The sequence below is a fragment of the Pandoraea capi genome (genome assembly GCF_902459735.1).
In the GTDB taxonomy this organism is placed as follows: domain Bacteria; phylum Pseudomonadota; class Gammaproteobacteria; order Burkholderiales; family Burkholderiaceae; genus Pandoraea; species Pandoraea capi.
The window spans coordinates 1-57,671 of sequence record NZ_CABPRV010000009.1; the positions used below are offsets into that span (position 1 = coordinate 1).

45 protein-coding genes and 1 pseudogene (1 of these 46 running past the window's edge) are annotated in these 57,671 nt (G+C 64.5%); 32 read left to right on the forward strand and 14 right to left on the reverse strand.

Annotation, left to right across the window (positions count from 1 at the left end):
* Positions 1–319: 319 nt before the first annotated feature.
* Positions 320–1,126 (reverse strand): basic amino acid ABC transporter substrate-binding protein, encoded by an 807-nt coding sequence (locus PCA20602_RS17600; RefSeq protein WP_069343509.1) that lies wholly within the window; start codon positions 1,124–1,126, stop codon positions 320–322.
* Positions 1,127–1,210: 84 nt separating this feature from the next.
* Positions 1,211–1,987 carry an enoyl-CoA hydratase gene (locus tag PCA20602_RS17605; protein ID WP_069343508.1) on the reverse strand — a complete coding sequence of 259 codons (777 nt, stop codon included), beginning with the start codon at positions 1,985–1,987 and terminating at the stop codon, positions 1,211–1,213.
* Positions 1,988–2,582: 595 nt separating this feature from the next.
* On the opposite strand from PCA20602_RS17605, the gene paaN reads away from it, so the two are divergent.
* The 5 genes from paaN (at position 2,583) to paaK (ending at position 8,504) form a co-directional block, all read left to right on the forward strand.
* Entirely contained in the window at positions 2,583–4,277 is a 1,695-nt protein-coding gene (gene paaN, locus PCA20602_RS17610; RefSeq protein WP_150722347.1) for a phenylacetic acid degradation protein PaaN, read from the forward strand.
* Between the two features lie 192 nt (positions 4,278–4,469).
* Positions 4,470–5,672 (forward strand): 3-oxoadipyl-CoA thiolase, encoded by a 1,203-nt coding sequence (gene pcaF, locus PCA20602_RS17615; RefSeq protein WP_150722348.1) that lies wholly within the window; start codon positions 4,470–4,472, stop codon positions 5,670–5,672.
* 28 nt (positions 5,673–5,700) lie between these two features.
* Entirely contained in the window at positions 5,701–6,489 is a 789-nt protein-coding gene (gene paaG, locus PCA20602_RS17620; protein WP_150722349.1) for a 2-(1,2-epoxy-1,2-dihydrophenyl)acetyl-CoA isomerase PaaG, read from the forward strand.
* A gap of 161 nt (positions 6,490–6,650) precedes the next feature.
* Positions 6,651–7,109, forward strand: a complete 459-nt coding sequence (gene paaI, locus PCA20602_RS17625; RefSeq protein WP_371443114.1) for a hydroxyphenylacetyl-CoA thioesterase PaaI — start codon at positions 6,651–6,653, stop codon at positions 7,107–7,109.
* Between the two features lie 99 nt (positions 7,110–7,208).
* Positions 7,209–8,504, forward strand: a complete 1,296-nt coding sequence (paaK, locus tag PCA20602_RS17630; RefSeq protein WP_150722350.1) for a phenylacetate--CoA ligase PaaK — start codon at positions 7,209–7,211, stop codon at positions 8,502–8,504.
* A gap of 118 nt (positions 8,505–8,622) precedes the next feature.
* Here the strand turns inward: paaK and PCA20602_RS17635 are convergent, their stop codons facing one another.
* On the reverse strand, positions 8,623–9,408 hold the full coding sequence (locus tag PCA20602_RS17635; protein WP_150722351.1) for an SDR family NAD(P)-dependent oxidoreductase: 786 nt from the start codon (positions 9,406–9,408) through the stop codon (positions 8,623–8,625).
* A 250-nt stretch (positions 9,409–9,658) separates the two neighbouring features.
* Positions 9,659–10,801 (reverse strand): murein transglycosylase A, encoded by a 1,143-nt coding sequence (gene mltA / locus PCA20602_RS17640; protein WP_425495684.1) that lies wholly within the window; start codon positions 10,799–10,801, stop codon positions 9,659–9,661.
* On the opposite strand from mltA, the gene PCA20602_RS25690 reads away from it, so the two are divergent.
* On the forward strand, positions 10,800–11,057 hold the full coding sequence (locus PCA20602_RS25690) for a hypothetical protein (RefSeq protein WP_174981279.1): 258 nt from the start codon (positions 10,800–10,802) through the stop codon (positions 11,055–11,057). The two genes, mltA and PCA20602_RS25690, sit on opposite strands and share 2 nt — an antisense overlap.
* Positions 11,058–11,085: 28 nt before the next feature.
* On the opposite strand, the gene apaG is transcribed toward PCA20602_RS25690, so the two are convergent.
* On the reverse strand, positions 11,086–11,460 hold the full coding sequence (gene apaG / locus PCA20602_RS17645) for a Co2+/Mg2+ efflux protein ApaG (protein WP_039393382.1): 375 nt from the start codon (positions 11,458–11,460) through the stop codon (positions 11,086–11,088).
* Between the two features lie 366 nt (positions 11,461–11,826).
* On the opposite strand from apaG, the gene rpe reads away from it, so the two are divergent.
* The 8 genes from rpe to PCA20602_RS17685 all read left to right on the forward strand — a co-directional run bounded on the left by rpe (position 11,827) and on the right by PCA20602_RS17685 (position 24,699).
* Positions 11,827–12,507, forward strand: a complete 681-nt coding sequence (gene rpe / locus PCA20602_RS17650) for a ribulose-phosphate 3-epimerase (RefSeq protein ID WP_010808649.1) — start codon at positions 11,827–11,829, stop codon at positions 12,505–12,507.
* On the forward strand, positions 12,504–13,220 hold the full coding sequence (locus PCA20602_RS17655) for a phosphoglycolate phosphatase (RefSeq protein ID WP_150722352.1): 717 nt from the start codon (positions 12,504–12,506) through the stop codon (positions 13,218–13,220). Before rpe ends, PCA20602_RS17655 begins: the two co-directional genes overlap by 4 nt.
* 389 nt (positions 13,221–13,609) lie before the next feature.
* Complete coding sequence (gene trpE / locus PCA20602_RS17660; RefSeq protein ID WP_069343500.1) at positions 13,610–15,115, forward strand: anthranilate synthase component I; 1,506 nt, start codon at positions 13,610–13,612, stop codon at positions 15,113–15,115.
* A gap of 316 nt (positions 15,116–15,431) precedes the next feature.
* On the forward strand, positions 15,432–17,006 hold the full coding sequence (locus PCA20602_RS17665; RefSeq protein WP_150722353.1) for an efflux transporter outer membrane subunit: 1,575 nt from the start codon (positions 15,432–15,434) through the stop codon (positions 17,004–17,006).
* Between the two features lie 19 nt (positions 17,007–17,025).
* Positions 17,026–18,099, forward strand: a complete 1,074-nt coding sequence (locus PCA20602_RS17670) for an HlyD family secretion protein (protein WP_150722354.1) — start codon at positions 17,026–17,028, stop codon at positions 18,097–18,099.
* Positions 18,100–18,109: 10 nt separating this feature from the next.
* Positions 18,110–20,872 carry a ribosome-associated ATPase/putative transporter RbbA gene (rbbA, locus tag PCA20602_RS17675; protein ID WP_150722355.1) on the forward strand — a complete coding sequence of 921 codons (2,763 nt, stop codon included), beginning with the start codon at positions 18,110–18,112 and terminating at the stop codon, positions 20,870–20,872.
* Positions 20,873–20,988: 116 nt separating this feature from the next.
* Positions 20,989–22,113: an ABC transporter permease gene (locus tag PCA20602_RS17680; protein WP_242558847.1), complete on the forward strand. Its 1,125-nt coding sequence runs from the start codon at positions 20,989–20,991 to the stop codon at positions 22,111–22,113.
* Positions 22,114–22,395: 282 nt separating this feature from the next.
* Positions 22,396–24,699 carry a DUF3141 domain-containing protein gene (locus PCA20602_RS17685; RefSeq protein ID WP_150722504.1) on the forward strand — a complete coding sequence of 768 codons (2,304 nt, stop codon included), beginning with the start codon at positions 22,396–22,398 and terminating at the stop codon, positions 24,697–24,699.
* A 52-nt stretch (positions 24,700–24,751) separates the two neighbouring features.
* Here the strand turns inward: PCA20602_RS17685 and PCA20602_RS17690 are convergent, their stop codons facing one another.
* Together PCA20602_RS17690 and PCA20602_RS17695 are read right to left on the reverse strand one after the other, a co-directional pair.
* On the reverse strand, positions 24,752–26,080 hold the full coding sequence (locus tag PCA20602_RS17690; RefSeq protein ID WP_150722357.1) for an ATP-binding protein: 1,329 nt from the start codon (positions 26,078–26,080) through the stop codon (positions 24,752–24,754).
* The gene (locus PCA20602_RS17695) at positions 26,077–26,742 is read right to left on the reverse strand and encodes a response regulator transcription factor (RefSeq protein WP_150722358.1); all 666 of its coding nucleotides are present in this window, start codon (positions 26,740–26,742) and stop codon (positions 26,077–26,079) included. Before PCA20602_RS17695 ends, PCA20602_RS17690 begins: the two co-directional genes overlap by 4 nt.
* A 169-nt stretch (positions 26,743–26,911) precedes the next feature.
* Between PCA20602_RS17695 and dsbD the strand changes: the two genes are divergently transcribed.
* The 11 genes from dsbD (at position 26,912) to PCA20602_RS17755 (ending at position 40,736) form a co-directional block, all read left to right on the forward strand.
* On the forward strand, positions 26,912–28,912 hold the full coding sequence (gene dsbD / locus PCA20602_RS17700) for a protein-disulfide reductase DsbD (RefSeq protein ID WP_246182217.1): 2,001 nt from the start codon (positions 26,912–26,914) through the stop codon (positions 28,910–28,912).
* Complete coding sequence (locus PCA20602_RS17705; RefSeq protein WP_150722359.1) at positions 28,909–29,790, forward strand: TlpA disulfide reductase family protein; 882 nt, start codon at positions 28,909–28,911, stop codon at positions 29,788–29,790. Before dsbD ends, PCA20602_RS17705 begins: the two co-directional genes overlap by 4 nt.
* Positions 29,791–29,793: 3 nt before the next feature.
* The gene (gene dsbG, locus PCA20602_RS17710) at positions 29,794–30,627 is read left to right on the forward strand and encodes a thiol:disulfide interchange protein DsbG (protein ID WP_246182218.1); all 834 of its coding nucleotides are present in this window, start codon (positions 29,794–29,796) and stop codon (positions 30,625–30,627) included.
* A 413-nt stretch (positions 30,628–31,040) separates the two neighbouring features.
* Positions 31,041–31,628, forward strand: coding sequence for an anthranilate synthase component II (locus PCA20602_RS17715; protein ID WP_150722360.1), 588 nt, complete (start codon positions 31,041–31,043; stop codon positions 31,626–31,628).
* Between the two features lie 79 nt (positions 31,629–31,707).
* The gene (gene trpD / locus PCA20602_RS17720; protein WP_150722361.1) at positions 31,708–32,736 is read left to right on the forward strand and encodes an anthranilate phosphoribosyltransferase; all 1,029 of its coding nucleotides are present in this window, start codon (positions 31,708–31,710) and stop codon (positions 32,734–32,736) included.
* Positions 32,737–32,844: 108 nt separating this feature from the next.
* A complete protein-coding gene (gene trpC, locus PCA20602_RS17725; protein ID WP_150722362.1) occupies positions 32,845–33,657 on the forward strand; it encodes an indole-3-glycerol phosphate synthase TrpC in 813 nt (270 codons plus the stop codon).
* Between the two features lie 156 nt (positions 33,658–33,813).
* Entirely contained in the window at positions 33,814–34,509 is a 696-nt protein-coding gene (locus tag PCA20602_RS17730) for a CYTH domain-containing protein (protein ID WP_150722363.1), read from the forward strand.
* A 98-nt stretch (positions 34,510–34,607) separates the two neighbouring features.
* Positions 34,608–35,525, forward strand: a complete 918-nt coding sequence (locus tag PCA20602_RS17735) for a uracil-DNA glycosylase (protein ID WP_425495685.1) — start codon at positions 34,608–34,610, stop codon at positions 35,523–35,525.
* A 326-nt stretch (positions 35,526–35,851) separates the two neighbouring features.
* Positions 35,852–38,131: a TonB-dependent receptor gene (locus tag PCA20602_RS17740; RefSeq protein ID WP_150722364.1), complete on the forward strand. Its 2,280-nt coding sequence runs from the start codon at positions 35,852–35,854 to the stop codon at positions 38,129–38,131.
* Positions 38,132–38,379: 248 nt separating this feature from the next.
* Positions 38,380–39,522 (forward strand): hypothetical protein, encoded by a 1,143-nt coding sequence (locus tag PCA20602_RS25695; RefSeq protein ID WP_174981283.1) that lies wholly within the window; start codon positions 38,380–38,382, stop codon positions 39,520–39,522.
* Positions 39,519–40,736, forward strand: coding sequence for a trypsin-like serine peptidase (locus PCA20602_RS17755; RefSeq protein WP_150722367.1), 1,218 nt, complete (start codon positions 39,519–39,521; stop codon positions 40,734–40,736). Before PCA20602_RS25695 ends, PCA20602_RS17755 begins: the two co-directional genes overlap by 4 nt.
* Position 40,737: 1 nt before the next feature.
* Here the strand turns inward: PCA20602_RS17755 and PCA20602_RS17760 are convergent, their stop codons facing one another.
* Together PCA20602_RS17760 and PCA20602_RS17765 are read right to left on the reverse strand one after the other, a co-directional pair.
* Positions 40,738–41,655: a pirin-like C-terminal cupin domain-containing protein gene (locus PCA20602_RS17760; protein WP_150722368.1), complete on the reverse strand. Its 918-nt coding sequence runs from the start codon at positions 41,653–41,655 to the stop codon at positions 40,738–40,740.
* A gap of 35 nt (positions 41,656–41,690) precedes the next feature.
* Complete coding sequence (locus tag PCA20602_RS17765) at positions 41,691–42,290, reverse strand: FMN-dependent NADH-azoreductase (RefSeq protein ID WP_150722369.1); 600 nt, start codon at positions 42,288–42,290, stop codon at positions 41,691–41,693.
* A 225-nt stretch (positions 42,291–42,515) separates the two neighbouring features.
* Here PCA20602_RS17765 and PCA20602_RS17770 point away from each other — a divergent pair, with 225 nt between their 5' ends.
* Positions 42,516–43,454, forward strand: coding sequence for a LysR family transcriptional regulator (locus tag PCA20602_RS17770; RefSeq protein WP_150722370.1), 939 nt, complete (start codon positions 42,516–42,518; stop codon positions 43,452–43,454).
* A gap of 49 nt (positions 43,455–43,503) precedes the next feature.
* Here the strand turns inward: PCA20602_RS17770 and PCA20602_RS17775 are convergent, their stop codons facing one another.
* The 3 genes from PCA20602_RS17775 to PCA20602_RS17785 form a co-directional block, all read right to left on the reverse strand.
* Complete coding sequence (locus tag PCA20602_RS17775) at positions 43,504–45,318, reverse strand: M61 family metallopeptidase (protein WP_150722371.1); 1,815 nt, start codon at positions 45,316–45,318, stop codon at positions 43,504–43,506.
* Positions 45,319–45,409: 91 nt separating this feature from the next.
* Positions 45,410–46,171, reverse strand: a complete 762-nt coding sequence (locus tag PCA20602_RS17780; protein WP_150722372.1) for a DsbC family protein — start codon at positions 46,169–46,171, stop codon at positions 45,410–45,412.
* Positions 46,172–46,258: 87 nt separating this feature from the next.
* On the reverse strand, positions 46,259–47,446 hold the full coding sequence (locus PCA20602_RS17785; RefSeq protein WP_150722373.1) for a UbiH/UbiF family hydroxylase: 1,188 nt from the start codon (positions 47,444–47,446) through the stop codon (positions 46,259–46,261).
* A gap of 225 nt (positions 47,447–47,671) precedes the next feature.
* Between PCA20602_RS17785 and ypfJ the strand changes: the two genes are divergently transcribed.
* On the forward strand, positions 47,672–48,541 hold the full coding sequence (ypfJ, locus tag PCA20602_RS17790; protein WP_150722374.1) for a KPN_02809 family neutral zinc metallopeptidase: 870 nt from the start codon (positions 47,672–47,674) through the stop codon (positions 48,539–48,541).
* A gap of 235 nt (positions 48,542–48,776) precedes the next feature.
* Entirely contained in the window at positions 48,777–49,871 is a 1,095-nt protein-coding gene (ychF, locus tag PCA20602_RS17795; RefSeq protein WP_150722375.1) for a redox-regulated ATPase YchF, read from the forward strand.
* Positions 49,872–50,041: 170 nt separating this feature from the next.
* On the opposite strand, the gene PCA20602_RS17800 is transcribed toward ychF, so the two are convergent.
* Complete coding sequence (locus tag PCA20602_RS17800; protein ID WP_150722376.1) at positions 50,042–50,698, reverse strand: GntR family transcriptional regulator; 657 nt, start codon at positions 50,696–50,698, stop codon at positions 50,042–50,044.
* A gap of 256 nt (positions 50,699–50,954) precedes the next feature.
* Here PCA20602_RS17800 and PCA20602_RS17805 point away from each other — a divergent pair, with 256 nt between their 5' ends.
* From PCA20602_RS17805 to PCA20602_RS17815, 3 genes are all read left to right on the forward strand, one after another.
* Positions 50,955–52,307 carry an SLC13 family permease gene (locus tag PCA20602_RS17805; protein ID WP_174981286.1) on the forward strand — a complete coding sequence of 451 codons (1,353 nt, stop codon included), beginning with the start codon at positions 50,955–50,957 and terminating at the stop codon, positions 52,305–52,307.
* A 290-nt stretch (positions 52,308–52,597) separates the two neighbouring features.
* Positions 52,598–53,923 carry a glycosyltransferase family 87 protein gene (locus PCA20602_RS17810; protein WP_150722378.1) on the forward strand — a complete coding sequence of 442 codons (1,326 nt, stop codon included), beginning with the start codon at positions 52,598–52,600 and terminating at the stop codon, positions 53,921–53,923.
* A 5-nt stretch (positions 53,924–53,928) separates the two neighbouring features.
* On the forward strand, positions 53,929–55,104 hold the full coding sequence (locus tag PCA20602_RS17815; protein WP_150722379.1) for a glycosyltransferase family 2 protein: 1,176 nt from the start codon (positions 53,929–53,931) through the stop codon (positions 55,102–55,104).
* Here PCA20602_RS17815 and PCA20602_RS26075 read toward each other — a convergent pair.
* Positions 55,049–55,423, reverse strand: a pseudogene (locus PCA20602_RS26075) (GtrA family protein); the annotation flags it as partial. The gene PCA20602_RS17815 and the pseudogene PCA20602_RS26075 sit on opposite strands and share 56 nt — an antisense overlap.
* 463 nt (positions 55,424–55,886) lie before the next feature.
* Between PCA20602_RS26075 and PCA20602_RS17825 the strand changes: the two are divergent.
* Positions 55,887–57,671, forward strand: partial view of a penicillin acylase family protein gene (locus tag PCA20602_RS17825; protein ID WP_217432461.1) — the 5' portion only. 624 nt of this gene lie beyond the right edge of the window; only the first 1,785 of its 2,409 coding nucleotides appear in the window; it begins with the start codon at positions 55,887–55,889; its stop codon lies off the right edge, out of view.

Consider the following 57,671-nt stretch of genomic DNA (forward strand, 5'->3'; position numbering starts at 1 on the left):
TCGCTGCATCAGCAGCAGAGAAGTGAGATTATGTCGCAGCTTCTCGTCGTCGTCAACAGTTTTTTTCGCTCTTTTCGCTCGTCGCCGTAGCGACTCACAAGCTCCAAAACCACTAACCACCGGGCTTTTCAGCCCGTCGCTTCAACCTCGTCGCTGCTTTCGCTGCGTCGCTGTCGTTGCGAGAGACGAGATATTAGTGAAAACCCCGAACCTTGGCAACCCCTTTGTGAAAATAATTTGAAAACCCATGAAAAAGCCCCGTCGCGACGGGGCTTTTTCATTTCACACGGCACCTGCCGGTGCCGTGTCGCGCCTGAAATCAGGACTTCTTCTTACCGAAGTAACGCTCGTAGATCGCATCGTAGGTGCCGTCAGTCTTGACCGCCTCGATGCCCTTGTTGATCTTGGCAAGCAGTTCCGCATCACCCTTGCGAACGGCGATGCCGTAATACTCCTTCGGGAAGTTGCTATCCGCGACCGTGCGCAGCTTGGCATTCGGATTATTCGCAATGAAGTTCACCACGACACCGTTATCTGCGACCACCGCATCCACGCCACCGGCTTCCAGCTCCTTCATGGCCAGCGGCGTGCCTTCGAAGCGCTTCACCGACGGATTATTCTTGCCCATCAGCTTCTGAACCACTTCGTCGCCCGTCGTCGCCGTTTGCACACCGACCTTCAGCGACTTCAGATCGTCGAATTTCTGCACCGTCGAGTTCGACGGCACGGCGATCAGCTGCGACGCCTCGAAGTAAGGCGTCGAGAAGTCCATCTGCTTGCTGCGCTCATCCGTAATCGTGATCGCCGAAATGAGGATGTCGCGATCGCCCTGCACGAGCGAGTTGAAGATGCCCTCGAACGGCGTATTGATGAATCGAATGGAGATGCCCGCCTTGTCGGCGACAGCCTTCATCACATCGATATCGAAGCCGGCGATCTGGCGATTATCGGTTTCATATTCGAACGGCGCATAGGCGGCGTCCGAGCCGACGACGTACACAGGTTGCGAGCCATCCGGCCCGACAGAACGGCCCGCAGCCGTTTCTTCCTTCTTCCCGCAGGCACTCAACAGCAGCCCCGAGGCCACCACCAGGGCCAGCGCAAATGCACGTCGTTTCATCGACATCGTTTCGTCCCTTGCTGAAAAAACCGGCAGACTATCATAGGACGACCGCCTCTCGGCAGGCCGTCCCGGCTTTTCACAACAGTTTCAACGATGCTTGAAAACCGGCTTGCGCTTCTCCACGAACGCTGCCATGCCTTCCTTCTGATCTTCCAGAGCGAACAGCGAATGGAACATCCGGCGCTCGAATTGCACACCCTCGTCGAGCGTCGACTCGAACGCGCGATTGACGGATTCCTTGGCCGCCATGACGACCGGCAGCGAGAATTCGCAGATGGTGTTGGCCGCACCGATCGCCTCGTCGAGCAGCTTCTCGAACGGCACGATGCGCGACACGAGACCCGCGCGCTCGGCTTCGGCGGCATCCATGAAGCGCGCCGTCAGACACATGTCCATCGCCTTGGCCTTCGACACCGCGCGCGTCAGACGCTGCGTGCCGCCCGCGCCCGGAATCACACCGAGCTTGATTTCCGGCTGACCGAACTTCGCGTTGTCGGCCGCGATGATGAAGTCGCACATCATCGCCAGCTCGCACCCGCCGCCGAGGGCAAAACCCGACACGGCAGCAATCACCGGCTTGCGGATGCGGCGTACCGTCTCCCAGTTGCGCGTGATGTAGTCGCCCTTGAAAACGTCGGCGAAGGTGTACTTCGACATCATGCCGATGTCCGCCCCTGCGGCGAACGCCTTCTCGCTCCCGGTGATCACCATGCAACCGATGGCCTCGTCCGCATCGAATGCGGTGAGCGCGGCGCCCAGTTCGTCCATCAGCGCATCGTTCAGCGCATTGAGCGCTTTCGGACGATTCAGCGTGATCAGACCGACGCGGCCGCGCGTCTCCACCAGAATGTTCTCGTACGTCATCCTCTTACTCCTCCAGTCAAAGTCTCGTCTTGTGGTTCGGGGGCAGGCGCTTGTCCGGGCACGAAGACATCGCACGCGGACAACCGCCGAAAACGGTTAAGGCGATGGACACGCCATTGGTTCGCAACGGCGCTGCGCCGCACACGGCGGGCCAGGGTTGGCAGCCTGCCGGGCGTCGACTGCAGTGGTTAGGCATGATGCCATCGATCCCCAGGCCACGCATCAGTCATTCCGCCACGCAGATCGGCCACCGCAGCGCACGTCAAGACACCATCCCGGCGGCGATATGGCGCGTAGCGGCTCGGAACATTCCTATATATAGAAGGCCGCCGACCGACTCGTCGCCCTCCCCCTCCTGTTACCGATCTCCTGCGCGCCCACCCGTCGGGGAAAACCCGGCGTCATCGTGCGCCACGCCCGGAAGATTTGGTGCTATATTAACAAACCAACCGGTCGGTCAATTAATGTTGACGAGAAACATGATTGAGACGAACCGGTGCCGTCCCCTGCGTCTTGCCGCGCGAGCCACAAACTTGCCCGCAGGCACAGACAGCGAATCCGCCAGCCGCATCCCGACACGGACAGATCCACGACCATGACTCATCCCCTCTTCGCCAAACACCAAGAGACTCTCGAGCGCGCCCTTCAGGCCATCGCCACGCGTGGTTACTGGAGCCCGTTCACGGAAATGCCGAGCCCGCGTGCTTATGGCGAGACGGCCGCAGCCGACGGCGAAGCCGCCTTCAAACAATATCTGAACGCTGCTTTCCCGCTGGAACAGCGCGGCAGCACGGGCAGCGCGGGCCAGGAAGTCTCGCCGTTCGGCTTCGCGCTCGGCACCACCTATCCCGGTTTCGAGATCGACACCCTGCTCGCCCGCGTGAGCGACGCCCACAAGTCGTGGCGCGCTGCCACCCCGGACGCCTGGGTCGGTGTCTCGCTCGAAATCCTCAAGCGCCTGAACGCCCGCAGCTTCGAGATGGCCAACGCCGTGATGCACACGACCGGTCAGGCGTTCATGATGGCCTTCCAGGCCGGCGGCCCGCACGCACAGGATCGCGGCCTCGAAGCCGTGGCCTACGCCTGGGACGAACTGCGCCGCATTCCCGCCAACGCCTACTGGGAAAAGCCGCAGGGCAAGAACCCGGCACTGGCGATGGAAAAGCGTTACACCGTCGTGCCGCGCGGCGTGGCGCTGGTGCTCGGCTGCTGCACGTTCCCGACGTGGAACGGCTACCCCGGCCTGTTCGCCAGCCTCGCGACCGGCAATGCCGTGATCGTCAAGCCGCACCCGGGCGCCATCCTGCCGCTCGCCATCACCGTGAAGATCGCGCGTGACGTTTTGAAGGACGCCGGTTTCGATCCGGACGTCGTCACGCTCGCCGCCACCCATCCGAACGACGGCGAGATCGTCCAGCAACTGGCCAAGCGCGGCGAAGTGCGCGTGATCGACTTCACCGGCAGCACCGCCAACGGCGACTGGCTCGAAACCAATGCCCGTCAGGCGCAGGTCTACACCGAGAAGGCCGGCGTGAACCAGATCGTGATCGATTCGACGGACGATCTGAAGGGCATGGCCCGCAACATCGGCTTCTCGCTCGCGCTGTATTCGGGCCAGATGTGCACCGCGCCCCAGAACATCTACATTCCGCGTGACGGCATTCAGACGCCGGAAGGTAACGTGTCGTTCGACGAAGTCGTCGCCGCCATTGCCGGCAGCGTGCAAAAGACGTGCAGCGACCCGGCCAAGGCCGTCGAACTGCTCGGCGCGATCCAGAACGAAGGCGTGCTCGCCCGTATCGACGAAGCCCGCAAGGTCGGCCGCGTGGTGCTCGACAGCCAGACGCTCCAACACCCGGCTTTCGCGAACGCCCGCGTGCGCACCCCGCTGATCGTGGCACTGGATGTTGCCGACGAAGCCACCTACACCCGCGAATGGTTCGGCCCGGTCACGTTCGTGATCGCCGTCGACAACAGCGCGCAAGCCTTTGCTCTGGCCGGACGCACCGCCGCCGAGCACGGCGCCCTCACGTTGTCGGCTTACACCACGACCGCAGAAGGCGAAGCCCAGGCGCTCGACGCCGCCATCGAAGGCCGTGTCGCGCTGTCGCTCAACCTGACCGGCGGCGTGTTCGTCAACCAGTCGGCGGCCTACTCCGACTACCACGGCACGGGCGGCAACCCGGCTGCGAACGCCAGTCTGGCGGATGCTGCTTTCGTTGCGAACCGTTTCCGCGTCGTGCAAAGCCGTCACCACGTGCCGGCCAGGTCCGAAGCCGGCGCCGCTTGAGTCTGATCAAGTCTTAAGTCACATCTATATATAGAGAGAGGACGGGAATCTCCTCACGCCAGCGCGACGGTAAGTCACTACCATAGTCACTCACCGTCGCCCGTCGTCCCCATCGTCGCACTGCGGCCTGCGCGCCACTCGACGACGGCAGCGACCTTCCCGCCCAAAAAGCCAAGACAGGAAAGAGACACCATGACCGAAGCCTTCATCTGCGACGCGATCCGCACCCCCATCGGCCGTTACGGCGGTGCACTGAAAGACGTGCGCGCCGACAACCTCGGGGCGATTCCCCTCAAGGCGCTGATGGCGCGCAACCCGAACGTGGACTGGACGCTGATCGACGACGTCATCTACGGCTGCGCGAATCAGGCAGGTGAAGACAACCGCAACGTCGCCCGCATGGCCTCGCTGCTCGCCGAGCTGCCGATCGACGTGCCGGGCGCCACGCTCAACCGCCTGTGCGGCTCGGGCATGGACGCCATCGGCACCGCCGCGCGCGCCATCAAGGCAGGCGAAGCCGGTCTGATGATCGCCGGCGGCGTAGAGTCGATGACGCGCGCGCCGTTCGTGATGGGCAAAGCCGACAGCGCGTTCTCGCGTCAGGCCGCGATCTTCGACACGACCATCGGCTGGCGTTTCATCAACCCGCTGATGAAGGCGCAGTACGGCGTGGACTCGATGCCGGAGACGGCCGAGAACGTGGCGGACGACTTCAAGATCAACCGCGAAGATCAGGATCGTTTCGCGCTGCGCAGTCAGGAAAAGGCTGCCCGCGCGCAGGCCGACGGCACGCTCGCTCAGGAAATCACGCCGGTGTCCATCGCCCAGAAGAAGGGTGACGCGATCATCGTCGAGCATGACGAGCACCCGCGCGCCACGAGCATGGAAGCGTTAGGCAAGCTCAAGGGCGTGGTCCGCCCGGATGGCACGGTCACCGCAGGCAACGCTTCGGGCGTGAACGACGGCTCGTGCGCCCTGCTGCTCGCGAGCGAAAGCGCCGCCAGGCTGCACGGTCTTACCCCGCGTGCCCGCGTGCTCGGCATGGCCACGGCCGGTGTCGCCCCGCGCATCATGGGCATCGGCCCGGCCCCGGCCACCGTCAAGCTGCTCAAGCAACTGAACATGACGCTCGACCAGTTCGACGTCATCGAACTGAACGAAGCCTTCGCCAGCCAGGGGTTGGCCGTGCTGCGTCAACTCGGCATTGCCGACGACGATGCGCGCGTGAACCCGAATGGCGGCGCGATCGCGCTGGGCCACCCGCTGGGCGCGTCGGGCGCTCGTCTGGTGACCACGGCGATGTATCAGTTGCACCGCACCGGCGGACGCTTCGCGTTGTGCACGATGTGCATCGGCGTGGGCCAAGGTATCGCCATCGCCATCGAACGCGTCTGATTCCACATCCCCGAAGGAAGCCCTCGCCATGACGACCACCGCCACGGTTCAACTGACGCTCAAAGACAACGTCGCGACGATCACGCTCAACCGCCCCGAGAAGCTCAACAGCTTCACACGGCAAATGCATGCGGAACTGCGCGACGCCCTCGACGCCGCGCAATCCCAAGGCGCCCGCGCCATCGTGCTCACGGGTGCCGGACGCGGCTTCTGCGCCGGTCAGGATCTGGCGGATCTCGATTTCACGCCGGGCGCCTCGACGGATCTCGGCGCGCTGATCGACGAGAACTTCAATCCGCTTGTGCGCAAGCTGCGCGCCCTGCCGATGCCGGTGATCGCGGCCGTGAACGGTATCGCCGCCGGCGCAGGCGCGAATCTGGCGCTCGCGTGCGACATCGTGCTCGCCGGGGCCTCCGTCAACTTCATCCAGGCATTCGTGAAGATCGGCCTCGTGCCCGACACCGGCGGCACGTGGTTCCTGCCGCAACGCGTGGGCATGGCCCGCGCGATGGGGCTGGCCATGCTCGGCGACAAGCTCTCGGCCGAGCAAGCCGAGCAGTGGGGCCTGATCTGGCGCTGCGTCGACGACGACGCCCTGCTGCCCGAAGCCCAGAAGCTCGCCACGCAACTGGCCGCGCAACCGACGAAGGCGCTGGCGACCATCAAGCACGCGCTCTACGCGTCTACGACCCACACGCTCGACCAGCAACTCGACCTCGAACGTGATGGACAGCGCTCGCTGGGGGCGTCTTACGACTACGCGGAAGGCGTGAACGCATTTCTGGAAAAGCGGGCACCGAAGTTCGAAGGACGCTGATCGCAGCACCTGACCGGCAACGCCCGGCACGCAACACGCACCGAAAGCAGGACCAGGGAAAAAGCAGAACAACGCAGCGACGACGCACATCAGATGCCAAAACCACGCGCTGCGCGAGAGACCGACGACATAACAAGACAAGAGACAACGAGGAGCCCCCGATGAGCCAGACCTCCACTGCTGCCAAGGCCGTCAGCGAGATGACCCCGGAAGAACTTGCCCACGCCACGGGCGTGGCCATGTACAGCACAGACCGCGCAAGCCAGTGGCTGGGCATGGAGTTGCAGGAAGTGCGCCCGGGCTACGCCCGCATGACGATGCGCATTCGCGATGAATTCCTCAACGGCCATGCCATTTGCCATGGCGGTCTGATGTTCACGCTGGCGGATTCGACCTTCGCGTTCGCGTGTAACAGCTACAACGTCGTTACCGTCGCCGCCGGTTGCAGCATCGAATTCCTCAAACCGGTGTCGGGCGGCGACACGCTCACCGCCGAAGCGCAGGAGCAGGTGCTCTCGGGGCGCCACGGCATTTACGACATCCGTTTGACGAACAATGCCGGCGAAGTGGTGGCGATGTTCCGCGGCAAGTCCGCGCAGATCAAGGGCAGCGTTGTCTGATATGCCCGGCAACACGCGCGTCCGGGCACGGACATGCGGGAAACAACCGTAACAAGCCAAACGTAACAAGCGTAAGAAGCAAGACCCAAGGAGACAGTCATGACCACCGCCCTGCCGCTCGAGCCGATCGAGAAAGCGAGCCTCGACGAACTGCGCGCCCTTCAGCTCGACCGTCTGAAGACGACGTTGCGGCATGCCTATGAGAACTCGCCGGTGTACCGCCGGAAGTTCGAAGAAGCCGGCGTCCATCCGGACGATCTGACTTCGCTGGCCGACCTGGCCAAGTTCCCGTTCACGACGAAGAAGGATCTGCGCGACAGCTATCCCTTCGGCATGTTCGCGGTGCCGATGGAGCAGGTCTCGCGTGTGCATGCATCCTCGGGTACGACGGGCAAGCCGACGGTCGTGGGCTACACCGCCAACGACATCAGCACATGGGCCGATCTGGTCGCCCGCTCGATCCGCGCTTCGGGCGCGCGTCGCGGCGACAAGGTACACATCAGCTACGGGTACGGGCTGTTCACGGGCGGTCTCGGGGCGCATTACGGCGCCGAGCGCGCGGGCCTGACGGTCATTCCGTTCGGTGGCGGTCAGACCGAGAAGCAGGTCCAGTTGATTCAGGACTTCAAGCCGGACATCATCATGGTCACGCCGAGCTACATGCTCGCGATTGCGGACGAGCTTGAGCGTCAGGGCATCGTGGCGGCCGAGTCGTCGCTGCGCATCGGCATCTTCGGCGCGGAGCCGTGGACGAACGACATGCGCACGGCCATCGAGAAGCGCATGGGCATCGACGCCGTCGACATCTACGGTCTGTCGGAAGTGATGGGCCCGGGCGTGGCGTGCGAATGCGCCGAGACGAAGGACGGCCCGACCATCTGGGAAGATCACTTCTATCCCGAAATCATCGATCCGGAGACCGGCGAAGTGCTGCCCGACGGCGAATTCGGCGAACTGGTGTTCACCTCGCTCACGAAGGAAGCGCTGCCGATCATCCGCTACCGCACGCGCGATCTCACGCGTCTGCTGCCGGGTACGGCGCGCACGATGCGTCGCATGGAGAAGATCACCGGCCGCTCGGACGACATGATGATCATTCGCGGCGTGAACGTCTTCCCCTCGCAGATCGAAGAGTTGCTGCTGCGTCAGTCGGTGCTCTCCCCGCACTACCAGATCATTCTGGACAAGGAAGGCCCGATGGATACGATGGCAGTGGACGTTGAAGCCGCCGTCGGCTGCGACGACGCCGCAGCGTTGCAATCGGCCGGCAGCGAACTCAAGCGCGACATCAAGACGCTCATCGGCGTGTCGTGCGCCGTGCGCGTGAAGCCCGTCGGTGGCATCGAGCGTTCGGTCGGCAAGGCGCGTCGGGTAGTGGACAAGCGTCCGCGCTGAGCCATCGCCACACGCTAAGCCGCCGTATGAAAAAAGCCCGCGAATTCGCGGGCTTTTTCGTTGCCATCCGGGCCGATCGTGACGTCCATGCTCACCCGGCGCCGCAACATCGTCGACGTCAGAGGCTCGTGCCGCCATCGACCTTCATGTTCGCGCCGGTAATGAACTTGGCCTCGGGCCCGGCGAGAAACGCGGCCAGCGACGCCACGTCCTCCACTTCGCCATAGTGCCCCAGCGCAATGGACGCGCTGAGGCGTCCGGCCATCGGACCATCGGCGGGATTCATGTCGGTGTCGATTCGACCGGGCTGAATGTTGTTGACGGTGATGCCTCGCGTGCCGAGGTCTCGTGCCAACGCGCGCGTCATGCTCGCCAGCGCGCCTTTGGTCGTGGCGTACACGCTCGCGCCAGCGATCGGCACGTAGTCGCTGGTAATGCTGCCGATATTGATCACACGCCCACCGTCGGGCATGAAGCGCATCGATTCCTGAATCGCGACGAATACGCCCGCGACATTCACGGCCAGCATGCGCTGCATCGTTTCGACAGGGAATTTGTCGATGGTGTCGACGTGCAACATGCCTGCATTGTTCACCAGAACGTCGATCTTGCCGAAGTGTTCCGCGGCGGCGCGAATCGCGGTCTGGATCGCTTGCATGTCGGCGCCTTCCGCCTGCAACGCCATTGCCCGACCGCCCTCGCGCTCGATATCGGCGACTAGCGACGCCGCCTCCTGTGCGGACGTCACATAGGTAATGCACACCGCAGCACCCTCGCGCGCGAAGCGACGGGCGATGGCCGCGCCGATACCTCGACCGCCTCCGGTGATGAACGCCACCTTCCCCGACAGCGAGGGCAGCGACACGGCATGGGCGTCAGCATTGTGACGGGAAACTTCGCGCATTACCGGCGTTCGATGCCACACCTCATTCAGGCGCACCTTCGCTGCGGCGCATGAACGCGTAACGAAACCTCAACTGATCGGCGGCGGGCCGGTCGTCAGCATCACCAGACAAAACCGAAAAGCTCGTGTGAAGTCGCACGCAATACGACGTTGAGGCAATTCGCGGCGCGCGACACGAACAAAAAAAGCGCGACCGCAGGAAGACACTGCGATCGCGCTTTTCACCGGATGCCGACGTTTCGCCGAGGTGTTACTGGTTCGGCAAGAACACCCACATCTTGCCGCTCTGACGCATGCGTCCGGCCAGATCGCCGGCGTCGTCGCCCAGCCCCCAGAAGAAGTCGGCGCGCACGCCGCCCTTGATCGCGCTGCCGGTGTCCTGCGCGAACATCAGACGGTTGATCGGCGAATTGGCTTGCGGGCCGAACGGCGGGCGGGTCGTCGACAGAAACACCGGGCTGCCCAGCGGAATCGATGCCGGATCGACGGCAATCGAGCGTTCCGCCGTGAGCGGCACGCCCAACGCGCCGATCGGCCCTTCGATACCGCCGACACCGTGGTTGGGCATCTCGCGGAAGAAGACGAAGCGCGGATTTACGTCGAGCAGCGCATCGACACGCGACGGATTGGCACGCGCCCATGCGCGAATGCCCTGCATCGTCGCTTGCGCGGCCGTGATCTCGCCGCGATCGATCAGCCAGCGGCCAATCGACTTGTACGGCTGATCGTTGTTGCCGGCGTAGCCCACGCGCATGACGGTGCCATCGTCGAGCAACACCTGCCCCGAGCCCTGCACTTGCAGGAAGAACGCCTCGATGGGGTCGTCCACATAAACCAGTTCGTATCCGCGCAACATGCCGCTGCGCATCAATTCCGAACGCGCGGGCAACGATCCGGCCTTGCGCCCGGCGGGCCATTTGTAGAGCGGTGTCTGGTAGATGCCGCTACGCACGCGCGAGCCATGCAGCAGCGGCTCGTAGTAACCGGTGATCAGGCCTGTCTGCGTGCCGTCGGAGTTCGCGATACGGAACGGCGTAAAGTACTGTTCGAAGAACTGACGCACCGACGCGGCATCGAGGTCGTCAAGCTGTTCCGACGCGCGACAGGCCGGTTGCCACTTGGTCTGGCGGCCGAGTTTCACGCAGGTTTGCGCAAACGCCAGACGAGCGCCGATCAGGGAGTCATCCTGCCAGCCGTCGACGTCGCCCCAAGCAACGGCCTGCATGCGCCCCGCCCCCGACGGCGGCGTTGCCACATTCGACGGCGGTACCCCTGGACGCGACGGGGTCGACGGAGGCACACTCGAACAACCATAGAGCAGTGCGGCAAACGCGGCGAGCGCCAGGCCCCGGCCGGCGCGCCACCGCCCGAACACATTCAGGAAGAGCGTCATGAGTAATCTGTTCGATGAATATCCGGCGTTGCTGGTCTTGCCGGAGGTGTTGCTGGCGATCGTGATCGTCGCCGCTATCGTCATCATGCGACGCAGGCCGTCGCCCACGCGCCGTGTCCGCCAGATGCGCGCGATCCGCCCGATGCCGAGCGATACCGTCGATTCGATCCCTCCGATCGACGGTTCCGATGCGCGGCAGCCGGAGGCCGCCGACGATCCGCTCAAGCGGGAAGACTGGTCGGACGACCGGCGCTGACCTTCCGACGTTACGCGCATGCCCGGACTCAATGCAGCGTGCGCGGCATGGTGAGCGCAAATTCGGCGATCGGCGCTTCGAAGCGCGTGCCGTCTTCGGCCACACAGAAGTATTCGCCACGCATGGTGCCCACCGGGGTGGCAACCATCGCCCAGCTCGTGTACTCGAACTGTTCGCCGGGCTGAAGGAACGGTTGATGACCGACGACACCCAGCCCGTTCACTTCCTGCACCTTGTTGTCGCCGTCGGTAATCACCCAATGGCGCGAAATCAACTGCGCCGGCACCTCGCCGCTGTTGCGGATCGTGATCGTGTAAGCGAACGCAAACTGCCGCCGGTCCGGTTCCGATTGTTCCGGGAGGTATTGCGGGCGCACGGTCACGGTAAATTCGTACTGGCTCATCGGATGTTCCTGTAGCGCATGCTGGCTCTCTGATGTCTTTCTGGTCTGTTGATGGTCGGCGCCCGGCCCGAGACTGGCGGGATCACGGCGCGCTCCGGCATGGTGACAGGCGTAAAACACAAGCGTTGTCCCGTTTTGCAAGGCATTCTGCGGCAAGTCGCCCCAGGTCGCAACCGGCAAACGGCCCCCGAATCGCTGACGGCATGCGGTATTCCGACGCCCGGACGACATCGGCGACACAGCGCCGTCAGGTACGCGCGCGGGAAGACGGAAAGGCTTGCCACCAGGTCAATCCGACAGACTGCGGGCAGGCGTCATGTGAAAGCTTTAAAATAACGCTTTTGACGCTTTCCCCCTGCCCCTGCCATGACGCAATTCTGTATCGCCCCCAGCATCCTGTCCGCCGACTTTGCCCGGCTGGGCGAAGAAGTCCGTAACGTCGTGGCGGCAGGCGCCGACTGGATTCACTTCGACGTGATGGACAACCATTACGTTCCCAACCTGACGATCGGCCCAATGGTCTGCGAGGCGATCCGCCCGCACGTGGACGTGCCCATCGACGTGCACCTGATGGTGCGCCCGGTCGACCGCATCGTGCCCGATTTCGCCAAGGCCGGCGCAAACCTCATTACGTTCCACCCGGAAGCCTCGGAACACGTGGACCGCACGCTCAGCCTGATTCGCGACAACGGCTGCAAGGCCGGTCTCGTCTTCAACCCGGGCACCCCGCTGCACTACCTGGATCACGTGATGGACCGTCTCGACATGGTGCTGATCATGTCCGTCAACCCGGGTTTCGGCGGCCAGTCGTTCATTCCTGAAGCGCTCAACAAGCTGCGCGCCGTGCGTGCCCGTATCGACGCTTATACCGCCGAGACCGGCCGTGAGATCCGCCTGGAAATCGACGGCGGCGTGAAGGTCGACAACATCGCGGAAATCGCGGCGGCCGGTGCCGACACGTTCGTGGCCGGTTCGGCCATCTTCGGCAAACCCGACTACAAGGCGGTAATCGACCAGATGCGCGCCCAACTCGCGAGCGTCGCATGATCCAGAACCCGCATCTCCAACTGGACGGCATCCGCGCGGTGCTGATCGACCTCGACGGCACGCTCGTCGATACGGCAGGCGACTTCGGTGTGGCGTTGAACGCCATGCTGGCCGACCTCGGCACCGAGCCCGTGCCGGTCGAGCGCCTGATGACGTTCGTGGGCAAGGGCACCGCCAATCTGGTGCGCAAGACGCTGGCCGAGCGCTTCCCCGAAAGCGAGATCGACGCGCTATTCGATCGCGCGCAGGACAAGTACGAAGCCGTCTACACATCGGTCAATGGCGAGAACACGGCGCTCTACCCGGAAGTGCGCGAGGGCCTCGCCGCCTTGCGTGAAGCGGGCCTGCCGGTCGCGTGCATCACCAACAAGCAGCATCGCTTCGCCGTGGCATTGCTCGAACACTACGGTCTCACCGATCAGTTCGATCTGGTGTACGGCGGCGATTCGTGGCCGAAGCGCAAGCCTGACCCGATGCCGCTCGTCAAAGCCTGCGAAGCGTTCGGCGTGACGCCGGCGCAAACGGTGCTCGTCGGCGACTCGGGCAACGACGCGCAGGCCGCCCGCGCCGCGGGCTGCCGCTCGCTCACCGTGCCCTACGGCTACAACCATGGCGAATCTATACAAACGATCGACACGGATGGTATAGTCGCCTCAATTCTGGGCGCTGCCCGGGCGATCCTGCCCAAGGCGACGTCCGCACTGGCGAACTGAATTCGCCGTCTTCCACACTGCATTCAAGCGCAATGTTCCTGAACAAGAAACGGAGTCTTAGCGTGATCGACCGGGGGGCCTGGCCCTGGCGACGCTGGTCCTGCTGAACCCTTCCCAAAGGGGTGGCCGGGACCGCTGGAGTTCGTCTTCAGCAACCCGTTTCTTGCATCGTTGTTGTTCCCAAGAAGTCATATATCGGCGCGTCGTCTCGTACGGCGTGCGGATTCGTCGAGACGCAGGGTCGCCGTCGCCTCCGGGTGCGCGCGCTCGCTGCGGCCCGACGTGGGTCAGCACATCCACCCCCGACATGACTCAGGTATTCTCAACGCCAATCCACGCCGATTCTGCGGGACCGCCCGCCGGCAACCAACTTGCAGGCAGAGTGCAACATGACCGAACTCGAATTCAAATCGCTGGCCAACCAAGGCTTTAACCGCATTCCGCTGATCGCAGAAGCCTTTGCCGATCTCGACACGCCGCTCTCGCTCTATCTGAAGCTCGCGCTGGGCGACCGCCGTGGGGCCAACACCTTCCTGCTCGAATCCGTCGTCGGCGGGGAACGCTTCGGCCGCTACTCGTTCATCGGCCTCTCGGCCCACACGCTGCTGCGCAGCTTCGGCCCGAAGACCGAAGTTGTGCGCGACGGCACCGTCGTCGAGACACACGAAGGCGACCCGCTCGAATTCATCACCGCGTTCCAGGCGCGTTTCAAGGTCGCACTGCGCCCGGGCATGCCGCGTTTCTGCGGCGGTCTCGCCGGCTACTTCGGCTACGACGCCGTGCGTTACATCGAGAAGAAGCTCGCGCACACCACGCCGCGCGACGATCTGAACCTGCCGGACATCCAGTTGCTGCTCACGGAAGAACTCGCCGTGATCGACAACCTGACCGGCAAGCTCTACCTCATCATCTACGCCGACCCCACGCAGCCGGAAGCCTATTCGAAGGCGCGCCTGCGTCTGCGCGAACTGCGCGCCCGCCTGAAAGCACCGGTCGACGCCCCGGTCACCTCGGGCAGCGTGCGCACCGAGACCTTCCGCGAATTTGCCAAGCCGGACTATCTGGCTGCCGTCGCCAAGGCCAAGGAAGCCATCGAGGCCGGCGAACTGATGCAGGTGCAGGTCGGCCAGCGTCTCATCAAGCCGTATCGCGACGCCCCGCTCTCGCTCTACCGCGCGCTGCGCTCGCTCAATCCGTCGCCGTACATGTACTTCTACAATTTCGGCGATTTCCAGGTCGTGGGCGCGTCGCCGGAGATCCTCGTGCGTCAGGAGCGTCGTCAGACGCCGGACGGCGAGCATGAAATCGTGACGATTCGTCCGCTGGCAGGTACGCGTCCGCGCGGCGCCACGCCAGAGCGCGACGCAGAGCTGGCGAAGGAATTGCTTGGCGATCCGAAGGAAATTGCCGAGCACGTGATGCTGATCGATCTGGCGCGCAACGACGTGGGCCGCATCGCACAGACCGGCACCGTCGAAGTCACCGACAAGATGATCATCGAGAAGTACTCGCACGTGCAGCACATCGTCAGCTCGGTCGAAGGTCGCCTGCAACCCGGCCTGTCGAACATCGACGTGCTGCGTGCCACCTTCCCGGCCGGCACGCTCACCGGCGCACCGAAGGTTCGCGCCATGGAGCTGATCGACGAACTCGAACCGGTCAAGCGCGGCCTGTACGGCGGCGCCGTCGGTTATCTCTCGTTCGGTGGGGAAATGGACGTGGCCATCGCGATTCGCACCGGCGTCGTGAAGGACGGCAACCTCTACGTGCAAGCCGCTGCCGGTATCGTTGCCGACTCGGTGCCCGAATCCGAATGGCAAGAGACGGAAAACAAGGCCCGCGCCGTGCTGCGCGCCGCCGAACAGGTGCAGGACGGACTCGATGCCGAGTACTGATCCACGCGGTGCGTCGTTGCCCTTTGACGACAGACGCACCCGTTGCACCAATGTGAAGCGCATGGCGGTTTAGAGCGCAATCGCCTCACGTGGATTGCCGGCGAATCTTGCCACATCATGAAAGGCCCTGAGTCGATGCTCTAGCCGATTCGGGACCTTTGTTGATTTAGCACAACCGTTCGCTTTTTTCGTCTCCTCCGGTATACGCCGATTGACGTCACCCAAGATATAGTTAGGTGTCCGTCGGGAGGTCGAAGCTTCTATGGCGAAACCATGCAATCCACGTATGCGTTCCGGCGTCGCGAATATCCTTGCGATGCCCCCAACGTCCATCAGGTCCATTAGGTCCATCAGGCCCGTCACCATCGCGGCCGTGTTGACTGTCACGGTACTGAGCGGCTGTCTATCGATGGCGCCCACTTACGAGCGCCCTGCCGCCCCTGTCCCCAATGTGTGGACACCGGATGTCAGCGCCTCTCCCGCCACCGCCACCGCCACCGCTACCGCGCAACCCGCATCCGCGCTCGACTGGCGTGAGTATTTCGCCGATCCACAGCTACGCAGCCTCATCGACACCGCGCTCGCCAACAACCGCGATCTGCGCGTGGCACTCGCCCGCGTCGAGCAGTCTCGTGCGGTGTATGGCATTCAGCGTGCCGATCTCTTTCCTGCATTGGGCGTCGGCGCCAGCGGAACACGTCAGCGTCTGCCCGGCGATCTGAGCCTCACCGGCAATCCCTACATCAGCAGTCAGTATCAGGTCGGCCTTGGTCTGTCGACGTGGGAGCTCGACTTCTGGGGCCGCATCCGCAACCTCAAGGATGCGGCGCTCGACGATTATCTGGCGTCCGATGCCTCACGCCGCGCGCTCGAACTGAGTCTGATCTCACAAGTGGCGCAAACGTGGCTGAGTCTGCGTGAATTCGACGAACGCATTGCGCTCGCGCAACAGACCGTGGACAGCCGCGCCGAGTCGCTGCGGATTTTCACGCGACGCGAGCAAGTCGGCTCGACATCGAAGCTCGATCTCACCGAAGTCACCACGCTCTGGCAGCAGGCACGCGCGCTGGTGACGCAACTCGAACAGCAACGCGCCACGCAGGCGCACGCCTTGCAGGTGCTCGTCGGCGAGCCGATCGACACCTCGCCGCAAGCGCTCGACCGCTTGGCCGACGATGCCAGCCTGATGCGCGATCTGGAACCCGGCTTGCCGTCGTCGTTGCTGGAAGACCGCCCGGACATCATCGCGGCCGAGTATCAACTGCGCGCCGCACACGCGAACATCGGCGCCGCGCGCGCGGCGTTCCTCCCGCAGATCACGCTGACCGGCTCCGTCGGCACCGCCAGCAGTGCACTCGACGGTCTGTTCAAGGCCGGCAGCGCCGCGTGGACATTCACCCCGAGCATCAACATCCCGATCTTTCAGGGCGGACGTCTCGTGAACAACCTCGATCTGGCCGAAGCGCGCCGGGTCGAATCGGTCGCGAACTACGAGAAGACGATTCAGGGCGCGTTTCGCGATGTGGCCGACGCGCTGAGCGCACGTCGCTGGCTGGCCGATCAGGTCACGATTCTGCAAGCGACGCAGGACGCGCAGGCCGAGCGCGCACGTCTTGCCAAGCTGCGCTACGACCACGGCGCCGCGGCCTTCCTCGAAGTGCTCGACGCCCAACGCGATCTCCTCGCCATCGAACAACAAACGGTCCAGACGCGCCGCGCCTTGCTCTCCGCGCGCGTGTCGCTCTACACGGCGCTCGGCGGCGGCAGTCGCCTCATGCCCGCAGCCGATACCCCCGGCGGTGCGTTCGCCCGCACGCCACGGGTGATCGAGCCGGTCGCGCCGGTATTGCCGGCGTCGCCCGCGACAGCGCCGACGCAGACCGCCCAATAAATCCAAGAGGTCACAGAAAATGACGCTTCCCAATGCCAAAAATCTGATTCCCGCGCTGATCGTGCTCGTCGTGATCGGGCTGGCATGGTACGGATGGAAGACGTACAGCAACACCGGCCCCGGCGACGGTTTCGCCAGCGGCAACGGTCGCATCGAAGCGACCGAAGTCGATATCGCGACGAAGATGGCCGGGCGCGTCGAAGCCATCTACGTGCGCGAGGGCGACTTCGTGAAGGCAGGTCAGGTGCTCGCCAAGATGCAGATAGACACGCTCTCCGCGCAACGCGACGAAGCCCGCGCCCAGTATCAGCAAGCCGTGACCAACGTTGCGGCGATTCAAGCGCAGGCCGCCGCGCGCCTGTCGGACAAAGCCACCGCCGAGGCCAACGTCGCCGCGCGCGAAGCCGAACTCGACGCCGCCCAGCGACGTCTCTCCCGCTCGGAAACGCTCTCGAAAGAAGGCGCCTCATCGGTGCAGGAACTGGACGACGACCGCGCCCGCGTGCGCAGCACTCGCGCGGCCGTAACGGCCGCTCGCGCGCAAGTCGCCGCCGCGCAATCGGCCGTCGAAGCGGCCAACGCGCAGGTCACCGGTTCGAAGTCGACGGTCGAGGCCGCGCAGGCCACCATCAACCGCATCGAGGCAGACATCACCGACAGCGAACTGAAAGCCCCGCGCGACGGACGCGTGCAGTATCGCGTCGCGCAACCGGGGGAGGTGCTTGCCGCCGGCGGCAAAGTGCTCAACCTCGTCGACCTGTCGGACGTGTACATGACGTTCTTCCTGCCCGAAGCCGTCGCAGGCCGCCTCGCAATGGGCGCCGAGGCCCGCATCGTGCTCGACGCTGCGCCGCAGTTCGTTATCCCGGCCAGCATCTCGTTCGTCTCCAGTACGGCGCAATTCACGCCGAAGACGGTCGAGACGGAGAGCGAGCGTCAGAAGCTGATGTTCCGCGTGCGCGCGCAGATCGCGCCCGAATTACTGCAACAGCATCTGAAGCTCGTGAAGACCGGCCTGCCCGGTGTGGCATGGGTCAAGACCGACAGCAAGGCCGAATGGCCGGCCCAGTTGCAGACGAAGCTGCCGCAGTGAGTCCCGCATCATGACGGCGACCTCTCCTCCTCCCGATCGCAACGCCGCGCCGCCTGTCGTGCATGTGGTCGACGTCACGCTGACGTATGGCCGCAAGACCGTCGCGCTCGACAACGTCTCGATCGACATTCCGGCGAACTGCATGGTCGGCCTGATCGGGCCGGACGGTGTCGGCAAGTCGACGCTGCTCTCGCTGATCGCCGGCGCGCGTGCCGTGCAGACGGGTGCCGTCGAGGCGTTGGGCGGCGACATGGCGAGCAAGGCGCACCGCGACCTCGTATGTCCGCGCATCGCCTACATGCCGCAGGGACTGGGCAAGAACCTCTATCCGACGCTCTCCGTCGAAGAAAACCTGCAATTCTTCGCGCGCCTGTTCGGTCACGACGCCGTCGAGCGACGCCGTCGCATCGACGACCTCACACGCAGCACCGGACTTCACCCGTTCCTTGATCGTCCGGCGGGCAAGCTCTCGGGCGGCATGAAGCAAAAGCTCGGCCTGTGCTGTGCGCTGATCCACGACCCGGACCTGCTGATTCTCGACGAGCCCACCACCGGCGTGGACCCGCTCGCCCGCGCGCAATTCTGGGATCTGATCGCGCGCATCCGGCGCGAACGGCCGGGCATGAGCGTGATCGTCGCCACGGCGTACATGGACGAAGCGCAGCGCTTCGACTGGCTCGTCGCCATGGACGCGGGCAAGGTGCTCGCCACCGGCACGCCGGCCCAACTGCTTGAGCGCACCGGACGCGACAACCTCGAAGCGGCCTTCATCGATCTGCTGCCAGACGAGAAGAAGCGCGGCTACGAGCCGGTCGTGATCCCGCCGCTGCACATCGACGAACACACGGAGATCGCCATCGAAGCCAAGGGGCTGACGATGCGCTTCGGCAATTTCGTTGCCGTCGACCACGTGGACTTCCGCATTCGTCGCGGCGAAATCTTCGGCTTTCTCGGCTCGAACGGCTGCGGCAAGTCGACCACGATGAAGATGCTCACCGGCCTGCTTCAGGCCAGCGAAGGGCAAGCGTGGCTGTTCGGCCACGAGGTCGATCCGAAAGACATCGACACCCGGCGCCGCGTGGGCTACATGTCGCAGGCGTTCTCGCTCTACACCGAACTGACGGTGCACCAGAATCTCGTGCTGCATGCGCGTCTGTTCCACGTGCCGGAAGCGGAAGTCGAATCGCGCGTCGCGGAGATGGTGCAGCGCTTCGATCTCGCGGAGGTCGTTGACTCGCTGCCCGACAGCATTCCGCTCGGCATGCGCCAGCGCCTGTCGCTCGCGGTCGCGATGGTGCACAAGCCCGAACTGCTGATTCTCGACGAGCCGACCTCGGGCGTCGATCCGGTGGCGCGCGACAACTTCTGGCGTCTGCTGGTCGAGCTCTCACGTCGCGACCGTGTGACGATCTTCATCTCCACCCACTTCATGAACGAGGCCGACCGCTGCGACCGCATCTCGCTGATGCACGCCGGCCGCGTACTCGTTTCCGATCCGCCCGCGAAGATCACACGAGACAAGGGTGCCGACACCCTCGAACAGGCGTTCATCGAATACCTCGTGGAAGCGGGCGGCGGAACGCCCGAAGCGCCGGAGACGCCCAAATCGGAAGCCCCGCCGGTCGAAGCGGTACACGCGAAACACAAGGGGTTCTCGCTCAGCCGCATGATCAGCTATCTCTGGCGCGAGACGCTGGAGTTGCAGCGCGACCCGGTGCGCGCCACGCTCGCGCTCGTCGGCTCGCTCGTGCTCATGCTGGTGATGGGCTACGGCATCAGCATGGACGTGGAGGACCTGCGTTACGCCGTGCTCGATCGCGACCAGACGACCCTGAGCCAGAACTACGCGCTGAACATCGCCGGCTCGCGTTACTTCATCGAACAGCCGCCTATCACCGATTACGACGACATGGACCGTCGGCTGCGCGACGGCGAACTGGCGCTGGCGATCGAGATTCCACCGGGCTTCGCCCGTGACGTCTCGCGCGGCAAAGCCGTGCAGATCGGCGCCTGGATCGACGGCGCCATGCCGATGCGTGCAGAGACGGTGCAAGGCTACGTGCAGGGGATGCATCAGAACTGGCTGGCCGATCAGTCGTTGCGACGGCTCGGCGTGAGGCCCACGGCGTCGCTCGACATCGAGACACGCTATCGCTACAACCCCGATGTCAAGAGTCTGCCGGCGATGGTCCCGGCCGTGATCCCGCTGCTCCTGCTCATGCTGCCCGCCATGCTCACCGCGCTGTCCGTCGTGCGCGAGAAGGAGCTGGGGTCGATCCTGAACCTGTACGTCACGCCCGTCACCCGCACGGAATTCCTGATCGGCAAGCAGATTCCGTATGTCGCGCTCGCGATGCTCAACTTCCTGCTCATGGCGCTGATCGCCGTGACGCTGTTCGGCGTTCCCATCAAGGGGAGCTTCTTGACGCTGATCACCGCCGTCTTCATTTTCAACGTGGTCGCCACCGGCATTGGCCTGCTCGCGTCCACCTTTACCCGCAGCCAGATCGCGGCCCTGTTCTTCACGATGATCGGCACGATGATTCCGGCGATCCAGTTCTCCGGGATGATCACGCCGGTGCCGTCGATGGAGGGCTCGGGCCGGTTCATCGGCGAGATCTATCCGGCGACTTACATGCTGATCATCAGCCGGGGCGTCTTCAACAAGGCGCTCGGCTTCGGCGATCTCGGCAACGCCTTCTGGCCGATGCTCATCGCCGTGCCCGTGATTCTGGGCGCCACGATCCTGCTGCTCAAGAAACAGGACAAGTGATGGCCAGCCCGAGCACACCGCAAGTGGAATCGCCTACCCCGCCTGATTCGCCACCAACGCCACCAACGCCACCGTCAACGGCGAGCGTCGCGCCACCGCGCCGCAAGCATCCGTGGTTGCGACATCTCGCGAACATCTACCGGCTCGGCGTGAAGGAGTTGTGGAGTCTCGTGCGCGATCCGATGATGCTCGTGCTCATCATCTACACGTTCACGGCGTCGGTATATTCGGCCGCCACCGCGCAACCCGACACGCTGCATCTGGCGCCCATCGCGATCGTGGACGAAGACGTCTCGCCGCTCTCGCAGCGCATCGTCTCGGCGTTCTATCCGCCGCAGTTCACCACGCCGCAAATGATCACGGCAGATGCCGTCGACCGGGGCATGGACGCGGGCGCCTACACGTTCGCGCTCAACATTCCGCCGAATTTCCAGCGCGACGTTCTGGCCGGACGCGCCGCCGAAGTGCAGCTCAACGTCGACGCCACGCGCATGAGTCAGGCCTTCTCCGGCAGCGGTTACGTGCAGCAGATCGTGTCGTCGGAGGTGCGCGAATTCCTTCAGCGATACCGGGCGACGCCCGAGCTACCCGTCGATCTCGCGCTGCGCGTGCGCTTCAATCCGACGCTGGAGCGCGCGTGGTTCGGCTCGCTCATGCAGATCATCAACAACATCACCATGTTGTCGATCATTCTCACCGGTGCGGCGCTCATTCGCGAGCGCGAGCACGGCACCATCGAGCACTTGCTCGTCATGCCGGTGACACCGACCGAGATCATGCTGGCGAAAGTCTGGTCGATGGGACTGGTGGTGCTGATCGCTGCGGCGATGTCGTTATGGCTGATCGTGAGCGGCGCGCTGCACGTGCCGATAGGCGGCTCGGTGGCCCTGTTCCTGCTCGGCGCGACGTTGCATCTGTTTGCGACCACGTCGATGGGGATTTTTCTCGCCACGCTGGCGCGCTCGATGCCGCAGTTCGGCATGTTGCTGATTCTGGTGCTGCTGCCGCTGCAAATGCTCTCCGGCGGGAACACGCCGCGCGAGAGCATGCCGAAGCTGGTGCAGGACGTGATGCTCGCCGCGCCCACGACGCACTTCGTCGAGTTGGGTCAGGCAATTCTGTTCCGTGGCGCCGGGATCGGCGTCGTGTGGGTGCAGTTCCTGGCGCTCGCCGTCATCGGCGCCGTGTTCTTCACCGTCTCGCTGCGGCGCTTTCGCCGCACGCTCAGTTCGATGGCGTAACGTCTCATTGCGTCTGCCGCGCGCAGTGGATTGGCCGGGTTCCGGCGCATCCGGCGATTCCCCGCCCGGCGCTTGCAGCACTCGCGATCTTTGCGGCGTTCGCCCGCCCTGTCATGCCGGATTTGTGAGGTCATTGCCATGCCCGCCAAGTCGTCAGCTCCGTCCGTCGCACTCGAACGCAACGCTTCGCGTCGCGCCACCGCCAGCACCGCCGCTACAGCCTCAAGCATCGGCAACACCCCGTGGCTCGCCGCCAATCCGTGGCTAAACCACCTGCCGTGGATGGCCGCTGCCGCCGAGTACGCCGTCGATGCCTGGCAGCGCAGCGTCCTGTTCGCGGATGTCATGCGCCAGCGCGGCAATCAGTATCAGGAACATCTGGCCGAGTCGGCCCCCAACGTGCTCGACTTCGCTGCGGAAGTGATTCTCGACGGGCACGAACTGCCGCGCCCCTGCAACTACAGCCTGATGCGCATCGTGCCGCCCAAGGACACGCCCACGCTGCCCAACGCACGTCCGTTCGTGGTTGTCGATCCGCGCGCCGGGCATGGCCCGGGCATCGGCGGCTTCAAGCCCGACAGCGAGATCGGCGCCGCCCTGCGCGCCGGACATCCCTGCTATTTCGTCGGCTTCCTGCCCGACCCCGTGCCGGGGCAAACGGTGGAAGACGTCATGCGAGCGGAAGCGGCCTTCCTGGAGAAGGTGATTTCGCTGCACCCGGAGAGCGCGGGCAAACCGGCGGTGATCGGCAACTGTCAGGCGGGGTGGCAGATCTTGATGACCGCCGCGATGCGACCGGAACTGTTCGGCCCGATCATCGTGGCGGGCGCGCCGCTGTCTTACTGGGCCGGCTGGCGCGGACGCAACCCCATGCGCTACTCGGGCGGCCTGCTCGGCGGCAGTTGGCTCACGGCGCTCACGAGCGATCTGGGCGACGGCCGCTTCGACGGCGCGTGGCTCGTCGAGAACTTCGAAAACCTCGATCCGGCGAACACGCTGTGGCGCAAGAAGTATCACCTGTATGCCAACGTCGACAGCGAAGCGCCGCGCTATCTCGGCTTCGAAAAGTATTGGGGCGGCCATGTCTTCCTGAACGCGCAGGAGATGCAGTACATCGTCGACAATCTTTTCGTGGGCAACCGGCTCACGAGCGCGGAGCTGATCACGAGCGACGGCATCCGACTCGACCTGCGCAACATTCGCTCGCCCATCGTCGTGTTCTGCTCCTACGGCGACAACATCACGCCACCGCCGCAAGCCCTCGGCTTTGTCACCGACATGTATCGCGACGATGCGGAAGTCCTCAGTCACGACCAGACCATCGTGTACGCAACGCACGACAGCATCGGACACCTCGGCATCTTCGTCTCGGGTAGCACGGGTCGTAAGGAGCACCGCAAGTTCGTCAACAACATCGATCTGATCGACGTGCTGCCCGCCGGGATCTATCAGGCGCAGATCGCAGACAAGACCGACGACACGCTGCACGGTGAACTGGCGGACGGCGATTACGTGATGTCGATCCAGCGGCGCAGCGTCGACGATGTCCACGCCATCGTGCAGCCGGATACGGAGAGCGATAAGCGGTTTGCCGCGGTAGCGCATCTGTCCGACATCCACCTCGGGCTTTACCGCAGCCTCGTCCAGCCGTGGGTGCGCGCCATGGTCACGCCGACCTCGGCTTACTGGATGCGGGTGCTGCATCCGCTGCGCGTGAGCTATGAGCTGTGGTCGGATCGCAATCCGTTCGCCGTGCCGTTTGCGGACAATGCCGAGCGTGTGCGGGACGCGCGCCATCCCGTATCTCCCGATAATCCGTTCCTCGCACTGGAGACGGCGGTATCTAGCGCCATCGAACAATCGCTGAACTTCTATCGCGACGTGCGCGACGACGGTTACGAGAAGGCGTTCGAGCTGATCTACGGCCAGCCGTGGGTGCAGGCGCTCGCTGGCCTGCATGGCAGCGACGGCACGGCGGTGCGTGTGCATCCGGGGACATCGCCGGAGCACGTGGCGTTCGTGAAGGAGGCACTGGCGCGGCGGCGTCACGAACTGCATCAGGGCGGTGTGCTCGAAGCCGGTATACGCGCGCTGCTCTGGGTGCACCGTCTGCATGGCGAAGCCGACGAGCGTCAGTTCAACCTCGCGCGGTCGTTGCCGCGCGGCGACGCGCGGATATCCATCGAGCGTTTCCGCGAGATCATCCGCCGTCAGGCCGGGTTGCTGCGCATGGCGCCCGATGCCGCGATGGAAGCGATTCCGGGGATGCTCGCGCAGGCGTCACCCGAGCACATCCGTCTGGTGGCGAAGGCCGTGCGGGATCTGAGTTTCGCCGTGCCGTTGCAGGACGGCGAGCAAAGCGATCTGGAACGCGTGCTGGACGTGTTCGAGCACGCGGCGCAGAAGCGGGAAGCGGAAACGGGGGTAACCACGAAGACGCGCACGAAGCCGCACACGAAGCCCCGCGCGACGCGGGGTGCGGCAAGCCGCGAGGCTTCGGCGACCGCGACGCCTGCCGCGAGGAAAACCGTGAGTGCCACGAAAACGGCTGGGCCGAAGCGGGCGAAGGCGAAGTCCACGACCTGAACGCCTGAATGCGACGTGATGGTGGCCGTCCCGTCGCCGCCGTCACGTCACATCATCCGCCCGTTGGCACATACAACCGTGCCAGCAAGCCGCCTCCCTCACGTGGCGTGAACTCCAGCGTCGCATCGAATCGTCTCGCGATGGCTTGTACGATGGAGATACCCAACCCCGCGCCCTCGCCCCGCTGACGCCCCTGATCCCCGCGCCAGAATCGCTGCCCGAGCCTGAGCGTCTGCTCGGGGGCGAGCCCCGGCCCCCGGTCGCCCACTTCGATGCAGTAGCGACGGTGGACCTCGTCGGCGTGCACCGTCAACGTGATTTCGCTGCCTTCGGGCGAGTACCGAATGGCGTTGTCCACGATGTTTCTGAGCGCCGTGCCGAGCATCGAGCGTGGCAACGCCGAGCCGCTGTCCACACCCGCCATCCGGAAGACGAAGCGGTCCGTCGCCCCCCACTCGCTGAGCACGTCGTCGATCACGCTGCCGACCGACTCGCACTTGTCGTGCGCGTGCACCGGCGCTTCGGTCTGCGCGAGCGTCATCAACTGATCCAGCGTATGCCGCAGTCGTCGCACACCGGCACTTGCCTGTTGCAACGCCAGCTTCGAAGCATGCCCTTGCGTCATCTGCGCCACCTGCAAGTGCGTGTCGACGGCCGTGAGCGGGGTGCGCAGTTCGTGCGCGGCGCCATCGGTGAATGCACGCTGTCCCGCCAGCGTCGTCGCCAGACGATCCAGCCACGCGTTCAATGCCGTGACGACCGGCTTCAGCTCGGTCGGCGCCCGCCCGATATCCACGGGCGTCGTATCGTCGGTGCGCTTATGCTTGAGCGCAACGCGCAACGCGTTCAACGGCTGGAGCCCGCGTCCGATGCCGATCCACAGCGCGAGCAGACCGCCCACGACCGCGATCAGGAACGGCACGCCCGCAGCACGCAGCATGTCGCGCGTGAGCACGGCGCGCCGGTCGACGAGATCCGCCGTCATGACCTGATAGCCGCCCGCGTCCTGCAACACGTAGATGCGCCACTGGCGGCCATCGATCTCGCGTGTGCTGAAACCGGTCGGTAGCGAAAGCGACGACGATTGCGGGCCGCCTTCGGTATGCGCCAGCACCGCGCCCTGCAACGAACGGATTTCGCAGGCAATACCATCGCCCGCTCCCGCACGGATCACGTCGCCCCAGTCCCGGCCTTCCGTGTGCGGCGAGAACGCGGCGCGTGCCATCAATCCCGAGACCATCGTCGCCGACATCGCGAGACGTTCGTCGAGCGCATCGTCGAGGCTCGCGCGCACGCCGCGCATCATCCAGCCCGCTGCCGCCATCCACAGCACGATCAATGCCACCCCGGCGATCAGTACCGCCCTTAGCCGAAGACTCATGACAAGCTCCATCCCAGCCGGTAGCCGAGGCCGCGCGCGGTCTGGATCGCGTCGCCGCCGAGCTTGCGGCGCACATTGTGAATGTGAACGTTCAGCACGTTGCTGTTGACGCGCTCCGACATGCCGTACAAGCGCACGTGCAGCATGTCGGGCGACAGCCAGCGCCCCCGGCTGCTGGCGAGATAGGCGAGCAGGTCGACTTCGCGGCGGGAGAGTTCGACGGGCGCGCCGTCGAGCCACGCGAGGCCGCTCGCCGGATCAAGACGCAAGGGTCCAGCTTCGATGACATGCGCCGCGCGACCCTGCGTACGCCGCACCAATGCATGCAGACGCGCCGCCAGTTCACGCAGATCGAATGGCTTGACCATGTAGTCGTCGGCCCCGGCATTGAGACCGGCGATGCGATGCTCGATACCATCTCGCGCAGTGAGGATGAGCACGGGGACATCCGGCTCCACGGCGCGCACGCTGGCGATGATGTCGAGACCGTCGCCATCGGGCAGGCCGAGGTCGAGCACGAGCGCGTCGAACGTGTTTTCCGCATGCGCTGCGATGGCCGCTTCGCCACAGACACTCGCCTCGACGTGAATTCCCAAAGTCGAGAGGCCGGCAACGATGCCGCTCGCGATCAGAGAATCGTCCTCTACCAACAGTACTCGCATGGATTCACGCCTCTCGTCGGCCGCTTTGCGACCTTTTGTCAGCACCGCGACATGTTACGTATTTCGTGTATTCGGGGGATATGGCGTTTCGCACCGGGCCGCCCGTTAACTCTCAGTTAATCGTCCTCCGCCACGCTCTGTCTCGCTTCGACTGTTTAGGGAGGACAGATTGTTTCGTCGAATCGTTTTCATCTTTGTGATTTTGCTCGGCGCGCTCGGTGCGCTTCGCGTCACGCCGGCCACTGCCGCTTTTCCGTGGCAGTCCGGCACGCAGGCGTTAGAAGCGTCGCAGGTGCTGCGTCTCGATGCACCAAGGTACGAAGATGGTGGCATCTCCATTGGCAGCCGCATTGCTAAGGATCACTACGTTTATCGTCATTCGCTGCGCGTGGAGGATGCCCATGGCAAGCCCGTCGCATTCACGCTCTCCGACGGCAAGCCTCACACCGACGAGTTCTTCGGCAAATCGGAGATCTACTATGACGACGATCTGCGGCTGAAGTTGCCGGTGCAGACGTCGGACTATGTCGTGCTTCATTGGCAAGGCTGCGCGCAGGCGGGGATCTGCTATCCGCCGCAGATCTTCCGGATACTGTTGCCCAAAGCCGTCCCGTCGACAGGTTCAGGTGACGCCTCGCAGGCGCTCGTCACGACGAAGGCAGCGATCGAGTCGGCCGCATCGTTCCCGTCGTCCGGTGCGCTCTCGGCACACGACACCCCCGAAGCCGATGCCGATGCGACGGCGGCCGCCGTGGCGGCGTCCACGGCCACGACCGCAGCGGCGGCGGCCGCGCTGGACGACGACACCCACGCCGAGTCGCTGGCGGCCGATCAGGAAACGGCGCGTCAGCTCGCGACGCTCGACCCCATTGCGGCCAAGCTGCTGTTCTTCGGTCTCGGGCTGATGCTGGCCTTCACGCCGTGCGTGCTGCCGATGATCCCTATCGTCTCGACCATGATCGTGGGCAATCGCCCCTCGCCGGTGCGCGCGTTGGGGCTGTCGTCGGTATACGTCGTGGCGATGGCCCTCACGTACGCCAGCGTTGGCGTGGCCGCCGCGCTCGCGGGGGCCAATCTGCAAGCGACGCTGCAATCGCCCTGGCTGCTCACGGCCTTCGCGGCGCTGTTTCTGGTGCTGGCGGCGTCGTTGTTCGGTCTGTTCGAGATTCGCCTGCCGTCGTTCATCGTGAACCGGCTCGACGCCGCCGGACGCCACCGCCCGGGCGGCAGTCTCGTGAGCGCCGCCGCGCTGGGCTTTCTCTCGGCGTTGCTCGTCGGTCCCTGCATGACGGCGCCCCTCGCGGGCGCACTGCTTTACATCGGCCAGACCGGCAACGCGTGGATGGGAGGCGGTGCACTCTTCGCGATGGGGCTCGGCATGGGCATGCCGTTGCTGGCCATCGCGCTGTTCGGCGCGCGCATTCTGCCGCGCCCCGGACCGTGGATGGTGCGCGTGCGTATCGCGTTCGCTTACGTCATGGTCGGCATGGCCGTCATGATGCTGAACCGCTTTCTGCCGGGGTACATCGGTCTGGCGCTGTGGGGTGCGCTCGGCCTTGGGCTGGCCGTCGGTCTCGCGGGCTGGGCTTGGGCGATCCGTGGCAAGACGGCTTGCTGGGCATTGGTCTTCCTTGGCATGCTGAGCGGCCTCTGGTCCGTGATGGTGCTCGTGGGCGCCGCGGCCGGTAGCGAGTCGCTTGTGCGACCGCTGGCGCAGGCGCGCACGGCCGGATACGCTGCCGACGGCGCCAATGCCAGCGGCCTCGCTGGTCAGCACGCCGGGGCGGTCGAGTACGTCGGGGTCAAGTCCGTGCAGGACGTCGATGCCCGCATCGCGCAGGCAGCCGCACAGGGGCAATGGACCCTCATCGACTTCTATGCCGACTGGTGCGTGAGTTGCCACGTCATCGAACGAAACGTCTTCGCTAACCCGACGGTGTCGGCGCGTCTGGCGCAGATGCAGGTGCTCCGCCCGGACGTGACGAAGAACGACGCCATCGATCAGGCGTTGATGAAGCGCTGGGGCGTGTTGGGCCCGCCCACGCTGATCCTCATCGACGCGACGGGCCAGGAAGTGCGCGAGCACCGCATGGTCGGCGAGATGAGCGTGAACACGTTCCTGAGCCGTCTCGATGCGGCACAGCGCGCGAACCCGGCGCGGGCGTCATGATCGGCATCGGTCCCTTCCCGATGAAGACCGCAGCCGTGATAACCGCGGCGGTGCTCGCGCGGATCGTCGCGCGATATGCGCTGCGCGCCAGCGACGTCACTTCGCGGCGCGCGGGCGCCGGCGTGCTGCTCGACGCGCTGGCCGTCGGTCTGTTCACCGCGCGGGCGGTATATGTGGTGCGCTGGTGGCCGGATTACGCGGTATCGCCAGCGTCGATGATCGCGCTCGGCGATGGCGGCTTCGATGTCTGGGCCGGCGTCGGCGCCGCGTTCGCGTGGGCACTCTGGCGCACACGCCGACACCGGACACAGCGACGGCCGATGGTCGCCGGCATGGCGGCCGGACTGGCGATATGGGGTGTCATGCACGTCGGCCTGACGTTCATGCTGCGCGAAGCGCCGCCGTTACCGGCCCTGACACTCATGGACGTCGCGGGTCGACCGGTTTCGCTGGATACGCATCGCGGCAAACCCATCGTGATGAATCTCTGGGCGAGCTGGTGTCCGCCCTGCCGTCGCGAAATGCCGGTACTGGCGCAGGCCCAGGCGGACTATCCGGACGTGCGCTTCCTGATGATCAATCAGGGCGAGACGGCGAACACGGTCGAGGCGTTCGTGACGTCGCAGGGCCTCACGTTCGATCATCTGCTGCTCGATCCCGAGTCGCAGGCCATGCGAGCGGTCGAGACGCGCGCGCTTCCCACCACGCTGTACTTCGATGCCCACGGCCGTCTGGTCGACGCCCATCTGGGCGAACTCACTGCCGCGCGTCTGCGCGACGCGCTGGACGACCTGCGCCGGCAAACCTCCCGATCCACCCCACCTGCCGCTGTTTCAACATCTCAGGCGTCTCCGGCGTCGTCCCCATCCAAGGAGTAACCCATGTCGGTTCGCAAGACTCTCGCTTTCATTGCCGGCCCCTCGCTTGCCGGACTCATCGCGCTCGGCTTCCCGACGACCGGCATGTCGGCCGATACAGCCGCTGCCGCCCCCGCTGCGACAGTCGCCACGCCCGGCGCAATGCCGAAGCCCGCCATATTGCAGGCGCTGGAGCGCGAGGGCGTGACAGCGCTGCAACCGTTCGATACGGGAGTCAAGGACCTGAGCGGCTTCGCGGGCCTTGCCGGTCAGCAGCCCATGGCCGTCTATTTGCTCCCGGACGGCAACGGCATCGTCGGCACCCGCATCGGCGCAGACGCCAGGCCGCTGGACGTCGAACGGGTCACGAAGCTCATCGAAAAGCCGCTGGGCGACGCGGTCTGGTCGAAGCTCTCGTCGTCTCACTGGGTGCAGGACGGCAAGAAGGACGCGCCGCGCATCGTCTACACGTTCAGCGACCCGAACTGCCCCTACTGCAACCGCTTCTGGGAGTCGGCACGTCCGTGGGTCGACGCAGGCAAAGTGCAGTTGAGGCACGTGCTCGTGGGCGTGATCAAGGCGGATAGCGTGACGAAGGCGGCGGCCATTTTCGGTGCACCGAATCCGTCGGCGGCACTCACGCAGAACGAGCAGAAATTCAGGCAAGGCGGGATCAAACCGGCTCGCGATGTCACGAAAGCCATCGCCCAGAAGCTGGAGGCCAATCAGAGGCTCATGGCCGAACTCGGTTTCCGTGGCACGCCCGGTATCGTCTATCGCAACGACAAGGGGATCGTGGAACGCGCCAACGGCATGCCGCCGCCCGACGCGCTCACCACCGTTCTCGGCGCGCGCTGAGAACGCACCGAGACGGTCCTGCGGCGGCCCATCGGAGGTCGCCCAGAAGCCTCGCGTCGGTCGGGCGACGTAGCAGAATCGTCGAACGATCGACGCCGTCAGGCGCAAATTCTTGCAGAAAACGCGCGGATGACGCATGAAACGCGTTGAATGGCCGCTTTTTGCGACACCCGCCCACGACCCGGCGCAGATGCTGCTACAATCGCCTCACTATGAAGTCGCATCAGTCGTCCTCCCTCCTCTGGTCGCCCCTGACCGCTGCCCTGCGCTGGTGGCGGTAACCCGCCACGTCTATCTCATCCCCATAGCGCCCTCCCCCGCGGACCGCGAAGTCAATGTGGGGGCACGCTCAGGGGACACTCGCAAATTCCACGCGTTCGACAATCTTTGTCACCAGACGAACAGGGACCATCATGCTGCTGATGATCGACAACTACGACTCGTTTACCTACAACATCGTCCAGTACTTCGGTGAGCTGGGCGAAGACGTACGGGTCTTCCGCAACGACGAAATCACGCTCGACGACATCGCCGGGCTTGCCCCTGAACGCATTTGTCTCTCCCCCGGCCCGAGCTGCCCGGTCAATGCGGGCATCACCCTCGACGTGCTCAAGCGCTTCGCCGGCGAGATCCCGATTCTTGGCGTGTGCCTCGGCCATCAGGCCATCGGCGAAGCCTTCGGCGGGAATGTCGTTCGGGCGCAGCAGATCATGCACGGCAAGGTGAGCGAGATCGAAACCACGCAACAGGGCGTATTCGCGAACCTGCCCAAGCGCTTCACCGTCACCCGGTACCACTCGCTCGCCATCGAGCGCGCGTCGCTGCCCGACTGCCTCGAAGTCACCGCCTGGACGGACGACGGCGAGATCATGGGCGTGCGCCACAAGACGCTCGACGTCGAAGGCGTGCAATTCCACCCCGAGTCGATTCTGTCGGAGCATGGCCACGCCGTGCTGCGCAACTTCCTGCAAGCTGCGCCGCGCAACGCCATCGCTGCCTGATGTCGCCCGCCGCCGTGTGTAGCGTCGTGTCTGCGGTCATGACGGAATCCATCCCTACCGACAGAGGAGAAGACAACCAATGATTACCCCGCAAGAAGCGCTTCAGCGCACCATCGAACACCGCGAAATCTTCCACGACGAGATGCTGCATCTGATGCGTCTCATCATGAAGGGCGAGATCTCGCCGGTCATGTCGGCCGCCATCATCACCGGCCTGCGCGTGAAGAAGGAAACCATCGGCGAGATCGCCGCTGCCGCGCAGGTCATGCGCGAGTTCGCCAATCATGTCGATGCGCCGTCGGACGAGCATTTCGTCGACATCGTGGGCACCGGCGGCGATGTGTCGCACACGTTCAACATCTCCACGGCATCGATGTTCGTTGCCGCCGGCGCAGGCGCGAAGGTCGCCAAGCACGGCAATCGCGGCGTCAGCTCGAAGTCCGGCAGTGCAGACGTGCTTGAAGCGCTCGGCGTGAACATCATGCTCAACCCCGAGCAGGTTGCGCAGTGTCTGGGCGAGGTCGGCATCGGCTTCATGTTCGCCCCGAATCATCATCCGGCCATGAAGAACGTCGCCGCCATCCGCAAAGAGATGGGCGTGCGCACGATCTTCAACATTCTCGGGCCGCTCACCAACCCGGCGGGCGCACCGAATCAGCTCATGGGGGTGTTCCACCCGGATCTGGTCGGGATTCAGGTGCGCGTGATGGAGCGTCTCGGCGCGGAACACGTGCTCGTCGTCTACGGCAAAGATGGCATGGACGAAGTCTCGCTCGGCGCCGCCACGCTTGTCGGCGAACTGAAGGACGGCAAGGTCACGGAGTATGAGATTCACCCCGAGGACTTCGGCTTGCAGATGGTCAGCAACCGCAGCCTGAAGGTCGGCAGCGCGGAAGAATCGAAGACGATGCTCATCGAGGCGCTCGACAATACGCCGGGCGTCGCGCGCGAGATCGTCACGCTCAATGCCGGTACCGCGCTGTATGCGGCCAACCGTGCAGCGACGATCGGCGACGGCATCAAGATGGCGCGCGAGTCTATCGCGAGCGGTGCGGCGCGCGACAAGCTCCACGAATTCGTCACATTCACGCAACGCTTCAAGGCGTAAGTTTTCGCATGAAGCGCGGCGATGTCGCGCCTCATGCGCAAGAATCACGATGACGACGGACCACTCGCCCGCGAGCTCCGTCACTTTCAGTGGCACCGGAATATCCCTATGTCTACCGTTCTCGACAAGATCCTGGCCGTGAAGGCCGAAGAAGTCGCCGCCGCCAGGCGCGTGCGCGACCTCGCAAGTCTGCGCCGCGACGCCGAAGCGACCGTTGGCGACAGCGCACTTCGCACGCGCGACTTCGTGGGCGCCCTGCGCACGAAGATCGATGGCGGCCTGTCCGGCGTGATCGCCGAAATCAAGAAGGCCAGCCCGTCCAAGGGCGTGATTCGCGAGAACTTCGTGCCGCCGCAGATCGCCGAGTCGTATCAGCAAGGTGGCGCGGCCTGCCTGTCGGTGTTGACCGACGTCCAGTTCTTTCAGGGCTCGGCAGAGTATCTGAAAGCGGCGCGCGCGGCCTGCGATCTGCCGGTGCTGCGCAAGGACTTCATGATCGACGCGTATCAGGTCTATGAAGCCCGCGACATGGGCGCCGATTGCATTTTGCTGATCGCCGCCGCGCTGGAGCTTTCGCAGATGCGCGATCTCGAAGCGCTCGCGCACGAGCTCGGCATGGCGGTGCTCGTCGAAGTCCATAACGGTCAGGAACTGGATGCCGGTCTGGAACTGCGCACACCGCTGCTGGGCATCAACAATCGCAACCTGCACAACTTCGAAGTCACGCTCGACACCACCCTCGGCCTGCTCAAGCACATTCCGCAGGATCGTCTGGTCGTGACGGAGTCGGGTATCCTGTCGCGTGACGACGTGGCGCGCATGCGCGCAGCCAACGTCAACGCCTTTCTCGTCGGCGAAGCCTTCATGCGCGCGCCCGAGCCGGGCGATGCGCTCGCCACGCTGTTCGACATGCCCCGCTGATCGCCGATTCGTCTCGCAACGCGTCGCGCAGGCGCGTTCTGACGAGCGATGGCGCGGTGTCCTTCACTGGACACCGCCCGGCCTCCGGCGGGACGCGTCGCTTCTGCACGGGTGGCGACACCGGCTCGCCCGGCGTCCCCTTAAAGGAGCGGCCCCATGGCCATCGAACGCGAACTCAAGCTTGCCCTTCCCGGCGACCTCCCCGCCTCGCGCGTCAACGCGCTGATTGCCCATCTCGATCGTCTGCCCGGCGCCGAAGCCCGTGGCGAGCGTCATCTCGTCAATCGTTATTTCGACACGCCGGACCTCGCGCTCGCACGCGCCAAGGCCGCATTGCGTCTGCGTTTCGTCGCGCGCGACGGGCATCCCGGACAATGGCTGCAAACGCTCAAGTCGGTCGGTGAGGCGCGCAACGGATTGCACGTGCGTCACGAGTGGGAGCAGGCCGTGCACGGCGAAGCGCTCGAACTCGGGCCGTTGATCGCCGCGTGCGATATGCCGGCAACGGCCGCGTTATTGCGTGACGAAGGCACCAGGGTCGTGGCGCAGTTCGAGACGAATTTCGTGCGACGCCTGTGGCGCTACATCGCGGGCGACGGCACGGCCGTGGAGATCGCGTTCGACCGTGGCGAAGTCGCGGTGGAGGCGGCAGGTGTGCGTCATACGGAACCGCTGATGGAAGTGGAACTGGAACTGCTCGACGCTCCCGACGACGACCGCAGCGCTCAGGGAGAACGCATCCTCAACGCGCTCGCGCAGGATCTGCGCACGGTACTGCCGGAACTGCACGCCGACGACGTGAGCAAGGCGCAGCGCGGCTATCGTCTGCGACAGAAAGTGCTGGGCGGCTGAGCGGTACGCCGGTCCTGCCCGACCTTTCTCTGACGCTTCTCTGACGCGCTTCCGACTTTTCCGACGTCGCATTCCTGCACATCCAACCGACTCGACGCATGGCATCACGCTCACGCAAGGCATCACCCTCCGCATCCGCGCACCCCGCGACGACCGCTACGTCTCACGACGATCCGCAACGGTCGCTGTTCGACGCTGCCGACGATCTGGCCCCCACTGCTCCCACTGCACCCGCGATGGCCGGGGACGGCCCGCGCGTGACCGGCATGACGGTCGGCGATTCCGACGTCGCAGGGCCACTGAAGGGGCACGTCGAGGATCAGTTCAAGGCGCTGCCCGACGCGTGGAAAGCGCTGGTGACGCCGTTCGTGCAGAGCGATGCGTATGCACCGCTGTGCCGGTATGTCGACGCCGAAGTCGACGCCGGCAAGACGGTCTATCCGGCGGACATCTTTCACGCGCTGCGCATGACGTCGCCGAAGGACGTCAAGGTCGTCATCCTCGGACAGGACCCGTACCACGGCGACGATCACGGCATTGCGCAGGCGCACGGCATGGCCTTCTCCGTGCAGCGTGGCGTGCGTGTGCCGCCCTCGCTGCGCAACATCTACAAAGAGATCGAGCGCGATCTGGGCATTGCCCCGCCCGCGCACGGCAATCTCGACGCCTGGGCGAAGCAGGGGGTGCTGCTGCTGAACACGACGCTGACGGTGGAAGCAGGCAACGCCGCGAGCCACGCGAAGCCATTCAGGAAAGGCGGATGGCAGGCGTGTACGGACACGCTGCTCTCAGGGCTGGCCGCACAACAGGGGCCGCTGGTGTTCCTGCTGTGGGGCAGTCATGCGCAAGCTAAAGCACCGTTGCTCTCGGGCCACGGCCATCTGCTACTCGAAGCGCCGCACCCGTCGCCGCTGTCCGCCCATCGCGGCTTCCTCGGCTGTGGCCATTTCAGCGCCGCCAACGCGTTCCTGACGACGCACGGCAAACCCCCGATCGACTGGCGGCTGCCGGCGTAGTCAGGGATTCAAGCGCCTATTCGACCGCAAGGCGCTGTAGCCTGCCGCCCCCGGGAAATGTATGTTTTGGCATACATTTCTACCGTTATCGGGTGTTTTTGTGTGTCTTAGCAGACATTTTTCACCTCAGACGCAGCCGCAACGAGCGTTTCGCCAATCAAAATATATGGGCGCGTACACGGTGTTAAGCGTTTACATGCAAATCGGCAGACATTAAACTTCCAGACCGTAATGAGAATCCCTATCACTCTCATTATTAATAACTAAACCATGCGTTGCCCGGCTGGGGGAAGTGGCCGATGGTGACGCCATTGCCGGAAACACGTATGTCTACCGCTATTCAGACGCGCCAGCGTCTGCTCGCCACCGCCTGCGCGCTTGTCGTCGCCGGCAGCGTTACCACCCTCTCCGCTCACGCACAATCGTCTCAGGCAACGCCCGGCGCATCGCCAAGCGCCTCTGACGCCGCGGGCACGCCCGCCACCAACGGCAATGCCGCACGCGCGGTCGCCCTGCCGACCACGCAGGTGAACGACAGCGCCGTGCCGTCACCGATGCAGACGAAAACGCTGCCGTCGTACAAGTTCGTCGCGCCCCTGCGCGACACGCCGCGCTCGATCACCGTCATTCCCGAAGAGCTGATCAAGCAGACGAACGCCACGACCTTCGCCGACGCACTCAAGACCGTGCCCGGCATCACCTTCCTCGGGGGTGACGCCGCCGCCAACCCGTCTGCCGATCGTCCGGTCATTCGCGGCTTCGAATCGCGCAATTCGATCTTCGTCGACGGCATGCGTGACTCCGGCGTGCAGAATCGCGAGACGTTCGACATCGAAAACATCAGCGTCATCAAGGGCCCGGACTCGGTCTATGCCGGACGTGGCGCCGTGGGCGGCAGTATCGACATCACCACCAAGACGCCGCGTCTCGAAGACTTCACGAACGCGGGCCTCGGCTTCGGTACCAACAGCTACAAACGCCTGACGTTGGACGTGAACCGTCAGGTCAACGATCAGACCGCCGTGCGCCTGAACGTGATGGGCCACGATGCCGATCAGGCCGGCCGCAACAACGTCTACAGCAAACGCTGGGGGATCGCGCCCTCGGTGGCATTCGGCCTGAACAGCCCGACCACCGTCACGGTCAGCTACTATCACCTGAATTCGTACGACATGCCGGACTTCAGCGCGCCGTTCCGCTCGGCGGGCGGTACGCCGGACGGCGGCTTCCAGCGCAATCAGTTCTACGGCCTGAACAATCGCGATTACCGTCGCGGCCAGACCGATACCGGCGAAATCAAGGTCGAGCACCGCATCAACGACACGTGGAAGATCAAGAACACCACGATGGTCGGACGCTCCACGCTCGATTACGTAGCCACCAATCCGCAATTCCAGTCGGCCAGCTCGAACATCATCTCGCTGCAAGCGAAGAGCGGGAAGTACGCGACCAACAGCATCGCGAACCAGACCGAACTGACGGGCAAGGCGACGTTGTTCGGCTTCGAGCACACGCTGACCGGCGGCGTCGAGTTCAGCAACGAGCAAAGCCGCTACGAGGGCTATCTCGTGCGGGACCGCGCGGGCAACAACATCCGGTCGGGCGGCCCGTGCTCGGTGGCATACAACTGCACGACCATCGGCAACTGGAACCCGGACAACCCCTGGACCGGCAGCCTCGTGCTCAACGGCGACAAGAGCTTCCCCGGCGCCGCGACCAACACCCGCACGAACGTTGCATCGGCCTACCTGTTCGACAGCGTGAAGCTCTCCGAGCGCTGGCTCCTCAACGCCGGCGCGCGTTTCGACCGCTTCGACGTGCACGCCGTGCAGGCCGGTGCGCCGGATCTAAACAACCTCTCGAACCTCTTCAGCTTCCAGTTGGGCGTGGTCTACAAGGTCCTGCCGTCGCTGAGTCTGTATGCGTCGTACGGCACGTCGGCGAACCCGCCGGGGGCGAATAGCGGTCTGGGCGGCGGTACGGATCAGATCACCACGACGAACAACAACCTCGCGCCCGAACGCAGCCGCAACATCGAAGTCGGGGCGAAGTGGGACGTGATCGAGCAGCGCCTGTCACTCACCGCCGCACTGTTCCAGACCGACAAAACCAACGCTCGCGTGTCGGACGGCCTGGGCGGCACGATCAACGCCGGCAGCCAGCGCGTGCGCGGTGCCGAACTCGGCTGGGCCGGCAGCCTGACCAACCACTGGCGCGTGTTCGGCGGTTATTCGTACCTGAACGCGATCACGACCGACGCCGGTCCTGCGGCCGCACCGGGGTCGAGCGGCCTGCCGATGGTCATGGTGCCCAAGCACAACCTGACGCTGTGGACCGACTACGAAGTGATGCCGAAGCTCACGCTCGGCGCAGGCATGACGCTCTCGAGCCTCACCTACGCGTCGGTCTCGTCGACGGTGCGCAAGTGGACGCCGGGCTACGCACGCTTCGACGCCATGGCGACCTATCGCGTGTCGCGCACCGTCGATGTGCAACTGAACGTGCAGAACATCTTCGATAAGAAGTACTACGCGAGCGCTTACCCGATCTACGCCTCGTGGGCCCCGGGTCGTACCGCCATGCTGACGCTGAACTTCCATCAGTGACATTGCATTGAGACATCAGTGAGGAGGCCTGTGCCAGCCCCGGTTGGCGCAGGCGCCCTTCGCGCTGTAGCGAAGCCTGATTTCAAACATCCGCTTCATTTCCCCCGCTTCATTGTCTGGCCGCTGTGCGCGTGCCATGATGGCGCCGCGCCACAGATTGGACACCGATCAAGTGTTCACACCGCGCATCACAATTATCAGAAGACGTTCGTCATAACGCAGTTTGCCTGTTCGTACGGGGGTTCGAGATGGCAAATCGGGGAGTCGCTGTCACCGCGTGTGCTGCCGCCACGCGGTCTTTTGTTGTCGTCCTGGCCATCGCCGCGCTTGCGGGATGTTCTGCCATCCAGTTCCGCAGTAAAGACACGCTGCAAAGCGCCGCCGACGGATTCGACGCGGCGGTCAAGGCGTCCGCAGGCGCTTTCGACACCGAACTGAAATCCCGCCCGCGCGTGCGGCGCATCGAAGCTGTCGAGTACTACGTGCAGACGCATCGGATCAAGCCCGGCGAAATTCGCATCTTCGACATCGACGCCGACGACCCGCTCGGCTCCTTCTCCCGCTTCGTCTGCGCCGGCACCGACGACTTCGTCCGCGAGCGCGCCGCCATAGCGTTCGACACCGCATACTCCGGCGGCCTCAAGCAGGTGCTCGCCGAGGGCGATGACTCCATTGGCGGCCAATGGTCGAGATTCCAGGCGCTTCGCAAACCCCTCAAGGTGCCCGGCCTGCCCGACGGCACGATTCCCAAGAATGCGGTGAAGGCGTGCGCTGACGATTTGAAACAGCGCCTGATCGCGTGGGATAAGGGTCGTCCGTCGACGGAAGTGTCGTCCGAGGCGATTGCCGCGGCGATCCCGGCGGCAGTCGCGGCATACAAAGCGCTCGCTGCGCTGTTCCAGACGGGACTGACCGCCTACAACGACATGGCGGCAAAGGAGCGCTTCGGCAAGTATGTGCAGGAGTTCCATCCCAAGTTCGAAGAGGTGATGAACAACGACTTCAGGGAGTCGACCATCGCCAGCGCGTGGAATCGGCGTCAGATCGCCTCGCTGCAACGCCCGCTTGCGACCTTCCGCAAACTGCTGCTCACGCCCGCGGGCATCAAGGCAGCAGACGACGACATCCGCATCCGCGAACTTGGCATGCTCGCGAACGAGCAACTCGCGGAATACGACGCCCTGCATGCCAGCCCGTCACCCGTGGAATTGCGCGCCAAACTCGTCGACGCCGAAGCGCAGTTGGTCACACTCGTGAACGACAAGCATGTGTCGATTTCGGATCTCGTTGAATTCTTCAAGGAACTCAAGGAAGACTTCGACAAGGCCAAGACGCAATACGCCGCAGCCGACGCGGCGGTGCGCGCCGTTCCGGGGGCCTGGAAACAATGAAACGAACCGCCTTTTTGATCGTGGCGAGCACGCTGCTGGCGAGCTATGCCGTATCGGTCACGGCGCAGTCGCAGGCGATCAACACCGCCACGCCGGTCGTCACGCAGGCGTTGCAGGAAGCCGAGTCGCTTAACGTCAGAGCGCAGTTGAAACAGCAGGATCTGGCGCTGCAAAAAGAACAGGCCGCGTGGATGAGGAATGCCCAGTCGACGGCCGTCTCGGCGAAGGTGCAGGACATCGGACAGGCGCGGGACAACATTGCCGCCGCCACGCGCGCATTGAACGGCGACACGCCCATATCGCTTCAGGCGCTGAAGACAACGGCAGAAACCATTCGTGCCGTGACACGTCCCGTCTACGGTCTGTGCTCGGGCAGGCCGTGGGCAGACGACAAGATGACGGCCTGGAACAGCTGGCGCGACTACATCACCGACGTGGCGTCTCCACTCGTCACGGTCGCACGCAGTGTCGGCGTGATCTTCCAGTATTACCAGCCGACGTCTGACGCCAAACCGCAATACATGAGCGTCGGCGCGACCGCGTTCGTCGTGGGCAAGTCGCACATTCTGACGAATCGGCACGTACTGCAAAAGTACGCGTACATCGACAATCAGGGGAAGTGGCGGCTGTATGACAAGCAGTTGCTTCGCGTCTCGTTTCCGCTGGAGTATTCGAGTTGCACTGTGCGCACGCCGCCGCACGATGTGCGCATCGTGGCCATCGAAGCGGTGGGTGAAGACGGGGAAAACAACGATTACGCGATCCTGCGCACCGAAGACAATGCGCTCCCGCCCGCAGCCCCGATGGCGCCGAACTTCAATCTGACCGAAGGCTCCCGCGTGGCCGTAATCGGCTATCCGGCACGTCCCGTGAGTTGTGCCGGGGCTGAAGCGGGCGAGGATTGTACTTACCTGTCAGATAAGCAGATCGACACGATGTTCAAGCTCCCGGACAGCCAGGTGCCCTTTCCGGCAGAGCGCATCGCGCCGGGCATGCTGCTCGTCAATCCCAGCCTCGATCCGCAGCAATTCTCGTATGACTCGTCGACTTGGGGGGGCAATTCAGGCTCACCCATCGTGCGCCTGTCGGACGGCATGATCGTCGGGCTGCATTACGGCGGTGTGGGCGGCGATACGGAGAAAGCGACGTACAACAACGCCATCAAGATCGACCGCATCCGCAAGGCACTTGCCGACGCCGGTGTCACGCAGTGACTTACCCTTCCCCGTCGCACAGCGGGGCCAATGCCCCCATCGAGCCTTGCTGATAGCGACGTGTCAGCGCGACGAGATCCGCCTCGTCGCGCGCGGCGAAGTTGCCGCGATACACCACCGGTTCGCCTAGCGGCTCACCGCCGGCGAGCACCAGCCGCGCACCGCTGCGTCCGGCCAGTTGCCAGACGCCCGGGGGCAGCGACAACGCTTCGGTACCGCCGCCTTCCGCGCGCATCGCGTGGCCGGCGACTGCCGCTTCACCTTGCGCAATCAGTGCCACCCAGCGACGACCGTCGCAGGGAATCTCGAGCGTGCGCAACGCATCGGCCTGCCAGTCGAGTTGCAGCAACGTAATGCGTCCGTCAGCGTCGCGGTCCTCGCGCGCTACCCGACGCTCACCCCATTGCCCGCAAATCAGCGTCAGCTCGACATCGCCCTCGCGCCAGTGCGGCATCGCCTCGGCACGGATTAATGTCTGCACCGGCGCCCCATGCGGATGACATCCCGCACGGTTGACGACCATCCGCACACCGCGCACCGATGCCCGGGCACTTCCGGGCACCTCTTCATGCACCGTGCCGCAGTTGGTTTCGAGCCAGAGCAGATCGCCGGGGCGTACCGTGTCATCGCCACCGTGGGCGTGACGGCAACGCAGCGAGGTCGTGGAATCGGGAAAGAGATACGTCGCCACCACACACCCGGCATGCGGATGCGCAGGAATACACGCGCCGTGACGACGGAAGATGTCGAGCGAGAGGAACGGATCCGTGTGCTCGACCTGATCGAAAACGCCCGCTCCCGCGGCGGCCGCACATCGGCCGGGACGGGAGACGGGAAGCACGCGCGGGATGGCACTCGCGTTGGCAGACATCGCCGGACGCTTCGTCGGACGCGGATGCAGCGGCGTCGGATGGGCCATGGGGGGCCTGCGCGTGCGAGAGACGACTTGAACGATTACAGCGCAGCGATGGCTTCGCGAGCGCCGGCGAAAGCGGCCGCAGCCGATTCCGGACCACGCGACAGGCCTTCGGCGAAGATGAACGTCACGTCCGTCATGCCGAGGAAGCCAAGAATCGTCTTGAGGTACGGCGTCTGGCTGTCAGCCGGCGTGTCCTTGTAGTTGCCGCCACGGGCGAAGGCAACGATCACCTTCTTGCCCTGGATCAGGCCTTCCACGCTGCCGTCTTCGCGATAACGGAAGGTCACGCGGGCACGGGCGATCCAGTCGAAGTACGACTTCAGTTGCGTCGGCACCTGGAAGTTGTAGAGCGGCACGCCGAACACGATGTAGTCGGCCGCCTGAATTTCGGCGATCAGTTCGTCGCTACGGGCGATGATGGCCTTCTGCGCGTCCGAGCGTTGCTCTTCCGGCGTGAAGAATGCGCCGATCACGGCTTCGTCGAGGTGCGGCACGCCATCGGCCAGCAGATCGCGCACGACAACCTTTGCGCCGGGGTTCTTGGCGACCAATTGCGCCACCGATTCGTTGGCGAGCGTGGTCGAATTGGCGCCTTGCGAGCGGGCGGCGGAATTGATTTGCAGAATCGTGGTCATTTCACTGGCTCCAGAGCCGGGGGTGGGTCCCGAAAGTTCGAAAATGCGTCCGCGCCAGGCCCCCCGATTCGGGGTTGCCGTGAATTACGCGTCGGCTTGGGATGAATTCTAGTTACCCCTAAAAATGAAACAAGCCGGTAAAATCGAATTGTTTGTTCCCTTTTTGGAACAATGCCCGTCGACTGTGATTTTGATGAATGACCGCGTCACCGAGGAGCGCGCGCGATGATTGACGATCTGAATGACATGCTGATCTTCGCGGAAGTCGTGCGCTCGGGCAGCATTACACGGGCGGGCGAACGCCTCGACTTGCCCAAGGCGACGGTCAGCCGCCGTCTGTCGCGGCTGGAGTCGCGCCTCGGCACGAAGCTGTTGCACAAGACGACGCGGCGGCTCGAACTGACCGAAGTCGGCGAAGCGTATTACGAGCGCTGCCTGCCGATTCTCGAAGAGGTGGAAGAAACGCGCGACTTCGCGTCGCAAATGTCGAGCAAGCCGCGCGGACGCCTGCGCATCACCGCCCCCGCCGACTTTGCCGCGCAGTGGCTGGCCGTGCCGCTCGCCACTTTCTGCGCCGCGTTTCCCGAAATCACCGTGGACGTGGATCTGAGTTCACGCCACGTCGATCTCATTGCCGAGCGGGTGGACGTTGCCATTCGTGCCGGCCAGCTCTCCGACTCCACGCTCGTCGCGCGTCCGCTTCTGAAGCTCACGCGTAGCCTGTACGCGAGTCCGCTGTACCTGAGCGCAACGGGCTTGCCCGCCACGCCCGACGAACTGGCAGGGCACCGCTTCATCATCCTGCAAGGCGCGCGACGGCTGTTCAACTCCGACACGCTGCACAAGGGACGTCAGCGCATGGACATCACCATGCACGGCGCGATTCAGGTCAACAGCATGGGGATGGTCAAGGAGATGGCGCTGGCGGGCAGTGGCATCGCCGCGCTCACGGATATTCTGGCCGAAGATGCGCTGCGCTCCGGACGCCTGGTCAAGGTGCTGCCCGACTGGTCGCTGCCGGAGAGTCCGGTGCATCTGGTCACGCCGTCCCGGCGCTTTCTCCCCCGCAAGACGCAGGCGTTCATCGAGCACATGCTCGCCGTCGCCCGGACTTGCCCGGAAGAGAACCGTGACCCGTCGGTGCCGGGTCCGGCGGAGGGCTAAAACCTCGCGCCCGGCGTGAGCGCGAGGTTTTTCATTCACGCTGACGACTTCAGGCCGTCAGCCATTTCTCGCGACGTTGTGCGGCGGCCCGATCACGCGTCTCGGCGATGCGGTACTGCGAGATCTCCGGCGTGTCGAGCGTGAGCGACGTCTCGCGCAACTCGTCGCGACGGAAGGCATGCACCGTCACCCGATCGCCCGGGCGATAGCGTTCGAGCAACTTGTCGAGATTGCCCGACGTCACACGCAACCCGTCGATGGCGACCAGCGAGTCACCCGCCGACAACCCCGCCGCTTGCGCCGCGCCACCATCGAGCACCTGCGCGAGCGTGACCTCGTCACCGCGCTTGCCCGTCTTGGCGCCCAGCGCCGGGCGTCCGTTCTCGGGCGTGACCGGTGCGAGCGTCAGTCCGACACGTTCGAGCAACGCAGCGAGCGGAAGATCGCGCGTACCGTGAATCGCCGTGGCGAAGAATTCCGACAGATCGAGCCCGGAGACCTCTTCGAAGAGCGGCTGGACCGCATCTTCCGCCATGCCCACCGGCGTGCCGCGATAGAAATCGCGACCGTAGCGTTGCCACAGCGCGCGCATGACATCGTCGAGCGACTTCTGACCGCGCGTTTGCGCGCGAATCGTCAGGTCCAGCGCGAGCGCGACGAGCGAGCCCTTCGTGTAATAGCTGACGATGGCGTTGGGTGCGTTTTCGTCCTGACGGTAATACTTCGTCCACGCGTCGAACGAGCTTTCGGCCACCGTCTGCTTGAGACGTCCGCTACCGCGCAAGACGCTCGCGACCGTCTTGGCGACGAGGTCGTAATAGGCCGCCGGGGTGATCACGCCACTGCGCACGAGCATCAGATCGTCGTAATAGGACGTGAAGCCTTCGAACAGCCACAGCAGACGCGTGTAATTCTCCTGATCGAGCGTGTACGGCGCGAACACCGCCGGCTTGATCCGCTTGACGTTCCACGTGTGGAAGTACTCGTGGCTCACCAGACCGAGGAAGCCACGATAGGCATCGCTCATACGCGCCTGCCCCTGCACCGGCAGGTCGTTGCGGCTGGCCAGGAGCGCGGTCGACGCGCGGTGCTCCAGACCGCCGTAGCCGTCGCCGACCGTCATGAGCAGGAAGACGTAGCGCGACATCGGCACCCGCGAGCGCGAGCTGGCGCCCGGCTCGAAAAGACGGATCTGCGCTTCACAGATCTTCTTCATGTCTCGCAGCAGGCGATCCAGATCGAGATTCGGCACCGGCCCCGTGATGGCGACTTCATGCGTCACACCACACGCCTTGAACGTACCGTGCACGAACGTTCCCATCTCGACCGGCGAATCGATCAGCTCGTCGTAATCGACGGCCAGATAGCGTCCGAAATCGAGCGCCGCCGTGCCTTCTGCCGGTGCCAGCGCGGTGGCTACACGCCACGCCTTGAATGCAGCGCCGCGCGGACGCAACACGTCCACTTCGCACGGCGCGTGCTCCTGTCCTTCCACGCGAAGAAACACGCTGGTGCCGTTGAAGAAGCCGTGAGTGTCGTCCAGATGAGCGGCGCGCACTGACAGATCCCACGCATAGACCTCATAGGTCACGATCAGCGTGCCCTTGCACGGCGCGGCCTGCCACGTGTGCTTGTCGAGCTTGTCGAGTGCGATCTTGCGGCCTCGGCACGTCGCACCGATCGTCACGATATTGCGGGCGAACTCGCGCACCATGTAGCTGCCCGGAATCCAGGCCGGCAGCGTGAAACGCTGGCCTTCCGGTGCGGGATTCGAGACCGTGACGGTCACTTCGAACAGATGGGCGGCGGGCGATTTCGGAACGATCGCGTACCGGACGGCAGATGGGGCGGACGTGGCTTTCATGAGATGACGGCGTCTTGTGTTCGTCGGGTGTTCGTCTTGCGTTCGTCTTGTCGTGGGCCGGGTCAGGCCTCGGCCCGACCCGGTCCAGCGATTACTTGACGGTGGCGAGCGCCTTTTCGAGTTCTTCGGCAGGCACGGCGCCCGGCAGACGACGGCCATCCGACAGAATGATGGTCGGCGTGCCCGTGATGTTGAGCTGGTGACCCAGCGCGAAGTTGTCCTTGACCGGCTTGTCGTCACACTTGGCCGTCGGAGTCGGCGGCGCCTTCTTGACGAGCATCCAGTCATGCCATGCCTTGAGACGGTCCGGCGCGCACCAGATCGCTTTCGACTTCGCGTCCGAATCCGGGCCGAGCACCGGGTACAGGAAGGTGTAGACGGTGATGTTATCGACCGAATTCTTCAGCGTTTCTTCGAAGCGCTGGCAGTACGGGCAGTTCGGGTCCGAGAAGACGGCGATCTTGCGGCTGCCGTTGCCCTTCACATACTTGAACGCGCGATCGAACGGCAGCTTGGCGAAGTCGATCTTGTTGAGTTCCGATTGACGCGCTTCGGTCAGGTTCTGACGCGTTTTCGTATCGATCAGGTTACCGCCGAGAATCACGTACTGCGCCTTCTCGTCGGCATACATGATCGCGCCGCCGACCGACACTTCGAACAGGCCCGGGATCGGCGTACGCGCGACCGACTTGACCGGGGCATCCGTACCGAGCGTGGTCTGTACAGCGCTCTTCACGCGGTCGAGCGTGGCGTCGGACTTGCTTTGTGCGAGGGCAGACGTCGAGAAAGTCGCTGCACAAACGGTGGCGAGGGCCAGTCCGGCGAGCGCCGCGGCGCGAAAACGTTGCAACATCGAAAATCTCCAGAAGTGTGTCGATCGAGAGGCGCGGCCGGTGCTTCCGGTCATGACCGGAGACGTCGGTGTTTGCGCCCGAAGGGGTCAGCCCAGGGCGCGGCCGATCAGGAATTTCTTGACGAAGGGCAGCATGTTCACGCTGTCGAGGCCCGCATTGCGGGCGAACTTCGCGAGCGGGCTGCTCGTGGCGAACAGCTTGTGCAGGCCGTCCGTCGTGAACGCCATGCTGCCGATATCTTCCTTGCGAGCGCGTTCATAGCGACGCAGCACCGCAGCGTCGCCGCAATCGCGGAACGATTCACGACCTGCGAGCGCGTCGCCGAGCGACGCCACATCGCGAAGTCCGAGATTCATGCCTTGCCCGGCGAGCGGGTGCACCACGTGCGCCGCGTCGCCGACCAGCGCCACGCGCTGCGCGATCAGGCGCTTGGCCTGCGCGAGCACGAGCGGGAATCCCTGGGCGCGGGCTGAGACCGGTGTCAGACGTCCGAGTTCACCGTGCGAGAACGTGCCGATGCGTTCGGCGAGATCCTTGGGGTCGAGCGTCAGCAGATGCTTCGCGTGATCGTTGGCGGCGGACCAGACGAGCGAGACGTGCTGGTCGGGCAGCGGCAGCAGCGCGATGATCTCGCCGTCATGGAACCATTGGAACGCCGTGTCGCGATGGGGACGCTCCGCGCGGAAGTTGCACACCACGCCGAGTTGTTCGTACGGACGCACCGAGCCGTCCAGCCCGGCAGTGCTGCGCACCCAGGAATTCGCGCCGTCCGCGCCCACGACGAGCGAGGCGCGCAGCGTCTTGCCGTCCGACAGACGGACCGACGCGGCTGCGGCATCGACTTCGAGCGCTTCGGCGCGTGCGTCGAGCCATTGGACTTGCGGGGAGAAGCGCAGCGCGGCGTCGAGCGCGCGCTCGAGATTCGACGATTCCGCGATCCAGGCCAGTTGCGGCACCGACGCCTGATAGGCGGAGAAGTGCAGACTGCCGCGCTCGTCGCCGAACACTTCCATGTCGTAGACCGGATTCACCCGTGCGGGATCGACCGCCTGCCACACACGCATGCGTTCGAAAAGCGCCTGCGAGCTTGATGACAGGGAGTAGATGCGGGCGTCCCACAGGTCGCCCGAAGCCAGCGACGATGCCGCGGGCTGAGCGAGCAAGGCGACGGACAGACGTGCCTGCGAGAGCAGCAAGGCGGCGGCCTTGCCGACCAGACCGCCACCGACGACGACGACATCGTGCGTTTGGCTGGAGGTATGCGTTAGAGACATGCGGCGAATGCAGCGCCAGCGCCTGAATCGCGCGAGCCGACTGGTTCAGAAAACGAGATGACGTATTGTCGCACGGCGGCCGCACGAGCGATGCCCTGCCCCACGAGCGCCCATGGGACACAGCGTCGCACTTCGTTTGCGGGCGCTATACTTCGGCGCATATCGGTCGTCGCAACATCAGGCACCACCACGCAACATCACGCACCATCAGACAGGGAGCCCCCCATGCGCCTCGATAACGAACAGGATAGCCAGAACGTCGAAGACCGCCGGGGCAGCGGATTTGGCGGACGCACGACCATCGGCATCGGCACGATCGTCGTGGCGCTCGCCGCCTCGTATTTCTTCGGGATCGACCCGCGCGTCATCATCCAGGGTTCGCAAATGATTCAGGGGCAGACGCAGCAACAGCCCCACGCCAACCCGAATGCCGCCCCCGCCAATGATCCGAACGCGGTCTTTACCCGCAAGGTGCTCGGCAACATCGAGCGCACCTGGACGACGGTGTTCCCGCAGCAGATCAACCGTCAGTATGTCGCGCCGAAACTCGTGCTGTTCTCAGGCGCGACGCCCACGGCCTGCGGCACCGGGCAGACGGCAATGGGCCCGTTCTACTGCCCGGGCGACAGCAAGGTGTACATCGACCTCCAGTTCTACGACGAGTTGCGTCAACGCTTCGGCGCGGGCGGCGACTTCGCCCAGGCGTATGTCATCGCGCACGAAGTGGGCCATCACATCCAGAATCTGCTCGGCATTTCCCAGAAGTTCGACGAAACGCGACGCCGCGTAAGCGAAGCACAGGCCAATGCGCTGTCGGTGCGGCTGGAGTTGCAGGCCGACTGTTTCGCGGGGGTCTGGGCGAACAATGCGGCCAAGGCCAACGACCAGTTGCTGGAGCCGGGGGACGTCGAGCAGGGCTTGCGAGCAGCGGCGGCCATTGGCGACGACCGCTTGCAGCAGCAGTCGCAGGGCCGCGTGGTGCCGGAGTCGTTCACGCACGGCACGAGCGCCCAGCGGGTGTACTGGCTGCGTCAGGGGTTGCAAACGGGCGACATGCGCAAGTGCGACACCTTTTCGGCGAAGCAGTTGAGCTGAGGCGCCCCGGGCGCGCGAGCGGCGACGCCGCTGCCGGTCTCCGAAGCCGCGCGAGCCGACGGCCGACGCGCCGACCGCTGGCTGGCCGACGGCGCCCCGCCACAGACCGATAACGGCGCTGTTGGGGGCAGAACGGGTACAATAGCGGACTTTCCGCGACGCAAACACTGGCCCGTTCGAGGGCGCCCACGGTGCATTTGTCGGCGCGCACTTTTCAAGCCAGACAGGATTTAGCATGAGCCTCAAATGCGGCATCGTCGGTTTGCCCAACGTCGGCAAGTCGACCCTTTTCAACGCGCTGACCAAAGCGGGCATTGCTGCCGAGAACTATCCGTTCTGCACCATCGAGCCGAACGTCGGCGTGGTGGAAGTGCCGGACCCGCGTCTGGGCAAGCTGGCCGAGATCGTCAAGCCTGAGCGCATCATGCCGGCGACGGTCGAATTCGTGGACATCGCCGGTCTGGTGGCCGGTGCCTCGAAGGGTGAAGGGCTCGGCAACCAGTTCCTCGCCAACATCCGCGAAACGGACGCCATCACGCACGTGGTGCGTTGCTTCGAAGACGAGAACGTCATCCACGTGGCCGGCAAGGTGAATCCGATTTCGGACATCGAGGTGATCAACACCGAACTGGCGCTGGCCGATCTGGGCACTGTCGAGAAGGCGCTGCAACGCTATACGAAGGCGGCCAGGTCGGGCAACGACAAGGAAGCGGCGAAGCTGGTGGCAGTGCTGGAGAAGGTGGTGCCGGTGCTGAACGAAGCGCGTCCGGTGCGCTCGCTCAAGCTGACGGAAGACGAACTCGCGCTGATCAAGCCGTTCTGCCTGATCACGGCCAAGCCGACGATGTATGTCGCGAACGTGAAGGACGACGGTTTCGAGAACAACCCGCATCTGGACGCCGTTCGCAAGTACGCCGAAGCCGAGAATGCGCCGGTCGTGGCCGTGTGCGCGGCTATCGAGGCGGAAATTGCGGATATGGAAGATGCCGACAAGGCGGAATTCCTGGCCGACATGGGCATGGACGAACCGGGCCTGGACCGCGTGATTCGCGCGGGCTTCAAGCTGCTGGGCTTGCAGACGTACTTCACGGCAGGCGTGAAGGAAGTGCGCGCATGGACGATCCACGTGGGCGACACCGCCCCGCAAGCGGCCGGCGTAATCCACACGGACTTCGAGCGCGGCTTCATCCGCGCGCAGACCATCGCGTTCGACGACTACATCCAGTACAAGGGTGAGCAGGGCGCGAAGGAAGCCGGCAAGATGCGCGCCGAAGGCAAGGAATACGTGGTGCACGACGGCGACGTGATGAACTTCCTGTTCAACGTCTGACACGCGCTTCCGCAAACAAAACACCCCGGCCACTGCGCCGGGGTGTTTTGTTTTTGACGGTCAACTTCGCTTGGCGACATCAAACAGGAGCGCACGGGAAGATTTAATTGCTCGAACTCCCCCTCCTCCGGCGCCCCGTCGTCTATCACCTGAAATTGGTGGGATCCACATCACCCCGCCCATCCCTCACGAATGATCTGCGCGATCCGCTCGCCGGTCGCCCGGTTATGCGCCTCCACTAGCGCGACCGCGCCCGCGTCGTCGCCCGCCTCGCACAGACGCAGCAGTTCGCGGTGCTCTTCGTGTGAACGCGTTGCGTTGTCCGCTTTTTGCCACGTCAGGAACAGATAGCGCCCGAGGTTCAGACGCGCCGTCGCGACCGCACGCTGGAAGTACGGACGTTCCGCCTTCGCGTACAACATGGCGTGGAAAGCGGCGTTGCGCGTCACGATGTCCGTCAGGTCGGTCGCCGCCTCCAGCGCTTCGAGCGCCGCCCGCGCTCGCGCAATGTCCGCGCGCGACAGATTCGGCAACGCCAACGCCATCAAACGCCCCTCCAGCAACGCCCGGTAGTCCGCCAGCTCGATGGCGTCGTCCTCGGTGAGCGCCGTCACCACGGTGCCGCGATTCGTTCGGCTCACGGCCAGCCCGTCCGCCGCCAGCATCGTCAACGCCTCGCGCACCGGCACATGGCTCACGCCCAACGCCGCCGCGAGATGGTCCTGACGCAAGGCCTCGCCCGGCTTCAGTTCGCCACGCCCGATCTGCTCGCGCAGCGCTTCGTATGTCCGCTCCACCGCCGTTCCGGTCCCGGATTCCTGACGCATCGGCCACCTCTTCGAGTTAACTATATATAATCATGTCAAATTATATATTATTTGACGAGAGGTGACGCCAATGCCCCCGATCCACTCCGCGCCTTCATCTGCCGCACCCGCCTCCCCCGCCGCCTCCCCCGCCGCCTCAACCGCCGCCTCACCCGCCGCATCGCCGTCCGAATCACCCATCGCACCGCCCGCCGCGGTGTCCAACGCAGATGCATTCCGGGCTGATTGCCTATGGCAACACGCGTTGCTCGCGGGATTGAGCGCTACCGCCGGCCTCGGCCTGTATGCTGCGGGGCTGCGCGGCGACACGTTGACCGTCGCTGTCGCCGTCCTGCTTTGCCTGAGCTACTGGGCCACGGGCTGGTTGCCGGACTTCCTCGTGTCCCTGCTGCTGATGTTCCTGCTCGCGACGTGCACCTCGCTCGGCGCCGATGTCGTCTTTTCCGGCTTCACGTCGAGCGCGTTCTGGCTCGTCTTCAGCGGGGCCGTGATCGGCATGGCATTGAACGTCACCGGACTGGGCGAGCGCGTGGCGTCGCGACTGGCCGATCACTGCGGCCACGCTTATGGCCTCGCCCTCGCCGGTTTCGTCGCCATCGCTTTCGCCCTCGGCATCGTGATGCCCTCCACGCTCGGCCGGATCGCCATCCTCACACCCATCGTCCTGAGCTTCTGCGAACGCGTCGGTCTCACGCAGGGACGTCCGGGCCGTCACGGCCTGATGCTCGCCACCGCACTGGCCAGTTGCGAACTGTCGACGGCCATCCTGCCGGCGAACCTGCCGAACCTCGTGATGGCAGGCACCGCCGAGACCGTGCTCGGTCTGCGGCTCGGCTACGGGGAATACGCCGTCGCACTCGTCCCCACGCTCGCCGTGGTCCGCGGCATCGTGCTCATCGTCGTCGCCAAGTGGCTCTTCCCGGATCGCCTGACAGCACGCGACGTCGCTCACAAAGCCGACATCGTCATGTCCGTGACACCGGTGCGCGCGGACGAAAAACGGCTGCTCGCCGCCCTCGCGCTCATGCTCGTGCTCTGGCTCACGGAACCCTGGCACCACGTCGCCGCCGGCTGGGTCGGTCTGGGCATCGCTTTGCTGTGCCTCGGACCCCTGCGTCTGGTGAATCCGGACGCCTTCCTCAAGCAGGTCAAGCTCGCGCCGCTGTGGTTCGTTGCCGCCATCATCGGACTGACGGCCGCCGTCGATCATGCGGGACTGGCCAACGCCCTGCGCCCACTGCTCGCGCGTCTCGATCTGGCACAAATGTCGACGATGCCCGCCTATCTGGTGCTGGTCGCGCTGTCGATGGCGTTGACGTTCCTCGTCACCTCGAACGCCGCACCCGCGCTCTACACCCCGCTCGTGCCCGCGCTCGCCGCCGGGGCGCCGCTCGGCCTAAAGGCTGTCTTGTTGACGCAGGCGATCGGCATCTCCACCATCGCATTGCCTTATCAGGCGCCGCCGCTCGTGCTGGCCATGGCGCTCGCAGGCATCGGCATTCGGGACGCCACCCGCTACTGCCTCGCCACGGCATGCGTGGCACTGCTCACTGTCGTGCCGCTCACGGCGCTCTGGTGGCATGTCACCGGAATGCTTCGGCTTTTCTAAGTTTTCGGCGTCCAACGGCTGCCCCTGTCCGAGACATCATTTCAAACGCTGGTTTGCGATATCCCGGGCGGGATACCATCGGGCGTACACAGCAGCGGTCGATCCCTGATCTTTTGGCAACGCGTCTCGTCTAATATGAAACCGTATCGGGAATGCCCTGCTTGAGGCCATCGCCCGCGTACCGCGACAATCGTTAGCAAGACAAGACATCAGACGCGACACACCACACGCCAAATGCAGTCACCGTAGTCGGGCAACGCCGTTTCATGCAGCTAAGGGGAGGGTCTTGCATGACATCGAAGTCGTCGGCTGTCACCAAAATCACTCCGGACACGCTGCCCACGCGGCGCCACTGGTCCGACGATCCGGCACGCATTCGTCTGTATAGCGGCGTCGGCCTCGTGCTGGCTTTCGCCGTGCTGCTCATCTGGGGCTACCGGTACGCGCTGTCCGGCACGCCGACCATCAGCCCCATCGGGCTCGACTTCCTGCCGTTCTGGGGCGCCTCGCATTTCGTACTGCAAGGACATCCGCTCGACGCCTATAACGTCGATCTGATGTCGAAAGTGCAGATCGCGGAGCAACCGTGGGCCGACAAGATCGGCGGCGTGTTGCCGTGGTTGTATCCGCCGGTGATGATGGTGTTTCTCGCCCCCGTTGCCCTGCTCTCCTTCACCTATGCGTACACGCTGTACGCACTGATCGGGCTGGGTCTGTACTACACCGCACTGCGACGCACCGCCCCCTGGCGCAATGCACGTCTGCCCATACTCGGTTTTCCCGGCGTGCTGCTCGTCGTCATCGCGGGGCAGATCGCGCTCTATACGACGGCGCTCGCGGGCTTCTCGCTCGTGCTGCTGCGCAAGCGTCCCGTCTGGGCTGGCGTGCTCGCCGGGCTGCTCTTCGTCAAGCCGCATGTCGCCCTGCTCTTTCCGCTCGCGTTTCTCTGCGCCCGCGAGTGGCGTGCGCTGGCCGCATGCATCGTGACGGTCATCGGCACGACGGCACTCGCCGCCGCGGTCTTCGGCATCGACGTCTACGTCACCTTTCTGCACGCCTCCGAGTTCGCGCGGCAGAGCATCGTCAACGGCACGGCGCAAATTGCTCGGGTGCCGACGTTTTTCGTCACCGCCCGCATGCTCGGTGCCTCCGTGGAAGTCTCTGCCGTCGTCCATGGCATCGTGGCGTTGGGGGCGCTCGCCGTGCTGATCGACTTCTGGCGACGTCCGGGGGTGTTCGCGTTACGCGCGGCCACGCTGGTCTGCGCGACCACGCTCATCAGCCCATACCTCTACGACTACGACCTCGCGCTCCTCGCGCTCGTGATCGCCTGGTACGTGCGCGACGGCGCAGCGCGCGGCTGGTTGCGCGGCGAACGGGAATGGCTCGTGTTGCTATGGATCACACCCGCGCTCGGCCTGCTCGGCTCGTTGCAGATCGGCTTCCAGTTTCTGCCGTTCATCACGCTGGGCACGCTTGCCATGCTGTGGCGTCGTCGGCGCCGTCTGGCGCATGTGCCCGAGGCCGACGTGTTCGACACACCGAACGAGGCGCACCGCGGTGACCTCGCCGCAACACCGAGGAACTCCGTCACCACGCCTGCGTTCACGAGGTAATCGCCATGCCCCGCGCCGCCGCTCGTACCGACACATCCCATACGTCACATACGTCAGATTCGCCTGCGGCTTACCGCGCGCCGCTGATCTCGCTCGTCGTGCCATGTCACAACGAAGCCCCGGCGCTCGACAAGTTCTACCGCGCCATCGCGCCTGTGCTCGACAGCGTGGCGAACGTGCGCTTCGAGATGGTCTGCGTGAACGACGGCAGTACGGACGACACCCTGAACGTCCTGCTCGCGTTGCGACGCAAGGACACACGCATCCGCATCATCGAATTCACGCGCAACTTCGGCAAGGAAGCCGCCCTGAGCGCAGGCATCGACGAAGCGCAGGGCGACGCCGTCATTCCCATCGACGCCGACTTGCAGGACCCGCCCGCCCTCATCCCGGTGATGATCGAACGCTGGCGCGACGGCGCGGAAGTCGTGCTCGCCAAACGCACCAATCGCGCGAGCGACAGCGTTGCCAAGCGGGTGGCGGCAGGCCTGTACTACCGCGTTCACAACCGGTTGTCGGAGGTGAAGCTGCCGGAGAACGTCGGCGATTTCCGGCTGATGGACCGCCGCGTCGTAACAGCGATCAAACGACTGCCCGAGCGCCGCCGCTTCATGAAAGGGCTGTTTGCCTGGGTCGGATTCCACACGGAGATCGTGGAGTACGTGCGCGATCCGCGCAGCGCGGGGGAGTCGAAGTTCTCCGGCTGGCGGCTGTGGAATTTCGCGCTCGAAGGCATTACCAGCTTCAGCACCGTGCCGTTGCGCTGCTGGACCTACATCGGGGGTTCGCTGGCGCTGCTCTCGCTGGCCTATGGCAGCTACATTGCGCTACGCACCATCATTCACGGCGTGGACGTGCCCGGCTATGCCTCGCTGCTCGTCGGCATTCTGTTCCTCGGCGGGATTCAGCTCGTGGGCATCGGGGTGATCGGGGAATACGTCGGACGCATCTATTACGAATCGAAGGGCCGTCCGCTCTATCTGGTGCGACGCCGCTACCAGTCGAGCGTCAAGGTGAGTCATCTTCCGTCGCGGGCCGGCATGCGTGTGCTCACACGCCTCGATACGTCCAATAGCGATGGAGCAGGAAAGTCGTCGGCGGCACGATCAACACGACCGCAGCGATCCCGATCCAATGGTTGCCACCCAGATGCTCGACCGTTCGTGCGACGAACGTCGTGAGCAGCAGCCCGAAGATCGACACCGGCAGGAACCTTGCGAGACTCGTGCGATGCACGCGCGCCGAGAAGCTCCATAGCGTGTTGAGCAGGTAAGAGCACGGTGTCGCAACGCAGAAAGCGACCGCGTTCGCCAGCACCGACCCCGCACCGAACGCCTCGATGAGCGTGATCGCCACGATCACATGCACCGCCGTCGAGATCACCCCGGAAACCCCGAAACGCATGAGCGGCACGACGAACGTGCGCACATATGGCGACGCGCGCCAGCGTTGGGCTCGCGTGGTGGAATCTGAGGAGGACGTCTGACGCAGATCCGGCATCGGTTCGGTGGCCGCGACGAATGAAGTCGAGGCAGGTTATTGGGTCGGTTGTGGGTCGGTTGTGGGTCGGTTGTGGGTCGGTTGTGGGTCGGTTGTGGGTCGGTGATGGGTCGGTGATGGGTCGGTGATGGGTCGGTCAAGCAATCGAGGCTATCGGCGCAAGGCTACGGGTTCGCCTGACGATACGGGCACCGGCAACGATATCCGGAAAACGTGTGCAGTGCAGCATCGCTGCCTCTCCCCGTCAGCGCTGGACGAATAAGAATTTATGCCATTTTCGCGGCGCATGGGTTGCATGCCTGAGCGAGACGTCTAGGATTGCGAGGTACTTTGCGATGAGAGCATCAAGCCCAAGACAAACGCAAGACAAGAGACGACGTCCGACATCCACAGGAGGAAGCCGATGCACCGCCCCAATGCCATCCACGCCGCCAGCGTTCTGGTCTTTGCCGTCTTTTCCGTGATGACGTGGAGTGTGTCACTGCATGCTGCCGAGACTAACACCTCAACCTCGTCCGCCGCGCCCGCCCCCGCCGCGCAAACGCTCACCGTCGAAGGATTGTCGCAACCGGCCGACATTCTCATCGACCACAACGGCGTGCCGCACATTTTCGCGGCCAACGAGCGCGACGGTTTCTTCGTTCAGGGCTTCAACGCCGCGCGCGATCGTCTGTTCCAGATCGATCTCTGGCGACGCCGGGGACTCGGCCAGTTATCCGAAGTGTTCGGACGCGCGTATGTCGCGCAGGACGATGCCGCGCGCCGCTTCGTCTACCGGGGCGACATGGCCACGGAATGGCGGCGGTACGGCCCCGACGCGAAGCCTGCCGCCGAGGCATTCGCCGCGGGCGTGAACGCCTACATCGACTGGCTGGCAAGGCATCCCGATCAGATGCCGTACGAGTTCCGCAAAGTCGGTTACTGGCCAGCGAAGTGGTCCGCCGAAGACATCGTGCGCATTCGCAGCCACGGCCTGACCCGCAACCTGAAAAGCGAGGTGGCGCGCGCCAAGGTCGTATGCCGTGCGTCGCTCGATGCAGATAGCGTGCGTGTGGGCCTGCAACCGACATGGAAGACGCAGGTGCCCGACGGGCTCGATCCCTGCCTGCCCGACGATCTGCTCAAGGTCTTCGATCTCGCGACGCAAGGCGTGAAGATCACGAAAGACTCCCTGCAACACGCCAACGCGGACATCGTGCAACTGGCGGAGAACGGGCCTTACGATGTCTCCACCGAATCGGCGGAAGGCAGCAACAACTGGGTCATCTCGCCGCAAAAATCGACGACGGGCCGCGCCATCATGGCCAACGATCCGCACCGCGCTTACGCGGCACCGAGCCTGCGCTACATCGTGCAGGTCAGCACGCCCACGCTCAACCTGATCGGTGCGGGTGAGCCTGCCATTCCGGGCGTTGCCATCGGGCACAACGGCACCATCGCCTTCGGCCTCACGATCTTCAACATCGATCAGGAAGACCTGTACGTCTACGACCTGAATCCGGCCAACCCCGACCAGTATCGCTACCGGGGCAAATGGGTGCCGATGCGAACCGTCCACGAGACGATCGACGTGCGCGACGGCGCGCCGGTGCAGACCGACCTCAAATTTACGAAGCATGGACCGGTGATTTACGTCGACGCGGCCAAACATCGCGCCTATGCAGTGCGCACGGCATGGCTGGAACCGGGCATGTCGCCGTACTTCGACGCCATGCGCTACATGCGCGCGAAAACCTACGCGCAATTCCAGACGGCACTCGACACGTGGGGCGCCCCGACCGTCAATCAGGTCTATGCGGACGCTTCCGGCAACATCGGCTGGGTGCCGAGCGGCATGGCGCCGATCCGTCCCAACTGGGATGGTCTGATGCCGGTACCGGGCGACGGACGCTACGAGTGGGCCGGCTTCTGGCGTCGCGATCAGTTGCCCTCGGCGTACAACCCGGCAAGCGGCTATTTCACGACGTCCAACGAAATGAACATGCCGGCGGGCTATCCGTACGCCCAACGCAAGCTCGGCTTCGAATGGACCAACGGCTCGCGTCACGCCCGCATCGACGAGGTGTTGAAGGCGAAGGACAAGGTCTCGCTGGAGGATTCGGAGCGTTTGCAAAACGACATCGTGTCGATACCGGCGCGGCGTCTGATGGCGCTCCTCGCGCCGCTGTCGAGCGACGATCCGCAGACGTCGGCTGCGCTCAGACTTCTCAAGGGTTGGGACGCCCACATGGGGGCCGACTCGGCGCAA

Excerpts from the sequence above, each read along its gene's own strand:
- PCA20602_RS17600 (WP_069343509.1), bottom strand. The coding sequence starts at position 1,126 with ATGTCGATGAAACGACGTGCATTTGCGCTGGCCCTGGTGGTGGCCTCG.
- PCA20602_RS17605 (WP_069343508.1), bottom strand. The coding sequence starts at position 1,987 with ATGACGTACGAGAACATTCTGGTGGAGACGCGCGGCCGCGTCGGTCTG.
- paaN (WP_150722347.1), top strand. The coding sequence starts at position 2,583 with ATGACTCATCCCCTCTTCGCCAAACACCAAGAGACTCTCGAGCGCGCC.
- pcaF (WP_150722348.1), top strand. The coding sequence starts at position 4,470 with ATGACCGAAGCCTTCATCTGCGACGCGATCCGCACCCCCATCGGCCGT.
- paaG (WP_150722349.1), top strand. The coding sequence starts at position 5,701 with ATGACGACCACCGCCACGGTTCAACTGACGCTCAAAGACAACGTCGCG.
- paaI (WP_371443114.1), top strand. The coding sequence starts at position 6,651 with ATGAGCCAGACCTCCACTGCTGCCAAGGCCGTCAGCGAGATGACCCCG.
- paaK (WP_150722350.1), top strand. The coding sequence starts at position 7,209 with ATGACCACCGCCCTGCCGCTCGAGCCGATCGAGAAAGCGAGCCTCGAC.
- PCA20602_RS17635 (WP_150722351.1), bottom strand. The coding sequence starts at position 9,408 with ATGCGCGAAGTTTCCCGTCACAATGCTGACGCCCATGCCGTGTCGCTG.
- PCA20602_RS25690 (WP_174981279.1), top strand. The coding sequence starts at position 10,800 with ATGAGTAATCTGTTCGATGAATATCCGGCGTTGCTGGTCTTGCCGGAG.
- mltA (WP_425495684.1), bottom strand. The coding sequence starts at position 10,801 with ATGACGCTCTTCCTGAATGTGTTCGGGCGGTGGCGCGCCGGCCGGGGC.
- apaG (WP_039393382.1), bottom strand. The coding sequence starts at position 11,460 with ATGAGCCAGTACGAATTTACCGTGACCGTGCGCCCGCAATACCTCCCG.
- rpe (WP_010808649.1), top strand. The coding sequence starts at position 11,827 with ATGACGCAATTCTGTATCGCCCCCAGCATCCTGTCCGCCGACTTTGCC.
- PCA20602_RS17655 (WP_150722352.1), top strand. The coding sequence starts at position 12,504 with ATGATCCAGAACCCGCATCTCCAACTGGACGGCATCCGCGCGGTGCTG.
- trpE (WP_069343500.1), top strand. The coding sequence starts at position 13,610 with ATGACCGAACTCGAATTCAAATCGCTGGCCAACCAAGGCTTTAACCGC.
- PCA20602_RS17665 (WP_150722353.1), top strand. The coding sequence starts at position 15,432 with ATGCCCCCAACGTCCATCAGGTCCATTAGGTCCATCAGGCCCGTCACC.
- PCA20602_RS17670 (WP_150722354.1), top strand. The coding sequence starts at position 17,026 with ATGACGCTTCCCAATGCCAAAAATCTGATTCCCGCGCTGATCGTGCTC.
- rbbA (WP_150722355.1), top strand. The coding sequence starts at position 18,110 with ATGACGGCGACCTCTCCTCCTCCCGATCGCAACGCCGCGCCGCCTGTC.
- PCA20602_RS17685 (WP_150722504.1), top strand. The coding sequence starts at position 22,396 with ATGGCCGCTGCCGCCGAGTACGCCGTCGATGCCTGGCAGCGCAGCGTC.
- PCA20602_RS17690 (WP_150722357.1), bottom strand. The coding sequence starts at position 26,080 with ATGAGTCTTCGGCTAAGGGCGGTACTGATCGCCGGGGTGGCATTGATC.
- PCA20602_RS17695 (WP_150722358.1), bottom strand. The coding sequence starts at position 26,742 with ATGCGAGTACTGTTGGTAGAGGACGATTCTCTGATCGCGAGCGGCATC.
- PCA20602_RS17705 (WP_150722359.1), top strand. The coding sequence starts at position 28,909 with ATGATCGGCATCGGTCCCTTCCCGATGAAGACCGCAGCCGTGATAACC.
- dsbG (WP_246182218.1), top strand. The coding sequence starts at position 29,794 with ATGTCGGTTCGCAAGACTCTCGCTTTCATTGCCGGCCCCTCGCTTGCC.
- PCA20602_RS17715 (WP_150722360.1), top strand. The coding sequence starts at position 31,041 with ATGCTGCTGATGATCGACAACTACGACTCGTTTACCTACAACATCGTC.
- trpD (WP_150722361.1), top strand. The coding sequence starts at position 31,708 with ATGATTACCCCGCAAGAAGCGCTTCAGCGCACCATCGAACACCGCGAA.
- trpC (WP_150722362.1), top strand. The coding sequence starts at position 32,845 with ATGTCTACCGTTCTCGACAAGATCCTGGCCGTGAAGGCCGAAGAAGTC.
- PCA20602_RS17730 (WP_150722363.1), top strand. The coding sequence starts at position 33,814 with ATGGCCATCGAACGCGAACTCAAGCTTGCCCTTCCCGGCGACCTCCCC.
- PCA20602_RS17735 (WP_425495685.1), top strand. The coding sequence starts at position 34,608 with ATGGCATCACGCTCACGCAAGGCATCACCCTCCGCATCCGCGCACCCC.
- PCA20602_RS17740 (WP_150722364.1), top strand. The coding sequence starts at position 35,852 with ATGTCTACCGCTATTCAGACGCGCCAGCGTCTGCTCGCCACCGCCTGC.
- PCA20602_RS25695 (WP_174981283.1), top strand. The coding sequence starts at position 38,380 with ATGGCAAATCGGGGAGTCGCTGTCACCGCGTGTGCTGCCGCCACGCGG.
- PCA20602_RS17755 (WP_150722367.1), top strand. The coding sequence starts at position 39,519 with ATGAAACGAACCGCCTTTTTGATCGTGGCGAGCACGCTGCTGGCGAGC.
- PCA20602_RS17760 (WP_150722368.1), bottom strand. The coding sequence starts at position 41,655 with ATGGCCCATCCGACGCCGCTGCATCCGCGTCCGACGAAGCGTCCGGCG.
- PCA20602_RS17765 (WP_150722369.1), bottom strand. The coding sequence starts at position 42,290 with ATGACCACGATTCTGCAAATCAATTCCGCCGCCCGCTCGCAAGGCGCC.
- PCA20602_RS17770 (WP_150722370.1), top strand. The coding sequence starts at position 42,516 with ATGATTGACGATCTGAATGACATGCTGATCTTCGCGGAAGTCGTGCGC.
- PCA20602_RS17775 (WP_150722371.1), bottom strand. The coding sequence starts at position 45,318 with ATGAAAGCCACGTCCGCCCCATCTGCCGTCCGGTACGCGATCGTTCCG.
- PCA20602_RS17780 (WP_150722372.1), bottom strand. The coding sequence starts at position 46,171 with ATGTTGCAACGTTTTCGCGCCGCGGCGCTCGCCGGACTGGCCCTCGCC.
- PCA20602_RS17785 (WP_150722373.1), bottom strand. The coding sequence starts at position 47,446 with ATGTCTCTAACGCATACCTCCAGCCAAACGCACGATGTCGTCGTCGTC.
- ypfJ (WP_150722374.1), top strand. The coding sequence starts at position 47,672 with ATGCGCCTCGATAACGAACAGGATAGCCAGAACGTCGAAGACCGCCGG.
- ychF (WP_150722375.1), top strand. The coding sequence starts at position 48,777 with ATGAGCCTCAAATGCGGCATCGTCGGTTTGCCCAACGTCGGCAAGTCG.
- PCA20602_RS17800 (WP_150722376.1), bottom strand. The coding sequence starts at position 50,698 with ATGCGTCAGGAATCCGGGACCGGAACGGCGGTGGAGCGGACATACGAA.
- PCA20602_RS17810 (WP_150722378.1), top strand. The coding sequence starts at position 52,598 with ATGACATCGAAGTCGTCGGCTGTCACCAAAATCACTCCGGACACGCTG.
- PCA20602_RS17815 (WP_150722379.1), top strand. The coding sequence starts at position 53,929 with ATGCCCCGCGCCGCCGCTCGTACCGACACATCCCATACGTCACATACG.